Genomic DNA, 56,092 nt, shown 5'->3' on the forward strand with positions numbered 1-56,092 from the left:
GCCCGATCTTAGCCACGCACCCCGCCGGGGGCCTCAGTTCAAGGCGGCATCGAGTAACAGCATGAACACGAAACCCGCCAGCAGCGTGCCCGTGGCCAGGGTTTCGAAGCCGTTGCGGTGCGTCTCGGGAATGATCTCGTGGCTCACCACGAACAGCATCGCGCCGGCCGCCAGGGCCAGGCCCAGCGGGTAGAACGCCGGCAGGCTGCCCAGCACCGCGAGGCCGAGGATGGCCCCCAGCGGCTCGGCCAGGCCGGTGAGCGCGGCCACGCCCCAGGCCTGCGCCGCGCTGCGGTCCAGCGTGCGCAGCGCCATGGCCACGATCAGGCCTTCGGGCATGTTCTGCAGGCCGATGGCCAGCGCCACCGAGGCGCCGGCCTGCGCGCCCGCCGCGTCCTGCGGGCCGGCATAGGCGGCGCCCACGGCCAGGCCTTCGGGCACGTTGTGGATCAGGATGGCCAGCACCATGAGCTTGGCACTCTGCACAGCGCCGGGCGTGTGCGCGCTGGCGGCATGGCCCGGCGCGGCCGGTGGCAGCACCGCGTGTTCGTGCGGCGTGAAGCGGTCCACCGCCAGCATCAGGCCCATGCCCAGCGCCAGGCCCGCGCCACTGAGCGCGGCCGCGCCGATGCGGCCACCGAACAGCGCCTGGCCCGCATCGAGCGAGGGCAGCAACAAGGCGAAGATCGCCGCCGCCAGCATCACGCCGGCCGAGAACGACAGCAGGGCGGCTTCCTGCAGCTTGCTCACGCGCTGCACCAGGAACACCGGCAGCGCACCCACGGCCGTGGCCACCGCGGCCAGCAGCGAGGCCTGCACGCCGGCCGCCATGGCGCTGCCGTGTTCGGCCGCGTCCCACCAGGCGCGCGTGGGCGCCCAGAAGGTGCTGAGCGAGGCCAGGCCTGCCATCACCAGCAGGCCGGTGCCCAGGGCCAGCAAGGCGTTGCGCAGGGCGTGGGGCGGCAGCGGCGGCAGTTGCTGCAGCTGGACCCAGGCGGGTCGGACTTGTCGGATCAGTTCGGCCATGGAAGCTCCCGCGTCGAATGGAATTTGACGTTTAGTTTGACAAAAGCTATCGTCGCAGGCCAATCGATGTTGCCAATGAAGGGGATAGGGAGCGCCGGTACAGTCGGGCAGGATGAACTCGTCGATCACCCCCCTCGCCGAACCGCACTTCAACGAGCTCCACGCGGTGCTCGATGCGGTGGCGCGCGAAAAGCGCTTTCTCGCGCTGACGCAGGCGCCGCCCTTGGCCGAGACCATCGCCTTCTTTCGGCAGAACCTGGACCACGATCGCCCGCATTTCGTCGCGCTGATCGAAGGTGCCGTGGTCGGCTGGTGCGATGTGCTGCCGGTGTTTGGCCAGTCGCGGGCGCACATCGGCGTCCTGGGCATTGGCCTGTTGCCTTCGGCGAGGCACCGGGGCCTGGGCCGGCAGCTCATGGCCGCGGCCATCGACAGGGCATGGCGCCAGGGCCTGACGCGCATCGAACTCACCGTGCGCGCGGACAACCCCAACGCGCGCACGCTCTACGAGCGCCTGGGCTTTCAGCACGAAGGCGTGCAACGGCAGGCGTTCCGGGTGGACGGCCAATTCATCGACAGCCATGCCATGGCTTTGCTGCGCCATGCGGCCTGACCGGCTCGCCCCCGCTCGGCGCGCATGGGCGCGTTGGCCGGTGCTGGTCTTGGTGCTGGCGGGCGTGTGGGGCGCCGCGTTCGCCGACCCCACGCCTGCGCCCGTGCGCGCGGAGATCGACGCCATGCTGAACCGCCTCGAAACCTCGGGCTGCCAGTTCCTGCGCAACGGCAGCTGGCACGACGGCGCGCGGGCCAAGGCGCACCTGCTGGACAAGCTCGCCTACATCGAGAAGCGGGGCACGGTGCAGAGCGCGGAGCAGTTCATCGAGCTGGCCGCGTCGCGCAGCAGCCTGTCGGGGCGGCCGTACCAGGTCCGCTGTGGCGGCCAGGCGCCGGTGGAAAGCCGACGCTGGCTGGGCGATCAGCTCACGGCGATTCGGGGGGCTTCCGGTGGCACCAGGCCCTGAGGCGGTGAGTGCCTCCCGCACAATACCGGCCATGTCACCAATGCCTCTCCCCATCGCCGAGTTCTGGCAGGCCTTTGTCGCGTCGACCACCGGCGTGGACGAATCGCGTTTCTACGAGGCGTTCTACTTCGCGGACAGCGAGGCCCTGGCGGATTCACTGGCCGCCCTCGTGCTGTCCGGCACGAAGCGCGCGACGGCCTCGGCCTTCTGGACCTTCGAGGCGCAGGGCAGGCGCGCGCCGGTGCCGGGCGACCTCAGCGTCGTGACCAACTGGGCCGGTGTGCCGCAATGCGTCATCGAAACCGTGGCCGTCGACCGGGTTCCCTTCAACCAGGTCAGCGCCGAGTTCGCGGCCACGGAGGGCGAGGGCGATGGCTCGCTGACGTACTGGCGCGAAGCACATGAGCAGTTCTTCCAGCGCGAGTGCGCCTTGCATGGCCGCGCCTTCACCGAAGACATGCCGTTGGCCTGCGAGCGCTTCAAGGTGGTGTACCGGCCGAGCCCCTGAAACGCTGCCCGAAAAAAAAGCGACGCCGAGGCGTCGCTTTTTCCTGAGCGTTCCAAGCCTCAGCTGAAGAACGACTTGGCCTTTTCGAACCAGCCCTTGTCGTTCGGGCTGTGCTTGTGGCCGCCCTTCTTGAACGACTCGTCCAGCTCCTTGAGCAGCTTGCGCTGGTGCTCGGTGAGCTTGATCGGCGTTTCCACCGCCACGTGGCAGTACAGGTCGCCGGGGTAGCTGCTGCGCACGCCCTTGACGCCCTTGCCGCGCAGGCGGAAGGTCTTGCCGCTCTGCGTGCCTTCGGGCAGGTCGATGGTGGCCTTGCCCGCCAGCGTGGGCACGTCGATCTCGCCACCCAGGGCGGCCACCGTCATGCTCACCGGCACCTGGCAGTGCAGGTCGTCGCCCTCGCGCTCGAAGATGTCGTGCTTGCGCAGGCGCACTTCGATGTAGAGGTCGCCCGAGGGACCGCCGTTCTGGCCAGGTTCGCCGTTGCCGGTGCTGCGGATGCGCTGGCCGTCGTCGATGCCGGCGGGGATCTTGATCTCCAGCGTCTTCTGCTTCTTGATCTTGCCCTGGCCGTGGCAGGTGGTGCAGGGCTCGGGAATGATCTTGCCCTGGCCATGGCAGGTGGGGCAGGTCTGCTGCACGCTGAAGAAGCCCTGGCGCATCTGCACCGAGCCTTGGCCGTGGCAGGTGGTGCAGGTCTTCACGCTGGTGCCGGGCTTGGCGCCGGTGCCGCTGCAGGTCTCGCAGTTGTCCCACGAGGGAATGCGGATCTGCGTTTCCTTGCCGGCGGCGGCCTCTTCGAGCGAGATTTCCATCGCGTAGGAGAGGTCGGCACCGCGGTACACCTGGCGCCCGCCGCGCTGGCCGCCGCGCGCGCCACCGAAGATGTCGCCAAAGATGTCGCCGAACGCGTCGCCAAAACCGCCGAAGCCTTCGGCGCCACCGGCACCGCCGCGCATGTTGGGGTCCACGCCCGCGTGGCCGTACTGGTCGTAGGCCGCCTTCTTCTGCGGGTCCGACAGCATCTCGTAGGCCTCCTTGGCCTCCTTGAACTTCTCTTCGGCCGCCTTGGCCGCATCACCCTGGTTGCGGTCGGGGTGGTGCTTCATCGCCAGCTTGCGATACGCCTTCTTGATCTCGTCGTCGCCGGCGTTCTTGGGCACGCCCAGCACTTCGTAAAAATCGCGTTTAGCCATGGTTTCTTGCGGTTCGTTTGGAGCACAAACGCCGCGTCAGGTTGCCCGGACGCGGCGAATGGGGTGGGAAGCGGGCCCCGATCAGCCCTTCTTCACTTCCTTGACTTCGGCATCGACCACGTCGTCGTCGTCCGGCTTGCTGCTGCCTTGCGGTGCGGCATCGGCGCCAGCACCACCCGCGGCAGCGGCGGCTTCGGCCTGCGACGCGGCGTACACCTTCTCGCCCAGCTTCTGGCTCGCGGCCATCAAGGCTTCGGTCTTGGCCTCGATGGCTTCCTTGTCCTCGCCCTTGGCGGCTTCTTCCACGTCCTTCAACGCGGCTTCGATGGCTTCCTTCTCGGCGCCTTCGAGCTTGTCGCCGTGTTCACCCAGCGACTTCTTCACGCTGTGCACCATGGCTTCGGCCTGGTTGCGGGCCTGCACCAGCTCGACCTTCTTCTTGTCGTCGGCGGCGTTGAGCTCGGCGTCCTTCACCATCTGCTGGATCTCGTTTTCCGACAGGCCCGAGTTCGCCTTGATGGTGATCTTGTTTTCCTTGCCGGTGCCCTTGTCCTTGGCGCCCACGTGCAGGATGCCGTTGGCGTCGATGTCGAACGACACTTCGATCTGCGGCATGCCGCGCGGTGCGCTCGGGATGCCTTCGAGGTTGAACTCACCCAGCAGCTTGTTGCCCGAGGCGATCTCGCGTTCGCCCTGGAACACCTTGATGGTCACGGCCGGCTGGTTGTCCTCGGCGGTCGAGAAGGTCTGCGCGAACTTGGTCGGGATCGTGGTGTTCTTCGTGATCATCTTGGTCATCACGCCACCCATGGTCTCGATGCCCAGGCTCAGCGGGGTCACGTCGAGCAGCAGCACGTCCTTGCGGTCACCGGAGAGCACCTGGCCCTGGATGGCGGCACCCACGGCCACGGCTTCGTCGGGGTTCACGTCCTTGCGCGGTTCCTTGCCGAAGAATTCCTTCACCTTTTCCTGCACCTTGGGCATGCGGGTCATGCCGCCGACCAGGATCACGTCGTGGATGTCGGAGACGCTGATGCCGGCGTCCTTGATGGCGGTGCGGCAGGGCGCGATGGTGCGCTCGATCAGCTCTTCCACCAGGGCTTCGAGCTTGGCGCGCGTGAGCTTGATGTTCAGGTGCTTGGGACCCGAGGCATCGGCCGTGATGTAGGGCAGGTTCAGGTCGGTCGCGGCCGAGCTGGAGAGCTCGATCTTGGCCTTCTCGGCGGCTTCCTTCAGGCGCTGCAGCGCGAGCACGTCCTTGGACAGGTCGACGCCTTGCTCTTTCTTGAACTCGCCAATGATGTAGTCGATGATGCGCTGGTCGAAGTCTTCACCGCCCAGGAAGGTGTCGCCGTTGGTGGAGAGCACCTCGAACTGCTTCTCGCCATCGACGTCGGCGATCTCGATGATGGACACGTCGAACGTGCCGCCACCCAGGTCGTACACGGCGATCTTGCGGTCGCCCTTTTCCTGCTTGTCCAGGCCGAAGGCCAGGGCCGCGGCGGTGGGCTCGTTGATGATGCGCTTGACGTCCAGGCCGGCGATGCGGCCGGCGTCCTTGGTGGCCTGGCGCTGGGCGTCGTTGAAGTACGCGGGCACCGTGATCACGGCTTCCGTGACCGGCTCGCCCAGGTAGTCCTCGGCGGTCTTCTTCATCTTGCGCAGGATGTCGGCGCTGACCTGCTGGGCCGAGATCTGCTTGCCGCGCACTTCCACCCAGGCGTCGCCGTTGTCGGCGGCCACGATGGAGTAGGGCATGAGGTTGATGTCCTTCTGGACTTCCTTCTCGGTGAACTTGCGGCCGATCAGGCGCTTGATCGCGTACAGCGTGTTCTTGGGGTTGGTGACGGCCTGGCGCTTGGCCGAGGCGCCAACCAGCACTTCGCCGTCTTCCTGGTAGGCCACGATCGACGGCGTGGTGCGCGCACCCTCGGCGTTCTCGATCACCTTGGTGTTGTTGCCTTCCATGATGGACACGCACGAGTTGGTGGTGCCCAGGTCAATGCCGATGATTCGTCCCATGTTGTTGCTCCGATGCGAAAAGTGAGGATGTTGTGAAAAACGATGTGGGGAAGGTGTGGATAACCGGTGGGTATTTCAAGCCCGCCGGGTGATCATTTGGGGGCTGCCACCGTCACCAGGGCCGGGCGCAGCACGCGGTCGGCGATGAGGTAACCCTTCTGCAGCACGCTGACCACGGTGTTGGCTTCCTGGTCGGCAGGCACCATGCTGATGGCCTGGTGCTGGTGGGGGTCGAACTTCGCGGCCCCGGTCGGGTTGATTTCCAGCACCTTGTGGCGCTCCAGCGCGCTTTTGAGCTGCTTGAGCGTGGCCTCAGTGCCTTCGCGCAGCTGTTCGCGCGTGGCTTCCTGGATGGCCAGGCCGGCTTCGAGGCTGTCGGCCACGGCCAGCAGGCTCTCGGCAAAGCTCTCCACGGCGAACTTGCGGGCCTTGCTGACCTCTTCCTCGGCGCGGCGGCGGGCGTTTTCGGCCTCGGCCTTGGCGCGCAGGAACTGGTCGGCCAGGTCGGCGTTCTGGGCCTTGAGCGTGGAGAGATCCTGGGTCAGGGCGGCGACGGCATCGGCCTGGTTGGCGGCCTCGGCGGCCAGGGCCTCTTCGGGGCTGACAGGCGCGTTCGGGTCGGGCTGGGCGGTATGGGGTGTCGTCTGGCTCATGGGTCTTTGAAGTGCGTGAAGTCAATGGCCAGGACGGCCATGCAGGGCAATTGGGGCCGACGGGCCCGGATTCAAGGGTGGGAGGTGGCACTTTGGCCACCGGTGGACGCTGCCGGCGCGAAGGCGGGCTGTCCAGGGGCGTGATTCTATGTCCCGGCGGGCAGGGGATGGGCGGCGCGCGCCTGCTGGTGTGACCATTTGCCCGCGAATTGCTGCACTTCCACCAGCCGGCGCGCCAGATCGGCGCCCTGGGTGGTGAGCCGGTAGCCGTGGCCGCTGTGGTCCACGAGGCGGGCGGCGCGCAGCTCTTTCAGGCGGGTGTTGAGCGTGTTCGGGGTGACGCCGCCCACGCTGTCCTGCAGGAGCCGGAAGGTCTGGGGGTGGCCGTCGCTCAGGGCCCAGATCACGCGCATGGCGTAGCGCGATTCCAGCAAGTCGAAGAGTTGCATCACGGCAGCGTTGTCCTTGGCACTCATGCGAGGTCTCCTGCGACGGGCCCGTCTGGTTCTCGCAATATACGGCCCGCGCTACCGGTTTGCTAGCTGCGGGAACCCCCGTTCTGTGGCGCAAAGGCCAAGGCTACGGACTTACCCGGATTGCGCGGGCGTGGCCGGGCGGCGGTAGACCTTGCGCAGCAGGCCGATGAGGGTCTGCAGCTCCTCGGCCGAGAGGCGGTCGGCCACGTCGCGCTCCAGCGCGGTGGCCGTGGCCTGGGCCTCGCGGTACAGGCGCTCGCCGGGCGCCGAGAGGTGCAGGCCCTGGGCGCGCCGGTCGGTGGGGTGGGGTTTGCGCAGGATCAGGCCGCGTTTCTGCAGGCTCTTGACCATGCCCACCAGGTTGGGCGGCAGGATGTCCAGGGCGGCGCAGATCTGGCGCGAGGTCACGCCCGGGTTGTGCGCGACCACCGAGAGCACGGAAAAGTCCACCGGCCGCATGCCGAAGGGCTCCATGCGGCGCAGGAACACGGTGATCACGGCCAGCGCGGTGCGCCGCGCGTTGTAGCCCAGCAGGGTTTCGAGGTAGCTGGTGTCGATCTCGGGCCCGGCGCTCTCCGGCGCGCTGTCCAGCGGCGCCGGGGCGGCGGGCTTGCGCGGGCCGCGCGGGCGCCGCAGGGCGTTGGCGGTGGAGAGGGCGGTTTCGGACATGGTCGCGGAGCTTAGCTGACCAGGGTGGCGTCCATCATGGCCAGGCGCATCTCGAACTCGGGCCAGACCCAGCGCCAGAAGGCGGCGCGGGCCTCGGCGCCGTGGCCGGCGGTGGCGGCCAGGCGCTCCCAGGCCCAGGCCATGAGCAGCAGGGCGGTGGCGCGCAGGAAGTCGTCGGCCAGCCAGAACGGGCGCTCGGCCGAGGCGCCGGCCATGGGCACGACGCGCTCGCGCACGAAGTCGCCGAAACGCGCCAGGGCGCCACGGGTGGCCGCCGCCTCGGGCAGGGCGGCCAGGTCGCTGTTGAGGTCGGCCAGCAGGGCCTGCAGCGCGGTGGCGCCGTCGGGCAGGGTCTTGCGCACCAGCAGGTCGATCGCCTGGATCTCGTTCGTGCCCTCGTAGATCATGGCCACGCGCGCGTCGCGCACGTGCTGCTCGATGCCCCATTCGCGCACGTAGCCGTGGCCGCCGAACACCTGCAGGCAGGCGCTGGCGCCGCTGAAGGCCTGCTCGGTCCAGGCGGACTTGAGCACCGGCGTGACCAGGCTGCACCAGCGCGCGGCAGCCTCGCGCCGGGCGGCGTCGGGGTGGTGCTTCTGGGTGTCGAGTTCGAGCGCGGTGCGGTAGGCGATCACGCGCCCGGCGTCGATCCAGGCGCGTTGGGTGCCCAGAATGCGTTGGATCGCAGGATGCAGGGCGATCGGGTCGGCCTCGCCGGCCTTGCTCGTGGTGCCGGGCGCGCGCATCTGGCGGCGTTCCTGCGCGTAGGCATGGGCTTTCTGCCAGGCGGCGTCGAGCAGGCCCACGCCCTGCAGGCCCACCAGCAGGCGCGCCGCGTTCATCATGACGAACATGGCGTTGAGGCCCTTGCCGGGCTCGCCGACCAGGGAGGCGGCGGCCTCGTCGAAGCGCATCACGCAGGTGGGGCTGCCGTGGATGCCCATCTTTTCCTCGATGCGCTCGCAGTGCACGGCGCTGCGGCTGCCGTCTTCGTGGAACTTGGGCACGAGGAAGAGCGAGAGGCCCTTGGGGCCGGGCGGGGCGTCGGGCAGGCGCGCGAGCACCAGGTGCACGATGTTGTCGGCCAGGTCGTGTTCGCCGCCCGAGATGAAGATCTTGGTGCCGCTGAGGGCGCAACGCCCGTCGGCCAGCGGCACGGCCTTGGTGCGCACCAGGCCCAGGTCGCTGCCGGCGTGGGGCTCGGACAGGCACATGGTGGCGAGCCATTCGCCCGAGGCCAGCTTCTCCAGGTAGCGGGCCTTGAGTTCGTCGCTGGCGTGGTGGCGCAGGCATTCGTAGGCGCCGTGCAGCAGGCCGGGCGCCATGGTCCAGCCGTGGTTGGCGGCGTTGAGCATCTCGTGCAGCACCGCTTCCACCACGGTGGGCAGGCCCTGGCCGCCGTCTTCGGTGGCGCTGGCCAGCGAGGGCCAGCCGGCCTGCCAGAAGGCCTGGTAGGCGTCGCGGAAGCCGGGCGGCATGGTGACCGCGCCGGCGTTCCATTGCGCGCCCACTTCGTCGCCTTCGCGGTTGAGCGGGGCGATCACTTCCCCGACGAACTTGCCCGCTTCCTCGATCACCTGCGTGAGCAGGCCGGTGTCGGCGTGCTCGGCCAGCGCGGGCAGTTCGGCGATGTGTTCGTGCGCGCGCAGCACGTCGAACAGCACGAAGGCGTGTTCGGCGGCGCGGGGCTGGTAGGCGTTCATGCGGCGGTGGCTTTGCGCGCGGTGCCGAGGTAGGTCTCGATCACGCGCGGGTCGCTGGCGAGTTCGCTGGCCGGGCCCTGGGCGCTGAGTTCGCCCATCTCGAGCACGTAGCCGTGGTCGGCCACCTGCAGCGCGGCGCGCGCGTTCTGCTCCACCAGCACGATGGTCACACCGGTCTGGCGCAGGCGGTCGATGATGGCGAAGATCTCTTTGACGATCAGCGGCGCCAGGCCCAGGCTGGGCTCGTCGAGCATCAGCAGGTCGGGGGCGGACATGAGCGCGCGTCCCACGGCCAGCATCTGGCGTTCGCCGCCCGAGAGCGTGCCTGCGAGCTGGACGCGGCGCTCCTGCAGGCGCGGGAAGATGCTGTAGACGTCGTCCAGGCGGCTGCGCCACTTCGCATTGCCCAGCCGCATCTGGCGGAAGCCCCCGAGCAGCAGGTTGTCTTCGACCGGCATGGTGCCGAACAGCTCGCGCTTCTCGGGCACCAGGGCCATGCCGTTCATCACGCGCTCTTCGAGCGTGAGGGTGCTGATGTCCTGCCCGCGGAACTCGATCGCGCCCTGGCCGGGCAGGATGCCCATGAGGGTGTTGAGCAGCGTGGACTTGCCCGCGCCGTTGGGGCCGATCACGGTGATCACGCCGCCGGCTTGCGCCTGCAGGTCGATGCCGTGCAGCACCTCGGCGCGGCCGTAACCGGCGCGCAGGCCCTTGACTTGAAGAATGGGGTTGCTCATGTCTCGTGCCTCAGTGTTCCGTGCCCAGGTAGGCGGCGCGCACCTTGGGGTCCTGCTGCACCTGCTCGGGCGGACCCTGCGTGAGAAGGGTGCCGAATTCCATCACCACCAGGTGGTCGCAGATCTGCATCACCAGGTCCATGTCGTGTTCCACCAGCAGGATGCTCATGCCCTCGGCCTTGAGCTGGCGCAGCACGCCGGCCAGGGCCTGCTTCTCCTTGTGGCGCAGGCCGGCGGCGGGTTCGTCCAGCAGCAGCAGGGTCGGGTCGGCGCACAGGGCGCGCGCGATTTCCATCAGGCGCTGTGGGCCCATGGCCAGGTTGCCGGCCTGTTCGTGCAGGTACTCGCCCATGCCGATGCGCTCGAGCTGGCGCTGCGCCTCGCGGAACAGCTGGCGTTCCTCGGCGCGGTTGGCGCGCAGCATGGCGGGCAGCACGCCCTTGCGGCCGCGCGTGTGCGCGCCCAGGGCCACGTTCTCGAGCACCGTCATGTCCGGGATCATCTTCACGTGCTGGAAGGTGCGCGCCATGCCCAGTTGCGCGATGGCGCGCGAGGGCTTGCCGATCACGTTGCCACCCTGGAAGCGCACCTCGCCGCTGGTGGCGGGCAGCACGCCCGTGATCAGGTTGAAGGTGGTGGACTTGCCGGCGCCGTTGGGGCCGATCAGGCCGACGATCTGGCCGGCGTGGATCTGGAAGCTGATGTCGTTCACCGCCACCAGGCCGCCGAACTGCATGCGTGCCTTCTGCACGTCGAGCACCAGCTCGCCGGCGGCGGGTTTGGCGCGCTCGGGCAGGGCGGCGGCGTTCTGCCAGTCCACCGCGCGCGGCTTCGGCGCCTTGCCCTTGCCGACCACGGACCACAGGCCGTCGGGCAGGTACTTGAGCACCACCACCAGCGCGATGCCGAAGACGATCACCTCGTAGCTGCCGCTGGTGCCGATCAGGCGGGGCAGCAGCACCTGCAGCTGGTCTTCCAGCACGCGGATGAGGCCGGCGCCGACGATGGCGCCCCACACGTGGCCCACGCCGCCGATCACCGCCATGAACAGGTACTCGATGCCCATCTTCAGGCCGAAGGCCGAGGGGTTCACCGTGCGCTGGAAGTGCGCGAGCAGCCAGCCCGCCACCGAGGCGAACAGCGCGGCCAGCACGAACATGGTGACCTTGTAGCGGAAGGTGTTGATGCCCATCGCCTCGGCCATCTGCGAGCCGCTCTTGAGCGAGCGCATGGCGCGGCCCGCGCGCGAGTCCAGCAGGAACATCAGCGCGGCCACGAAGGCCAGCAGGATGACCCAGGTCAACACGAAGAAGGCGCGGCCCTGGCCGATGTCGAAGCCGCCGATGGACAGGCTCTTGATGCCCAGCAGACCGTCGTACTTGCCCAGCGCGTCCAGGTTGCCCATGAGGTAGTACAGCGACAGGCCCCAGGCGATGGTGGCCAGCGGCAGGTAGTGGCCCGACATGCGCAGCGTGATCAGGCCCACGATGAGCGCGCTGCCTGCGGTCAGCGCCATGCCGATGAACAGCGTGATCCAGGGCGAGACGCCCAGGTTGAGCGTGAGCCAGGCCGTGGTGTAGGCGCCGATGCCGACGAAGGCCGCCTGGCCGAACGAGGTGAGGCCGCCCACGCCGGTGAGCAGGATCAGGCCCAGCACCGTCATGCTGTAGATGCCGATGTAGTTGAGCTGTGTGACCCAGAAATCGGGCAGGGGCGCGAGCGCAAGCAACGGGATCGCGACGGCCAGGATCAGCAGGCCCAGGTTTTGATTTTTTGGCATGTCAGTGGTCCTCGTCGGAGTGCTTGCTGCGCAGCGAGCGGAACAGCAGGACCGGAAGAATGAGCGTGAAGACGATGACCTCCTTGAAGGCGCTGGCCCAGAAGGAGCCGAAGGCCTCGATCACGCCCACGCCCAGGGCCGCGACCAGCGCGCCCGGGTAGCTCGCCAGGCCGGCCGCCACGGCGGCCACGAAGCCCTTGAGGCCGATCAGGAAGCCCGAGTCGTAGAACACCGTGGTGGTCGGGCCGATCAGCAGGCCCGAGAGCGCGCCGATGAAGGCCGCCATGGTCATGGTCAGCTGGCCGGAGGCTTGTGAGGAGATGCCCATCAGGCGGGCACCGGTGCGGTTGACGGCGATGGCGCGCAGCGCCTTGCCGCGCAGCGAACGCTCGAAGTAGAGCCAGAGCATGACGATGAGGGCCACCGTCGCCGCGAAGGTGATGATGGCCTGACCCGACAGCATGACGGGGCCGATGGCGTAGCGCGCGTCCCAGAACGCCGGGTTGCGGAAGCCCTCGGCGCCGAAGAACAGCAGGCCCAGGCCGGTCAAGGCGAAGTGCACGCCGACCGACACGATCAGCAGCACCAGCGGCGTGGAGCTCTCCAGCGACTGGTAGGCCACGCGGTACACCAGCGGGCCGTACACGGTGACCACCGCCACGCTGAGCACCGCCTGCACCCACAGCGGGAACTGCTGCGGCGCGGCCCAGATGGCGACGAGAGAGACGACAACGGGCAAGGCGAGCGTGCGCGCGGCCGCCTTGACGGCGATCAGCGCATTGCGCTGGTGCTGCCAACGGCCGAACAGCTCCATGAGCGCGGCCACGCTGGCCAGCAGCAACAGCAGCCACACGGTGCCGGGCACCTTGCCGGTCTGGAAGATGGCCAGGGTGAGCGCGCCGTAAGCGACGAACTCCCCCTGGGGAATGAAGATGATCCGGGTGACGGTGAACACCAGGACGATGGCCAGGCCCAGCAGCGCGTACACCGCACCGTTGGTCAGACCATCCAACGCCAGGATGCTGGCGATTGAGAAATCCATAAAAGCCTCAGCGCAAGAAAGAGACACTCTCGAACAGGGACACCGAGGGTCCGGCTCCGCCGGCCCCAGGTGTCGTCCCCCCTCGAAGCGCCGAAGGCGCGCCACAGAGGGGGGAAGCCGCGTCAGCGGCGCAGGGGGGTGTTACTCGACTTTGAACTTGCCGTCGACGACCTTCAGCATCACGCCCGTTTCGTTCGTGAAGCCCCAGTGGTCGTCCTTGGTCCAGTTCATCACGCCGTGCGCGAACACGGTGCGGCCCATGGTTTCGAGTGCGTCGCGCAGACCGGCGCGGAACTCGGGCGTACCGGGCTTGGCGGTCTTCAGTGCGATCGGCACGGCCTTGTTCAGTGCGATGGCGGCGTCGTAGGCGTGGCCCGCGAACTGGTTGCGCATGCCTGGGCCGACCAACTTCTCGTAGTTGGTGACGAAGTCCATGGCCAGCTTCTTGGACGGGTGGTTGTCAGGCAACTGTTCGGCGATCACAGCCGGACCGGAGACCACGAAGGAGCCTTCCACGTCCTTGCCACCGATGCGCACCAGGTCGGGCGTGGCGGCAGCGTGCGTCTGGTAGATCTTGCCCTTGTAGCCGCGCTCGACGATGGCCTTGTGCGGCATGGCCGCACCCGAGCCGGTCGCCACCACCAGGATCGCATCGGGGTTGGCGGCGGTGAGCTTGAGCGCCTGCGGCGTCACGCTGGTGTCGGCGCGCGCGAAGCGCTCGGCGGCCACGATCTTCATGCCGGCCTTCTCGGCCAGCGGCGTCATGGCCTTGAGCCACAGCTCGCCGTAGGCGTCGGTGTAGCCCAGGAAGCCGATGGTCTTGATGCCCTGCTTCTTCATGTGCTCGACCACGGCGAAGCCCATCACATCGTTGCCCTGCGGCAGGCGGAACAGCCATTGGTCGGCACCGGGCGGCACGCCTACGGGCGAAGCGGCCAGTTGCACGGTCTTGGCTTCGGCTGCCACCGGGGCGATGGCCGCGGCCACCGGGGTGAGGGTCGAACCGATGATGACGTCGACCTTGTCGTCGGTCACCAGGCGGCGTGCGTTGGCAGCGCCCTTGCCCGGGTCGCTCGCGTCGTCCAGGATGATCAGGTTGACCTTCTCGCCACCGATGGTCTGCGGAAACAGTTTGAACTGGTTCTGCATCGGAATGCCGAGGCCGGAGCCCGGGCCCGTGAGCGAGAGGATCACGCCGACGTTGATGTCGGCCAGCGCCGTGGTGCTGGCCAGGGCCGTGACGGCCACGGCGATGAGGGTTTTGACGGTTTTCATTCGAGTCTCCTTCTTGGGGTGGTGAAAAGGGAAAGGGCGGGGGAAACAGCGGTTCAGGAACAGAGGGCCTTGATGTCCTCGGGCACGGGAATGGCCTTGATGCGCTCGGGCGCCTCGGGCGGGTGGATCACGAAGGCGCGCGTCTCGGTGCCTTCGCAGAGCACCTCGTCCCCGCGTTTCACCACGTGCCGGTGCATGAACACCTTCTCGCGCCACTCGGTCACGCTGGTGTGGATCTGCAGGCGCTCGCCGTAGGTGGCGGGGCGGCTGAACTTGGTGTGGATCTCCAGCAGAGGCGTGCCCACGATGCCGCGCGTCTTGACCAGCTCGCGCCAGGGCGGCACGCCGCACTTGACGAAGAAGTTCAGCGAGGACGCATCCATCCACTTCGAGAAATTCGGAAAGAAGACGATGCCGGCGGGGTCGCAGTCGCCGAACATCACTTCCACTTCGTAAACAACGGTCTTGGTCATGAGGGGGTTTACCGGGGGGCCATGCGGAGTGCGCCATCGAGGCGGATCACTTCGCCGTTGAGGTGCGTGTTGGTGACGATGTGCGCGGCGAGCTGGGCGAACTCTTCGGGCTTGCCCAGGCGCGGCGGGAAGGGGATGCTGGCGGCCAGCGACTGCTGCACCGGCTCGGGCAGCTGCTTCATCAGCGGCGTGCTGAACAGGCCGGGCGCGATGGTGCAGACGCGGATGCCGTGTTGCGCGAGGTCGCGCGCCATCGGCAGCGTCATGCCCACCAGGCCACCCTTGGAGGCGCTGTAGGCCTGCTGGCCGATCTGGCCGTCGAACGCGGCCACGCTGGCGGTGAAAACCATCACGCCGCGCTCGCCGTCTTCCAGCGCATCCAGCTTGGCGCAGGCGGCAGCGAACAGGCGGCTGGCGTTGTAGGTGCCGATCAGGTTGACGTTGATGACCTTGGCGAAGTCTTCCAGCGGCGCGGGGCTGCCGTCCTTGGCGACCACGCGCTTGGCCGAGCCGATGCCGGCGATGTTCATCAGGATGCGCGCCGGGCCGTGGGCGGCGGCGGCCTGGTCGATCGCGGCCTGCAGGTTCTCGGTGTTGGTGATGTCGCACAGCAGCGCCACGCCGCCGATGTCGGCCGCCACGCGCTTGGCGTTGTCCAGGTTCACATCGAGCACGGCGACCTTGGCGCCCAGGCGCGCGAGTTCGCGCGCGGTGGCCTCGCCCAGGCCCGAGCCACCACCGGTGACGAGGGCCGCGTGTCCTTGAATGTTCATAGAGGTCTCCTTCTTCTCTGGTTTCAGGCGTTCGGATTTTGAATCAGGAGGGCCATGCCCTGGCCACCGCCCACGCAGGCGCTGGAGATGCCGTAGCGCTGGCCGCTGCGCTGCAGTTCGCGCGCCAGCGTGAGCGTCAGGCGCACGCCGGTGGCGGCCAGCGGGTGGCCCAGCGCGATCGCGCCGCCGTTGACGTTGAGCTTGTTCAGGTCCATGCCGAGCTCGCGTGCCACCGCCAGGGTCTGCGCGCCTTGCGCTTCGTTCACCTCGAAGCGCGCGATGTCGCTCAGCTTCAGGCCGGTGCGCTCCAGCAGCAGGCGGATGGCCGGCGCCGGGCCGATGCCCATGATCTCGGGCGGCACGCCCACGGCGGCGGCGGCCACCACGCGGGCCAGCGATTGCTTTCCGTTCGCCTTCGCGTAGGCGCCGGAGGCGACCACGCAGGCCGCGGCGGCGTCCACCAGGGCCGAGCTGTTGCCACCGGTCTGCACACCGCCATCGAACACGGGTTTGAGTTTGGCCAGCACCTCCATCGGCGAGAGGCGCGGGTGGGTGTCGGTGGCCACCTCGGTGAGCTTGCCTTGCAGCTTGATGCCGCGCGCCTTGTAGCCCGCGAGCTCGAACTTCTCGGTCACCACCGGCACGATCTCACCGGCGAGAAAACCGCTTTCCTGCGCGGCCACGGCCTTGGCGAACGAGGCCGAGGCGAAGGCATCCACCTCTTCGCGGGTGATGCTGTATTGCTTCGCCAGGTTCTCGGCGGTCTGGATCATGTTGATGCCCGCGGCCGGGTCCTTCAGCGCTTCCCACATGTAGTCCTTGAAGCCCACCGGCGCGCCCAGCTTGAAGCCGGTGCGGTGGTCGAAGGCGGCGATGGGGTTGCGCGTCATGCTCTCGGTGCCCACCACCAGCGCGGCCTCGCAGGCGCCGCCCTGGATGTGTTCGCCGGCCTGGCGGAACAGCTCGAAGCCGGTGCCGCAGATGCGCTGCGCCATGATGGCCGGCACCTCCACCGGCACGCCGGCGTACAGGCCGATGTGGCGCGGCAGGAAGAACTGGTCGAAATCGCCGGGCGCCATGTTGCCCGTGACCACCGAGCCGATGTGCTCGCCCGGCACGCCCGCGCGCGCCAGCGCTTCGCGCGCGGCCTTGATGCCCAGGTCGGTGGGCGAGATGTGGCCGAGCGCGCCGCAGTAGTCCACCAGGGGGGTGCGCACGCCGTCGAGCAGCCAGACGTCGTCGAACGCGTTGAAGAATCCTCGGGAAGCCATGTCGTCTTTCGTTTATTCGGGTTTCAGGATGGCGTGCAGCGTGTCGGCGTGCAGGCGCTCCACGGTCTCGGCCCGGTGGGCCAGCACCGCGCGCTGGTTGATCGAGCCCTTGTCGGTGATCTCGCCGCGGTCGATGGTGGGCGGGTCGGCCAGCAGGCACAGGCGCGCGATGCGGCTGGCGCTGCCGGTGGACGTCTTGGCCAGCTCGGTCACCACGCGCTGGAAATGCGCGAGCACGGGCGCGCTGTTGAGCACCTCGTGCAGCGAGGCCTCGGCGCCCAGGCCGCTGAGCGCGCGCACCGCGCCGGTGGGGAACACCATGGCGCCGACTTCCTTCATGTTCAGGCCGGTGAGCACCACGTCCTGGATGTAGGGCGCGCCGGCGGCGATGATCTTGGCGCGCAGCGGGCCCACGCTCACGAAGGTGCCGGTGGCGAGCTTGAAGTCTTCGGCGATGCGGCCGTCGAATTTCAGGCCTTGGTGGATGTCGGTCTCGTCGATCCACTTCACCGCATCGCCGGTCTTGAAGAAGCCTTCTTCGTCGAAGGACTCGGCGGTCTCCGCCGGCATGCGCCAGTAGCCCGGCGTGACGTTCGGGCCCTTGTAGCGCACCTCCGTCTTGCCGTCGGTGTCGACCAGTTTGAGCACCAGGCCCGGCGTGGGCAGGCCCAGGTCGCCGGCCTTCACGTTGGCGCTGGTCACGTACAGGCCGAACGGGCCCGACTCGGTCATGCCCAGGCCCGTGCCCATGACGATGCGCTCGCCGATCTCCTGTTCCTGCACCGCGTGCAGGGCGTCCCACACCGGCTGGGCCAGGGCGGCGCCCGCGTAGAAGAACATGCGCACGCGCGAGAGCAGGGTCTTGCGCAGGGCCTCGTCGGTCTTCATCGCGTTGGCAATCGCCTCGAAACCCGTGGGCACGTTGAAGTACACCGTGGGCGCGATCTCGCGCAGGTTGCGCAGCGTCTCGGCCATCAGCGCGGGCGTGGGTTTGCCGTCGTCGATGTAGAGCGTGCCGCCGTGGTACAGCACCATGCCGACGTTGTGGTTGCCGCCGAAAGTGTGGTTCCAGGGCAGCCAGTCCACCAGCACCAGCGGGTTCTCGGCCAGCACCGGCATCGACTCCGTCATCTGCTGCTGGTTGGCGCACCACATGCGCTGCGTGTTGATCACGGCCTTGGGCATCTTGGTCGAGCCCGAGGTGAAGAGGAACTTGGTGATGGTGTCCGGGCCGGTGGCGGCCATGGCGGCGTCCACCGCCGGTGTGGCCTCGGTGGCCAGCAGCGAGGCGAACGAGGTGGTGGCACGGCCGGGCACGCTGCCCTCGGTCGTCACCAGCTCCACGTCGGCCCCCAGCGTGGCCAGCATGGCGCGGCTGTAGCGCTGCGCGTCGGCGGCGAACACCAGGCCGGGCGTGAGCGTCTTCACCACGTGGTGCAGCTTGTCGAAGTCCTGGCTCACCAGCGAGTAGGCCGGCGAGGTCGGGCAGTAGGCAATGCCGGCGTAGACGCAGCCCAGCGCGAGCAGCGCGTGTTCCAGGTCGTTCTCGCTCAGGATCAGCACCGGCTTCTCGGCGGACAGGCCGCGGTTCAGCAGGCCCTGGCCGATGCGGCGCGCCGCATCGAGCGCCTGCGCGAAGCTGATGTGGCGCCAGTCGCCCGTGGTGCCGTCGGCGTTCTTCGCGCGGCGCGCGAACACGGTCTGGTCGGGGCGCGTCCGGGCCCAGTGCACCAGCCGGTCGGTGATGCGACCGGGGAAGGCGGGCAGGTCCTGCTGCGCGCTCAGGTAGTGCACGCCGGTGTCGCCGTCGCGCAGCGTGGCGCGGGTGACACCGAAGGTCAGGGGCCGGTAACGGGCGGCCGTGGCGGGGTTCTGGCTCATGTCTCTCTCGGGCTTTTCTTTATCGATCAGTTTCTCGAGTCGCGTGTCTCATTCCAGAGATGCCGCGGAACCGGCTTTGCCGGGCCGCTGGCATCGCCCCCCTCCGGGGGGTGACGCCGAAGGCGGCGCGGGGGGAGCGACGTCAGTCGCGTTGCACTTTGTTCGCGCGGCCTTCGAGGAAGGCGCGCACGCGCTCTTTTGCCTCGGGGGCGTTCTGCACGATGGCGGCCATCAGCGCTTCGGTGAAGAAGCCCTGGTCGGCCGGTTGTTCGGCGATGCGCGGCAGGGCGTGCATCAGCGCGTAGTTGGTCAGCGGTGCGTTGCTGGCGATGCGCGTGGCCAGTTCCATGGCTTTTTCCAGTGCCGTGCCTTCGGGCACCAGGTACTGCGCCAGGCCGATGCGCTCGCCGTCCTCGGCCTTGTAGACGCGGCCGGTGAACATCATGTCGGCCATGCGCGCGGCGCCGATCAGGCGCGGGATGCGCACCGAGCCGCCACCGCCCACGAAGATGCCGCGCGAGCCTTCGGGCAGCGCGAAGAAGGACGAGGCGTCGGCCACGCGGATGTGGCAGGCGCTGGCCAGCTCCAGGCCGCCGCCGACCACCGCGCCGTGCAGCGCCGCGACCACCGGCACCGGGCCGTGCTGCACGCACTCCAGCGCGGCGTGCCACATGCGCGAGTGGTGCAGGCCCTGGCCGGCGTCGCGTTCCTGCAGTTCGGAGAGGTCCAGGCCGGCGCAGAAGTGCTCGCCCGCGCCGTGGATCACGGCGGCGCGCACGCCTTGCGGCATGCCCTGGAAGATGTCGCGCAAGGCGAGGATCAGGCCGTCGTTGAGCGCGTTGCGCTTGGCGGGCCGGTTCAGCGTGATGACCGCGATTTCGGACGATTCGCCTTGCAGGCTCAGGCTGATGTCGGTGGAATGGATGGGCATGAGGCAGGAAGGGCTTGCTTGAAGTGAGGTCGCATTATTGTTATAAACAATAACCAAAACAAGCACACCGGTCGAAAACGACCCCCGTGTTTACCCTAGGTAAAGAGACACCCATGGACCACAAGAACCTGCTCGCGATCGACATCCACACCCACGCGGAAGTGAGCTGCCGCAACCCCTTCGACAACTACGGCGAGGAGTACGACCGCGCGGCCGACAAGTACTTCGGCAGCAACCGCCGGCCCACCATCGCCGAGACCATCGCCTACTACCGCGAGAAGAAGATCGGCCTGGTGATGTTCACCGTGGACAGCGAATCGAAACTCGGCCGCCGGCGCATCCCGAACGAAGAGATCGCGCAGGCCGCGCGCGAGAACAGCGACATGATGATTGCCTTCGCCAGCATCGACCCGCACAAGGGCAAGATGGGCGCGCGCGAGGCCGAGCGGCTGATCGCGGAAGAGGGCGTCAAGGGCTTCAAGTTCCACCCCACGGTGCAGGGCTACCACCCTTACGACAAGATGGCCTGGCCGATCTACGAGGTGATCAACGCGCACAAGCTGCCCGCGATCTTCCACACCGGGCACAGCGGCATCGGCTCGGGCATGCGCTGCGGCGGCGGCCTGCGGCTGGAGTACAGCAACCCCATGCACCTGGACGACGTGGCGATCGATTTCCCCGACATGCAGATCGTCATGGCCCACCCCAGCTTCCCGTGGCAGGACGAGGCGCTCAGCGTGGCCACGCACAAGCCCAACGTGTGGATCGACCTCTCGGGCTGGAGCCCGAAGTACTTCCCGAAGCAGCTGGTGCAGTACGCCAACACGCTGCTGAAGGACCGCGTGCTGTTCGGCAGCGACTACCCGCTGATCACGCCCGAGCGCTGGATGAAGGACTTCGAGGTCGCCGGTTTCAAGCCCGAGGTGATGCCCGGCATCCTGAAGGGCAACGCGGTGCGCCTGCTGGGGCTGGATGCCTGAGGCCGCGCCCATGCAGGCCTTCACCACGCTGGCCGACATCGAACGGCTGGAGCAGACCCCGCGCGAACAGGCCGCGCCGCACCGCAGTCCGTATGCGCTGATCCGCGCCACGGCCGAGCGTTTCCCCGAGCGCGAGGCGTTCCGCTTTCTGCCCGACGCCGATCTCGCCACCGAGCCCCGCCGCATCAGCTACCGCGCGCTGCTGGCCGACATCCACCGCGCGGCCAACCTGTTCCGCTCGCTCGGCGTGGGGCCGGACGACGCGGTGGCGCTGCTCGCGCCCAACCTGCCCGAGGCGCATGCGGTGCTCTGGGGCGCGCAGCTCGCGGGCCGCGTGTGTCCCATCAACTACCTGCTGCAGCCCGATCACATCGCGGCCTTGCTGAAAGCCTCGAACGCCAGGCTGCTGGTCGCGCTCGGGCCCAACGGCGAGCTCGCGGTGTGGCCGGTGGCGCAGCAGGTGGAGCAACACCATGCGCTGCCGCTGATCCAGATCCGCGTGGGCGAGTCCACCGCGCCCGAGGTGCCGGTGCTGCAGGACCTGCTCGCCGCGCAGCCCGAGGCGCTGGGCTTCGAGCCCGACCTGAACCCCGACCGTGTGGTGGCGCTGTTCCACACCGGCGGCACCACGGGCGCGCCCAAGCTCGCGCAGCACACCCAGGGCAACGAGGCGCACACGGCCTGGTTCGCCCACGCCTTCTACGACCTGGACGAACACGCGGTGGAGATCAACGGCTTTCCGCTGTTCCACGTGGCCGGCGCCTTCGTCTATGGCCTGGCTTTGCTCGCGGTGGGCGCGCGGCAGGTGCTGCCCACGCTCAGCGGCATGCGCAACACCGGGTTCGTGCAGCGCTACTGGCGGTTCTGCGAGCGCGAGCGGGTGACGCACCTGGCCTGCGTGCCCACGGTGCTCGCGGCCCTGATGGGCGTGCCGGTGGACGCGGACATCACCACCGTGCGCGCGGCCTACACCGGTGGCTCGCCGCTGCCGTCCGAACTCGCGCAACGCTTCGAAGCCGCCAGCGGCATCCCCGTGCGCAACATCCTGGGCATGACCGAGTGCGCGGGGCTGGTGAGCATCGAGCCCTTGCTCGGGCCGCGCACGCCCGGCTCGGCCGGCCTGCGCCTGCCTTACACCGAGGTGCATGCCGTGCCCTGGCGCGATGGCGAGGCGAAGCTGGACGAACGCTGCGCGGCGGGCGAGACCGGCGTGCTGGTGCTGCGCGGCCCGCACGTGAGCCCGGGCTACACCGACGCGGCGCGCAACGCCGGGATGTTCGAGCAGGGCTGGATCGTCACCGGCGACCTGGGCCACCTCGACGAGGCCGGCCGCATCCACATCACCGGCCGCGCGAAGGACGTGATCATCCGCGGCTCGCACAACATCGACCCCGGCCTGGTGGAAGACGCGTTCCTCGCGCACCCCGCCGTGGCCTTGTGCGCCGTGGTGGCCGAGCCCGATGCCTACGCGGGCGAAGTGCCGGTGGCCTTCGTGACGCTCAAGCCGGGTACGACGCTGCTTGCCGATGAGTTGCTGGCGCTGGTTGCGCCGCAGGTCTACGAACGGCCGGCGGTGCCCAAACGCGTGGTGCTGCTCGAGGCCTTGCCCATGACCGCGATCGGCAAGGTGTTCAAGCCCGAGCTGCGGCTGCGCGCGATCGAGATCAAGCTGGCCGAGGCGCTGCGCGAATGGGCGCCCGGTGTGCCGGCCCGCGTGCAGGCGCTGGAGCGGGGCGGGCGGCAGTGCGCGGTGATCACCGTGCCCGGTCCGCGCGACGAAGCGCTGCGCGAGCGCCTCATGCAAGGTCTCGCGGCCATGGCCGTCGAGACCGAGCTGCGCTTCGACTGAGCGAGGGCTACCAGCCGCCGCGCGTGAGCCAGCGCTCGACCTGATCGAGCTTGTCCACGCCCCAGAAGGGTTCGCCGTCCACCACCACGGTGGGCGAGCCGAACACGCCGGCTTTCAGCGACGCGTCGACCATCGCGCGCAGCAGCGACGCGGCTTCGTCGCCCGCGGCCGCCTCGGCCACGGCATCGGCCGACAAACCCTCGGGCAGGGCGAGGCCGCGCAGGGCTTCGGGCGTGGAAAGGTCCTGGCCCTCGCCCCAATAGGCCGCGTAGATCGCGTGCGCCAGCGCGGCCGCGTGGGCCGGCTGGTGCTGCTTCACCCAGGCGAAGGCGCGCGCGCAGGGCAGGGGGTTCATCACCGGGTCGTTCGGCTGGCGCTTCATCGGGAGGCCGTGTTCGCGCGCGTGGCGCAGCACGTCGCGCGCGGTGTAAGGGCCCTTCAGGGGCGTGTCCATCAAGGGTTTGAGGCCCATCACCTTCATCACCGACACGCCCAGCAGCATGGCGCGCCAGTCCACCGCGCGGCCATGGCGGGCGGCCAGGGCCTCGATGCGCAGCGAGGCGAAGTAGCCGTAGGGCGAGATGAAGTCGAAGTGGAACTGGATCGGTGAGCTCATGGGTGAGGGCGAGCGATCAAAAACCGCCTAGCAGGTTTCATAACAAGATGGAATAGCTGTTTGTACCTAAACAGGCTGGCGCGGGGCGCGCGATGGCTGCACAGTGTGCCTCTTGTGCCTGACGCGGCACATGTCATGTCCTGGCCGCCCTTCAGGGGGTGGACCGCACGGATTTCGTTTTTTCTCGCCTTCCCCCTTTCTCTCAGGAGCATCTCCATGACATTCCTTCGACGCCGCAACGCCATCGTGGCGATGGCCGCCCTTGGCGCGGCCACCCTGGCGGGCAGCGCCCTGGCGCAGCAGACCGTGACGCTGCGCCTGCACCAGTTCCTGCCGCCGACGGCGCCCATCCCCGCCCTGGCCATCGTGCCGTGGGCGAAGAAGGTCGAGGCGGAGTCGGGTGGCCGCATCAAGGTGCAGCTGTTCCACTCGATGTCCATGGGTGGTTCGCCGCCGCAGCTGTTCGACCAGGTGCGCGATGGCGTGGTGGACATTTCCTGGACGGTGCTGGGCTACACGCCGGGCCGTTTCAACAAGGCCGAGGTGTTCGAGCTGCCGTTCATGAGCGGCAAGGCCGAGCCGGCGTCGCGCGCGTTCCACGAGTTCGTGGAGAAGCACGCGGCCGATGAATTCAAGGACGTGAAGCTGCTGGCGGCGCACACGCACGGCCCGGGCCTGTTCCACACGAAGGAGCCGCTGACGAAGCTGGAAGACCTGAAGGGCAAGAAGGTGCGCGGCGGTTCGCGGGTGATCAGCAGCATGCTGCTGAAGCTGGGCGCGACGCCGGTGGGCATGCCGGTGCCGGCGGTGACGGAGGCGATGACCAAGGGTGTGATTCAGGGCACGACGATTCCGTGGGAGGTCGTGCCTTCGCTGAAGATCGCGGAGATCGTGAAGAACCACACCACGTTCTCGGGCCCACAGGGTTTGTTCACGCAGACGTTCGCGCTGACGATGAACCGCAACAGCTATGACAAGCTGCCGGCGGATCTGAAGAAGGTGATCGACGCGAATTCGGGTGTGGAGACGGCGGCGTTGTTCGGTCGCGCGATGGACGAGGGTGACCGCATGGGTCTGGCGTCGGCGACGAAGTTGGGCAACAAGGTGGTGACCTTGGACGCTGCCGAAACCAAGCGTTGGCAGGCGACGGCGGCGGCTGTGGAGGCCGATTGGGTGAAGGAAGTGCAGGCCAAGAACATCGACGGCGCGAAGCTGGTGTCCGAGGCTCGGGCCCTGCTTGCCAAGCACAGCAAATAATTCAAGTTTCTCTTGGATGGGCCGCTCCTTCGGGGCGGCCTTTTTTTGTGCCTGCTGGGTGGGCGCGCCAAGCTTGGTGTGCCCACATCTCTTGCAGGACAGTGGCGATGCCCGAATGCGCAGGCCCCCATTCGCGGTTGCCACAGAGGTTGAGCGCCAGCGCGGTGTTGACGAAAGGGTGTTCGCGCGCCCGGGCAGACGACCGCGAGCAGGGCCGGAGCAGGCGGGCGTCGCCACTGGCCTGACGCGAGGTCAACGCCAGAAAAGGAAACTCAGCCCCAAACCTCCCGAGCCGTCTCCACCACAAGGGCGAGCTTCCGACGCTGATCCTCCACAGCGATGTTGTTCCCATGCACGGTCGAAGAGAACCCGCACTGAGGCGATAGACACATCTGCTCCAGCGGCGCGTACTTGGCCGCCTCATCGATGCGCCGCTTCAGATCGTCCTTGCTCTCCAGCTGACCGAACTTCGTCGTCACCAGCCCCAGCACCACGACCTTGCCCTTGCTCAAAAAACGCAAAGGCCGGAAATCCCCCGAACGATCGTCGTCGTACTCCAGGAAAAACGCGTCCAGCTTCATCTCCGACAACAAGGCCTCCGCCACCGGCTCGTAGTTCCCCGCCGCCGCGTGCGTGCTCTTGAAATTGCCCCGGCACAAATGCATCGCCAGCGTCATCCCCGCCGGCTTGTGCGCCACCACCTTGTTGATGAAACCCGCATACCGGTGCGGCAACTCGTTCGGATCGTCCCCCCGCTGCCGCGCCGCCTCCCGCATCCGCTCATCGCACAGATACGCCATGTTCGTGTCGTCCATCTGCACGTAAGTGCAACCCGCGTCCGCCAGACTCTGCAACTCCTCGCCATACGCCTTCGCCACATCGTCGTAGAACACCGGGTCCAGCTCCGGGTAGGCCTCCTTGCTGATCCCCGCGCGCCCACCCCGGAAATGCAACATCGTCGGCGACGGAATCGTCACCTTCGGCGTCACCGGCGCGGGCAGACCCATAGCCGCCACCTGCGCCTTCAGGTACTCGAAGTCCGCCAACTGGATGTTCTTCGCGTGCCGCACCTTGTCGATCACGCGGATCACCGGCGGCGCCAGCTCCTCCGTGCCGTCGGGTTTGCGGATCGTCACCGGAATGTCCGTCTTCACACCGCCCAGCTGCTCCAGGAAATCGATGTGGAAATACGTGCGGCGGAACTCGCCGTCCGTGATCGACTGCAGGCCGACATCGGCCTGGAACTTCACGATCTCGGTGATCGCCCGGTCCTCCACCTCGCGCAGCTGCGCCGCGCTGATCTCGCCCTTGGCCTTCTGCTCGCGGGCTTCGAGCAGGTAGGCCGGTCGCAGAAAACTGCCGACGTGGTCGGCGCGGAACGGGGCATGGGTGCGCAGGCTCATGGTGGAAAACGTCCTCGGGTCGTTGGGTTCTGGAAATGGGGTGAAGGCGCACTTTGCCAGCCTTCAATGCATACATAAACCTATGGAAAACCCCGACTCGATGGCAAATCGCTTGAAAAATGGCGGTTTCTGTATACATTGCGTATCCCATGACCTTGGACGCCACCACCCTGTCCCCGCCCGAGCCCGTGGGCGCCGCCACCGAGAGCGCGCAGGTGCGCGCCCTGCTGCAGCTGCGCGAACTCATCCTCTCGGGTGAGCTGGCCGGCGGCTCGCGCATCGCCGAACTCGCCATCGTGGAGCGCCTGGGCGTCTCGCGCACCCCCATCCGCGCCGCGCTGATGCGCCTGGAGCAGGAAGGCCTGCTCGAAGCCCTGCCCAACGGCGGCTACGTGGTGCAGACCTTTTCCGAGCGCGACATCGCCGACGCGATCGAGCTGCGCGGCACGCTCGAAGGCCTGCTGGCCCGGCTGGCGGCCGAGCGCGGCGCGCCCGGCGCGGTGCTGCTCGAAGCCCGGCAATGCCTCAACCGCCTGGACACCGTGCTCGCCGTGCCCGCGCTCGACGACAAGGGCTTTTCCGACTACGTGGCGCTCAACAGCCAGTTCCACGCCCTGGTCTGGGAAATGGCCGACAGCCCCACCATCGCGCGCCAGCTGGACAAAGTGCTCACCCTGCCGTTCGCCTCGCCCTCGGGCTTCGTCGTGATGCAGGCCCATTCCCAGCGCGCGCGCGACATGCTGGTGGTGGCGCAGGACCAGCACCGCCAGGTGCTCGACGCCATCGAACAGCGCGAAGGCACGCGCGCCGAGGCCATCATGCGCGAGCACTCCCGCCTGGCCCAGCGCAACCTGCGCGAGGTGCTGGCCGGGCACGCCACGGTGCACGCGCCGGCCTCCATGCCGGCCATCAAGCTCATCCGCCGCCGCTGAGGCGGGCGACAACCCGAAGGTTTCATAGAAAAACGGCATAACTGAAAGTCGGTTATCTGGCTGGCGGAGATGCCGGCGGCCATGCACAGTGTGGGCAAGACGTTCTTCAAGCCTGCCGGAAGTCGGAGTGCGCCCACACGCTACCGACCCGGCGAACACAAGGAACTGGAGACAAGCATGAGATTCATCCAACGCCGAACCGCCTTGCTGGCCGTGGGTGCCCTCGCTGGTGCCCTGATGGCGGGCAACGCCATGGCCCAGCAGCAGGTCACGCTGCGGCTGCACCAGATGCTGCCGCAGCAGGCCACCATCCCGGCGCGCGCGCTCATCCCCTGGGCGCAGAAGGTGGAGGCCGAGTCGGGCGGCAAGATCAAGGTCCAGCTGTTCCATGCCATGGCCCTGGGCGGCGCGCCCCCGCAGCTGTACGACCAGGCCCGCGACGGCGTGGTGGACCTGACCTGGACCGTGCTGGGCTACACCCCGGGCCGCTTCAACAAGTCCGAAGTCTTCGAGCTGCCCTTCATGAGCGGCTCGGCCGAGGAGTCCTCGCGCGCCTTCCAGGAATACGTCGAGAAGTTCGCCGCCGACGAATTCCGCGAGGTCAAGCTGATCGCGGTGCACACCCACGGCCCCGGCCTGTTCCACACCAAGACGCCGGTGACCGGCCTGGAAAGCCTGCGTGGCATGAAGGTGCGCGGCGGCTCGCGCGTCATCAACAACATGCTCACCAAGCTGGGCGCCACGCCCGTGGGCATGCCGGTGCCGGCCGTGACCGACGCCCTGTCCAAGGGCACCATCGACGGCACCACCATCCCCTGGGAAGTCACGCCCTCGCTCAAGGTCACGGAGCTGGTGAAGAACCACACCACCTTCGCCGGCAAGCAGGGCCTGTACACCCAGACCTTCGCGTTCTCCATGAACCGCGCCAGCTACGAGAAGCTGCCGCCCGACCTCAAGAAGGTGATCGACGCCAACTCCGGCATCGAGACCGCCGCCCTGTTCGGCAAGGCCATGGACGACGGCGACAAGGCCGGCCGCGAGATCGCCGAGAAGGCCAGGAACAACATCGTGGCACTCGACGCGGCCGAGACGCAGCGCTGGCGCCGCACCGCGGCCACGGTCGAGACCGACTGGGTCAACGAAATGAAGGGCAAGAACATCGACGGGGCCAAACTCCTGTCGGAAGCGCGTGCGCTGATCGCGAAGTACCAGCGATAATCCCGCACCCCCCACGGGACGGCCCTCCTGGCCGTCCCTCTACTGAGTGACCGATTCGCTTTCGCTGTGCTCAGCGGACGTGAATTGGTCCTTTTTTTGAAGGTGACAAGTTTGAAAGTGCTGTCTTTATTGGCCAGGTTCTGCGCCATCCTGGCCGGGGTCCTGCTCACGGTGATCACCATCATCACCTGCTTCAGCCTGATCGGCCGCAACACCATCGGCGTCACGCTGGTGGGTGACTACGAGCTGACCGCTGTCACCGCGGGCGCGGCGGTCGCGCTCTTCATGCCCTGGTGCCAGCTCAAGCGCGAGAACATCATCGTCGACTTCTTCACCGCCAAGGTGTCCGAAGCCGGCATCGCGCGCCTGGACCGCTTCGGCAGCCTGCTGCTGGCCATCCTCATGTTCGCGCTCGCGTGGCGCACCGCCATCGGCGGCATGAGCGCCCACAGCTCGCAGACCACCACCATGATGCTCGGCTTCCCCGAGTGGATCACCTACGCCTTCATGGTTCCGCCGTTCGTGCTGACTGGCTTGATCGCCCTGTACCAGGCATTCATTGGCAATTTTTCGGAGCAGGGCGAATGAGTTCTTTGAGTCTCGCGGGGTTGATCTTCGCAGTGATGTTGGTCCTGATGGCGATCCGCGTGCCGATCGCCGTCTCCATGTTCGCCGCCGGCGCCTTCGGCTACATCTACCAGGTGGGCCTGCCGCCCTTCTTCAACAACCTCAACGGCATGGCGTTCGCGCGCTTCGCCAGCTACGACCTCTCGGTCATTCCGCTGTTCATCCTGATGGGCAACTTCGCCACCCAGGGCGGCATCTCCAAGGCGCTGTTCCAGTTCGCCGCCGTGGTCATGGGCCGCTTCAAGGGCGGCCTGGCCATGGCCGCCGTGCTGGCCAGCGCGGGCTTCGGCGCCATCTGCGGTTCGTCGGTCGCCACGGCAGCCACCATCACCTCGGTGGCCCTGCCCGAGATGCGGCGCCACGGTTATTCCGGCCGCCTGTCCACCGGCACGCTGGCCGCGGGCGGCACGCTGGGCGTGCTGATCCCGCCCTCGGTGCCGCTGGTGATCTACGCCATCCTGACCGAGCAGAACATCGCCAAGCTGTTCGCCGCGGCCATGATCCCCGGCATCATCGCCGCCGTCGGCTACATGATCGCCATCGCGATCTACGTGCGCCTCGTGCCCGGCCACGCGCCTGAGCACGACGCCAACGACCAGAAGCTCACGCTGCAGGCCCTCATGGGCGTGGCGCCCATCGCGATCGTGTTCCTGATCGTCTTCGGCGGCATCTACGGCGGCCTGTTCACGCCCACCGAAGGTGCCGGCGTGGGCGCGGGCGCGACCTTCATCGCGGCCCTGCTCAAGCGCGAACTCACCTGGGCCAAGGTCAAGCTGTGCTTCTACTCCACGGCGGCGGCCAGCGCGATGATCTTCATGATCTTCATCGGCGCCGACCTCATGAACTCGGCCCTGGCCCTCACCCAGGTGCCGGCGCAGCTGGCCTCGGTCATCCAGGGCTGGGACGTCTCGCCGCTGATGGTGGTGGGCGGCATCCTGCTGTTCTACGTGGTGCTGGGCGCGGTGATGGACGAGCTCTCCATGATCCTGCTGACCATCCCGATCTTCTTCCCGGTGGTGATCGGCCTGGACTTCGGCATGCCGCAGGAATCCGTGGCGATCTGGTTCGGCATCATGGTGCTGATGACGGTGGGCTTCGGTCTGCTCGCGCCGCCGGTGGGCCTGAACGTCTACGTGGTCAACGGCCTGGCCAAGACCGTGCCGATCGGTGAGAGCTACCGTGGCGTGATGCCTTTCCTGGCCAGCGACGTGGTGCGCACCCTGCTGGTGCTCTTCTTTCCGGCCGTCTCTCTCTGGTTGGTTCAATTCGTGGGGTAAATGACATGACGACATTCCTGAATCTCCGTCGCCGCGCCGTGCTCGGCGCCACCCTGGCCACCGCCGCCATGGGCCTGGTGGCCCTGCCGGCCGTGGCGCAGTCCGCCTTCCCGTCCAAGGGCCTGCGCATCGTGGTGCCGTTCGGCCCCGGTGGCGTGGGGGACCTCACCGCCCGCATCGTGGCCGAGAAGCTGACCAGCCAGCTCGGCCAGCCGGTGGTGATCGACAACCGCCCCGGTGCCGGTGGCGTGGTGGCCGCCGAGTCGGTCGCGCGTTCCGAGCCCGATGGCCACACCATGTTCCTGATGTCCAACGGCACCGCCGTGACGGCCAGCCTGTTCCAGAAGCTGCCGTTCGACACCATCAAGGATTTCACGCCGGTCTCCACGCTGGGCTACTTCGACATCGCCGTGGTGGTGCCCGCGAACTCGCCGCACAAGACCCTGGGCGAGCTGGTGAGCTTCGCCAAGGCCAACCCCGGCAAGATCAACATCGGCAGCATCAACATCGGCAGCACCCAGCACCTCGCGGCCGAGCTGTTCAAGAGCACGGCCGGCATCGACGCGCAGATCGTGCCCTACAACGGCTCGCCCGCGCTGATCGGCGCCATCCGTGGCCAGCAGGTCGACGTGGCGGTGGAAATCCTGGCGCCGGTGCTCACGCAGATCCAGGGCGGCGCCCTGCGCGCGCTGGCCGTGACCGGCGAGAAGCGATCCATCGTGCTGCCCGAGGTGCCCACGGCGGTCGAGGCCGGCGTCAAGGACTACATCGCGTCGTCCTGGAACGCGCTGGCCGTGCCCTCGAAGACGCCGCGCGCGGTGGTGGAGCGCCTGCACAAGGAAATCGCCACCGCCGTGGCCGATCCCGGTGTGCGCGAAAAGCTGCGCGGCCTGAACATCGACGCGCGCTCGAGCACGCCGGAACAGAACGCGGCCTTGCTCGCGTCCGACATCCGCCGCTGGAGCGGTGTGATCGAGAAGGCCAAGATCCAGAAGCAGTGATCGGAGCACCCCCCGCCGCGCTGCCGCGCGTCCCCCCTGGAGGGGGGCGGGCCTGGCGGCCCGGCAAAGCCGGTTCCGCGGGCCCCCTGGATGGGGGCACGCGCGCCGGCTGATTTTTTCTTTCTTTTTTTTCCTTCCCCCTTGCTCGATATCCTGGCCATCACCGGGCCGATCTACCTTTGCATCGCGCTGGGTTTTGCGGCTGTGCGCTGGCGGGTGTTTTCGCCTGCGGACATGCGGGTGATGGGCAAGTTCGTCATCCAGTTCGCGCTGCCGGCGCTGCTTTTCAATGCGCTGGCTTCGCGGCCGATCGCCGAGTTGCTGCAGCCGGCCTACCTGCTGGCTTTCGGCGTGGGTTCGGTGGTGTGGCTGCTGATCAGCCTGTGGGGCGCGCACCGCCTGCAGAAGCGCTCGCTGACCGAGAGCGCCTACACCACCATGGGCATGACCTGCGGCAACAGCACCTTCATCGGTTACCCGGTGGTGCTGCTGGCGATCGGGCCGCTGGCGGGCGTGGCGCTGGCGATGAACCTGCTGGTGGAAAACCTCATCAAGCTGCCGCTGCTGATGACGCTGGCCGATGTGGGGGCGTCGGACACGGCGCGCTCGTCCTGGAGGCACGCCTTGCGCGAGACGCTGCACCGCCTGGTGCGCAACCCCATGATCATCGCCATCGTGCTGGGTTTCGTGGTCGCGCTGCTGGGCTGGCCCATCCCGTCGGTGATCGCGCGCACGGTCAACCTGTTCGGCGCGGCCAGCGGCGGCCTGGCGCTGTTCATCATCGGCGGCACGCTGGTGGGCCTGCAGGTGCGCGGCCTGCGCCGCCAGGTGGCGCAGATCACCCTCGGCAAGCTGCTGCTGCACCCCGCCGCGGTGTGGGCCGCCGTGATGCTCCTGCCCCTGATCGGCCTGCCCGCGCTCACCGGCGAGCTGCGCGCCGCGGTGGTGCTGTCCGCCGCCATGCCCATGCTGGGCATCTACCCGCTGCTCGCGCAGCGCCACGGCCATGAAGGCTTCACCGCGGCCGCGCTGCTGGCCACCACCGTGGCCTCGTTCTTCACGCTCAGCGCCATCCTCTGGTTGATGCGCCACAGCGCCGGCTGGTTGAGCTAAGCCACCAGCTTCCTGATGAGTTCCAGCGTGGTCTGCTGCGTCAGCGTGGCTGGGCGCTGTGAACTCACGGCCAGGCACAGGCGGGTGCGCAAGGGCGGGTCGCTCACCGGGCGCATGCGGTAGGCCGAAGGCCGGATCGAGCTGAACACCGCGTTGCGCGAGAGCAGGGCGGCGCCCGCGCCGTCGGCCACGAGGTCGAGGATGGCCGAGACGCCGTCGATTTCCAGCGCGATGTGGGGCCGGCAGCCGATGTTGGCCATCTCGGTTTCCACGTGCATGCGGATCGCGTTGGGCCGGCTCGGGATCACCAGCGGCAGTTCGGCCACCTCGCGCAGCGGGATCGCCAGGGGCGGCGGGTCTTCCGGCAGGCCCGGCGGGCGGGGCTCCACCAGCACCAGTTCCTCGTCGGGCAGCGGGTGGATCTCGAGTTCGGGCGAGGGCTGCGCGTTGTAGAGCACGGCGATGTCCAGCCGGCCGTTCACCAGCGATTCCTGCATGGTCATGGACAGGCCCTCGCTGATCGACAGGCTGGCCTGCGGCAGCTGCTGGCGGAAGGCGCGCGTGAGCGGCACCGTGAGCACGCGCGCCAGGCTGGGCGGCAGGCCGATGGCCACGCGCCCGGCCAGCGCGCCGCGCACCCGGCCCAGCTCTTCGCGCGCCCGCTCCACCTGGTGCAGGATGCCGCGCCCGTGCGCCAGCAGCAGCTTGCCGGCCTCGGTGGGCGTGGCGCCCCGGCCGTTGCGCACCAGCAGGTTCTGCCGCAGTTCCACCTCCAGCAGGCGCACCTGGCGCGAGAGCGCGGGCTGCGCCACATTCAGCGCCATGGCGGCGCGTGTGAAGCTGCCGAGTTCGGCCACGCGCACGAAGTATTCGAGTTGTTTCAGGTCCATGGGAAAGGTCGGGTTGCAGCCCCCATCATAGTTATGTGATTTTGTTCTAGCTGATAGCCGCGACTGTGACTTTTCTTGAGGGGTGCTGGGGGTCACAATGCGCCCTTCAACCCCGAGTCCCTGTTCATGACCACCGAGACCCCACCGAGCATCCGAGGCATTTCGTCCATGGCCACCCGCCAGGTGCTGGCCGAACTGGGCGCGGCGTTCGAGCAACGCGCGGGCGGCGCGGTGGCGATCGAGGCCGTCGGCGGCGTGGACGCGGCCAAACGCGTTGCCGCCGGCGAGCGCTTCGACGTGGTGATCCTCGCCTCCGACGCGATCGACAAGCTGATCGCCGCCGGCCACCTGCAGGCCGGCAGCCGCGTGGACCTGGTGCGCTCGAGCGTGGCCATCGCGGTGCGCGCGGGCGCGCCGGTGCCCGACATCGGCTCCGAAGCCGCGCTGAAGCGCGCCGTGCTGGCCGCGCGCAGCATCAGCTACTCCACCGGCCCCAGCGGCGTGGCGCTGGCTGCGCTGTTCGAACGCTGGGGCGTGGCCGACGAGGTGCGCGGGCGCACCGTGCAGGCACCGCCCGGTGTGCCGGTGGGCACGCTGGTGGCGCGCGGCGAGGTCGAGCTGGGCTTCCAGCAGCTCAGCGAGCTGATCCACGTCGACGGCATCACCCTCGTCGGCGGCATGCCGCCCGAGGTCGAGATCACCACCGTCTTTTCCGCCGGCCTGCCCGCCGACGGACCCCAGGCCGCGCGCGTGCGCGCCCTGCTCGAATTCATGACATCCCCCGATGCCGAAGCGGCCAAGCGCCGCCAGGGCATGGAACCCGCCTGAATCCACCGACCCCCAAGAGGAGCCCCTACATGAGTCTCATCATCGACTGCCACGGCCACTACACCACCGCCCCCAAGGCGCTGGAGGCCTGGCGCAACCAGCAGATCGCGGGCATCCAGGACCCGGCGCTCATGCCGAAGGTCGCCGACCTGAAGATCAGCGACGACGAACTGCGCGAGTCCATCGAGACCAACCAGCTCAAGCTGATGAAGGAACGCGGCAGCGACATCACGCTGTTCTCGCCGCGCGCGAGCTTCATGGCGCACCACATCGGTGACTTCAACGTCTCCAGCACCTGGGCCGCCATCTGCAACGAGCTGTGCCACCGCGTCTCCACGCTGTTCCCCGACCACTTCGTGCCGGTGGCCATGCTGCCGCAGTCGCCCGGTGTCGATCCGAAGACCTGCATCCCCGAGCTGGAGAAGTGCGTCAAGGAATACGGCGCGGTCGGCATCAACCTCAATCCCGATCCTTCGGGCGGCCACTGGACCAGCCCGCCGCTGACCGACAAGCACTGGTACCCCATCTACGAAAAGATGGCCGAGTACGACCTGCCGGCCATGATCCACGTGAGCACCAGCTGCAACGCCTGCTTCCACACCACCGGCGCGCACTACCTCAACGCCGACACCACCGCCTTCATGCAGCTCATCCAGGGCGACCTGTTCAAGGACTTCCCGACGCTGAAGTTCCTGATCCCGCACGGCGGCGGCGCGGTGCCCTACCACTGGGGCCGTTTCCGTGGTCTGGCGCAGGAGATGAAGAAGCCGCTGCTGGACACGCACCTGATGAACAACGTGTTCTTCGACACCTGCGTGTACCACCAGCCCGGCATCGACCTGCTCAACACCGTGATCCCGGTGAAGAACGTGCTGTTCGCCAGCGAGATGATCGGCGCCGTGCGTGGCATCGACCCGACGACCGGCAACTACTACGACGACACCAAGCGCTACATCGAGGCATCGAAGATCCTGAGTGCGGACGACAAGCACCAGATCTACGAAGGCAACGTGCGCCGCGTGTTCCCGCGCCTGGATGCGCGTCTCAAGGCCAAGGGCCTGTAAGGAGTTTCACATGTACGAACTGGGCGTTGTCTACCGCAACATCACCCGCGCCGACCGCGCGGCCGCCGACGGCCTGGCGGCACTGGGCTCGGCCACCGTCCACGAGGCCATGGGCCGCGTGGGCCTGCTCAAGCCCTACATGCGCCCGATCTATGCGGGCCAGCAGGTCAGCGGCACCGCCGTCACCGTGCTGCTGCAGCCCGGTGACAACTGGATGATGCACGTGGCCGCGGAGCAGATCCAGCCCGGCGACATCGTGGTGGCCGCCGTCACCGCCGAGTGCACCGACGGCTACTTCGGCGACCTGCTCGCCACCTCGTTCCAGGCGCGCGGCGCCCGCGCGCTCATCATCGACGCCGGCGTGCGCGACGTGAAGACGCTGCAGGAGATGAACTTCCCGGTGTGGAGCAAGGCCATCAGCAGCAAGGGCACCATCAAGGCCACGCTGGGCTCGGTGAACATCCCCATCGTCTGCGCCGGCATGCTGGTGACGCCGGGCGACGTGATCGTGGCCGACGACGACGGCGTGGTCTGCGTGCCCGCCGCGCGCGCCGCCGCCACGCTGGAGGCCGCGCGCAAGCGCGAGAGCTTCGAGGGCGAGAAGCGCGCCAAGCTGGCCAGCGGCGTGCTGGGGCTGGACATGTACAAGATGCGCGAGCCCCTGGCCGCCGCCGGCCTGCGCTATATCGACTAACCCCCACCGCGCTTTGCGCGACCCCCTTGAAAGGGGGCAACACCAGCGGCCCGGCAAAGCCGGTTCCACGGTGTTTCTGGACAGCGTCACTTCATGCAGAAGGATTCGAGAATGACAAAACCGACTTCCGGTGATTTCACCAAAACCGCGGGCTGGCTCGACTGGTACGACGGCCCGAGCAAGCCGCGCTTCCAGCTGCCCGCCGGCGCCGTGGACGCGCACTGCCACGTGTTCGGCCCGGGCGCCGAATTCCCCTACGCGCCCGAGCGCAAGTACACGCCTTGCGACGCCAGCAAGGCCCAGTTGTACGCGCTGCGCGACCACCTCGGCTTTTCGCGCAACGTGGTGGTGCAGGCCACCTGCCACGGTGCGGACAACCGCGCCATGGTCGATGCCTGCCTCTCCAGCGGCGGCAAGGCGCGCGGCGTGGCCACCGTCAAGCGCAGCGTGACCGACGAGGAACTGCAGCAGCTGCACGCCGCCGGCGTGCGCGGCGTGCGCTTCAACTTCGTCAAGCGCCTGGTGGACTTCACGCCCAAGGACGAGCTGATGGAGATCGCCGCGCGCATCCAGAAGCTGGGCTGGCACGTGGTCATCTACTTCGAGGCGGTGGACCTGCCCGAGCTGTGGGACTTCTTCACCGCGCTGCCCACCACCGTGGTGGTGGACCACATGGGCCGCCCCGACGTGAGCAAGCCGGTGGACGGCCCCGAGTTCGAGCTGTTCCTCAAGTTCATGCGCCAGCACCCCAATGTGTGGAGCAAGGTGAGCTGCCCCGAGCGCCTGAGCGTCACCGGCCCCAAGGCGCTGAACGCTGAACAGGCGGCCTACCAGGACGTGGTGCCGTTCGCGCGCAAGGTGGTCGAGGAGTTCCCCGACCGCGTGTTGTGGGGCACCGACTGGCCGCACCCCAACCTCAAGGACCACATGCCCGACGACGGCCTGCTGGTCGACTTCATTCCGCAGATCGCGCCCACGGCCGAGCTGCAGAAGAAGCTGCTCGTCACCAACCCCATGCGCCTTTACTGGCCCGAGGAACAAGTATGAACCCCCACGCTCATCACTTCGTGTATTCGCTGCCCCCCGAGGGGGCGCATGCCGCCCTTGAGGCGGCTCGGCGGGAGGCATAACCATGGCCCTGGACAAACCCTACCTGGACGTGCCCGGCACGACCATCTTCGACGCCGAGCAGAGCCGCAAGGGCTACTGGCTCAACCAGTTCTGCATGAGCCTGATGAAGGCCGAGAACCGCGAGCGCTTCAAGAAGGACGAGCGCGCCTACCTCGACGAGTGGGCCATGACGGAAGAGCAGAAGCAGGCCGTGCTCGCGCGCGACCTGAACTGGTGCATCCGCCTGGGCGGCAACATCTACTTCCTGGCCAAGATCGGTGCCACCGACGGCAAGAGCTTCCAGCAGATGGCGGGCTCCATGACCGGCATGACCGAAGAGGAGTACCGCAACATGATGGTGGCCGGCGGCCGTTCGGCCGAAGGCAACCGCGTGGTCGGCGAAGACGGCGATGCCCAGGCGCACCGCCAGCCACAGGGAAAAGGAAAGAACTGACATGGCCCGCATCACCGCATCCGTCTACACCTCGCACGTCCCGGCCATCGGCGCCGCGCTCGACCTCGGCAAGACCCACGAGCCCTACTGGCAACCGGTCTTCCAGGGCTACGAGTTCGGCAAGCAGTGGATGAAGGACAACAAGCCCGACGTCATCTTCCTGGTTTTCAACGACCACGCCACGGCCTTCAGCCTGGACATGATCCCCACCTTCGCGATCGGCACCGCCGCCGAGTACCAGCCGGCCGACGAGGGCTGGGGCCCGCGCCCCGTGCCCAAGGTGATCGGCCACCCGGACCTGGCCTCGCACATCGCGCAGTCGGTGATCCAGCAGGACTTCGACCTCACCATCGTCAACAAGATGGACGTGGACCACGGCCTGACCGTGCCGCTCTCGCTGATGTGCGGCCCGCAGGACCCGGTCAAGGGCGCCTGGCCCTGCCCGGTGATCCCGTTCGCGGTCAACGTGGTGCAGTACCCCGTGCCCAGCGGCCGGCGCTGCTACAACCTCGGCAAGGCCATCGCCAAGGCGGTGGCCAGCTACGACGAGGACATCAACGTGCACATCTGGGGCACGGGCGGCATGAGCCACCAGCTGCAGGGACCGCGCGCGGGCCTGATCAACAAGGACTTCGACAACGCCTTCCTCGACAAGCTGATCAGCGACCCCGAGGCCGCCGCCGACATCCCGCACATCGACTACGTGCGCGATGCGGGCAGCGAAGGCATCGAACTCGTGATGTGGCTGATCGCGCGCGGCGCGATGGCCGATGCGGCCGGCGGCCCCCGCCCGAAGGCCGTGCAACGCTTCTACCACGTGCCCGCGTCGAACACGGCGGTGGGCCACCTGATCCTGGAGAACACCTGACATGAGCAAAACCATCAAAGTCGCCCTCGCGGGCGCTGGCGCCTTCGGCGTCAAGCACCTGGACGGCATCAAGAACATCGACGGCGTCGAGGTCATCTCGCTGGTCGGCCGCGAGCTGGACAAGACGAAGGAAGTGGCCGCCAAGTACGGCATCGGCCACGTCACCACCGAGCTGTCCGAATCGCTCGCGCTCAAGGAGCTGGACGCCGTCATCCTGTGCACGCCCACGCAGATGCACGCCGAGCAGACCCTGGCCTGCCTGAACGCCGGCAAGCACGTGCAGGTGGAGATTCCGCTGGCCGACAGCCTCGCGGGCGCGCAGGCCGTGGTGGAGCTGCAGAAGAAGACCGGCCTGGTCGCCATGTGCGGCCACACGCGCCGCTTCAACCCCAGCCACCAGTACGTGCACAACCAGATCCAGGCCGGCAAGTTCAACATCCAGCAGATGGATGTGCAGACCTATTTCTTCCGCCGCACCAACACCAACGCGCTGGGCCAGGCGCGCAGCTGGACCGACCACCTGCTGTGGCACCACGCCGCGCACACGGTGGACCTGTTCGCCTACCAGGCCAACAGCCCCATCGTGCAGGCCAACGCCGTGCAGGGCCCGATCCACCCGACGCTGGGCATCGCCATGGACATGAGCATCCAGCTCAAGGCCGCCAACGGCGCGATCTGCACGCTGTCGCTCTCGTTCAACAACGACGGCCCGCTGGGCACCTACTTCCGCTACATCGGCGACACCGCGACCTACCTCGCGCGCTACGACGACCTGTTCAACGGCAAGGAAGAGCAGATCGACGTGTCCAAAGTGGCCGTGAGCATGAACGGCATCGAGCTGCAGGACCGCGAGTTCTTCGCCGCGATCAAGGAAGGCCGCGAGCCCAATTCGAGCGTGGGCCGGGTGTTCGCCTGCTACCAGGTGCTGCACCAGCTCGAGCAGCAGCTCAACGCGGCCGGCTGAGCCGGCGCGCCGATCGGCCCAGATGCACCCCAGCGCCTTCGACCACGGTCGCCTGTTCTTCGACACCTACCTCGATCCGCAGGCCGCACCCACCGTGCTCGACATCGGGGCGCAGGACGTGAACGGTTCGCTGCGCTCGCTGGCACCGGCGGCCAGCCGCTACATCGGCGTGGACTTCGCGCCCGGGCGCGGGGTGGACGTGGTGCTCGACGACCCGTACCACCTGCCGTTCGCCGACGGGAGCATCGACGCCGTGGTCAGCAGCTCCTGCTTCGAGCACATCGAGCTGTTCTGGCTGAGCTTCAACGAGGTGCTGCGGGTGCTCAAGCCCGAGGGCCTGTTCTACCTCAACGCGCCCTCCAACGGCGACTTCCACCGCTACCCGGTGGACTGCTGGCGCTTCTACCCCGACGCCGGCGGCGCGCTCGTGCGCTGGGGCGTTCGCTCGGGCCACCGCCCGGCCCTGCTGGAGTCGTTCACCGCCTACCAGCAGCTCGACGTGTGGAGCGACTTCGTGGCGGTGTTCGTGAAGGACGAGGCCTGCGTTGAGCGCCACCCCGCGCGCATGCTCGATCGGGTGGGGCGCTACATGAACGGTCGCCGCCACGGCGTGCAGGGCATCCTGTGCCCGCAGGACCACACGGAAGAGGGCGCGCGCCTGCGCCGCCTGACCGGCCACCCCCAGGGCCTGGGCTGAGCCCTGGCGCGGCGGCTCAGGCGGTCTTGCGCAGCCACAGGCTGCCGCCGGTGTTGCGCAGGCAGGCCGGCATGTGCGCGGCGAAGAAATCGCGGTGGAAGTGGGCCATGTAGGTGTTCATCAGCAGCACCTCGAAGGCGCTGTTGTACTGAAGGAAGGCCCGGACCATGTAGGCCTCGTTCCAGACCCGGCCTTCGTAGATCCATTCCTTCGGGTACTCGAAGGGGTAGAAGACGTCGTGCAGGTGGATCACCACGCCCGGGGCCAGCGCCGGAAGGATCTCGAACAGCAGGCGGTTGACGTCGCTGCCGATCTTGCCGACGTGCGTGGAGTCGATGAACAGCACGTCGTTCTCGCGCAGCTGGGTGAACACCGCCAGGTCCACCTCCTGCAGCGCCTGGGCGAGCACGGTCGTGGTGGCCAGGTCTTCGGGCCGCAGCAGCGACTGCAGCAGCTGCGGGTAGGGGTCGATGAAGGTGGTGTGCATCGACGGGTCCAGGAAGTACTGCCGGGTGTCCAGCGTGACGCACGACGAGTGGCCCGACCCCACCTCCACCAGGCGCGCGGGCCGCAGGGTGCGCAGCATGCAATGCAGCATGATCGCGTCGGAGTAGCTGTAGGCCGGGTTCAGGTAGTGGTAGCGCAGCCCGGGCCGGGGCTCGTCGCCGAAGGGGATGTCGGGGTAGAGCGCCGCGAAGCCGTGCAGCAGCGCCAGCTGTTCGGGCTCGCGCAGGTCGATGCCGGGCAGGGTGGCGGGCGGCGCGCCGAACAACCGGGCCTCGTGGCGCCGAACCTCGTCCAGATCGGGCAAGGGCGAGTAGTAGTGGCCGGGCGGAAACATGGTGGGGGCGGTCTCGGGTGCGGTGGCGGTCGGGCGGACAAATTCTATCGAGCACACTAGGCGGGTCCGCATCCTCTTTTCACGCCCCAGCGATGTCCCCTGCGACCCCTTCCAACCCCGCCGACCCCGGCGCTGCCGCCCAGCTCGACGCCGTCTGGGGCGACCCGGCCACCTGGACCGAACACGGCCTGCACTGGACCCACCTGCCGGCGGTGAAGGCCCGCATCGCCGAGATGGTCTCGGGCGACGCGGGCATCCACCCGCTGGAGTGGTTCTTCCGCCAGGTGGCCGCCGAGCGGCCCCTGCCGCTGCGGCGGATCCTGGTGCTGGCCTGCGGCGCGGGGTATGTGGAGCGCGAGGCGGTGTCCCGGGGCTGGGCCGCCTCGGCGGTGGCGATCGATCTCTCGTCCCAGGTGCTGGCGCGCGCGCGCGCGCAGGCCCAGGCCGAGGGGCTGGCCATCGAGTACCACCATGCCGACATGAACCGCCTGCCCCTGGGGCAGGCGCCTTTCCTGCCCGGGACCTTCGACGCCGTGCTGGGCGTGGCCGGCGTGCACCACGGCAGCGACCTCGAGCGCCTGTACGCGGACGTGGCCGCGCTGCTGGTGCCCGGCGGCTGGTTCTTTCTCGACGAGTACGTGGGCCCGGACCGCTTCCAATGGCCGCAGGCGCAAGAGCGCCACCTCAACACCTTGCTGGACCTGTTGCCGCCGCGCCTGCGCATGACGACCGACGGCCGGCTCAAGGGCAACGCGCGCCGCCCGAGCGTGCAGGAGGTGATCGCGGTGGACGCCAGCGAAGCGGTGCGCTCGTCCGAGCTGCTGCCGCTGCTGCCGGGCCATTTCGAGGTGCAGGCCGTGCGCCCCTACGGCGGCTCGATGCTGCACCTGGTGCTGGGGAGCATCGCGCAGAACTTCGCGCCGGCGGCCGAGGCGCCTTATCTGAATGCCTTGATGGAGGCCGAGGACGAGCTGATCCGCGCGGGGCAGATCGGGCACGACTTCGCCTGCGTCATCGCGCGTCCGCGGCCTGCCGCAGCCAGCGCCGCACCGCCTCCGGATCGTTGAGACCCAGGGCCAGCACGCGCGAGGGCGCATGCAGCGCGGCGTCGGGCGGCAGCCGGGCATAACTCTCGCGGATCGCGGCCCGCCGTTCGCTCAAGCGGGTGTTCGACGGGTCGAGCCCGGTCACCACGGTGAGTCCCGAGGGCGCGGTGGGCAGCGTGACGATGCGCAGATCGGGCCGCAGGGCGCGCAGGCAGGGCACGATCTTCCAGCCGTCGCCCGTGTGGAAACCGGTGAGGTGTTCGCGGCCGGCGGTCTCGGCGGTCAGCGGCACGGTGTCGTGCAGCAGCAGCACCGCGCCCGGCGCGGCCAGGCGCTCGGCACCGATGACGTCGTCGAGCACGGTGTCGAAGCGGTGATCGCCGTCGATGAAGGCGAGGTCGAAGCCGGTGTCGGCGAGGCCGCTGTCCGCTGGCACGGCGGCGAAGAAGTCGGCGCTGGTGCGGCGGTAGAGCCGCGCCGGCCCCGCGCAGCGGCTCAGGGGATCGCCCTTGGGCGCGGGGTCGACGCCGATCACCCGCGTGTCCGGCCCCGCCAGGGCCAGCGTGTGGCCATGCTCCACGCCCAGCTCGAGGTAGATCCGCGGCTTCAGCTGTTGGTGGAACCAGGCGAGCCAGTGGCGGTAGTCCGGCCCGGGCCAGCGCAGGCGGGCCAGGGTCACGTGCACGCCAGGCAGGTTGGGCTCCAGCGCGAGGGCGTCCCACAGCACGGCTTCGGCCGCATCGGTCGCGCCCTCGGCGCTCAGGCGGCGCCAGCGGCGCAGGGCCGAGGTCTCCAGCGGATGCACGGGGGCGCTCACGCGGCGCCTTCCAGCACCTGCCGCAACAGCTGCCCGAAGCGCTGCGGGGCGTAACGTTCGGCGCACTGCTGCCACGCGGCCTGCTGTTGCCGTGTCCACAGGCCGTCGTCGCGCAGCAGGCGCGCGATGCCGTCGGCGAAGCTGCGCGCGTCGCGGCCGGCCTGGATGTCGAGGCCTTCGCGCCAGCCGAGCTGGCGCACCAGCAGCGCCGAGGCGGCGACCGGGATGCCCTGCGCGGCGGCCTCGATCACCTTCGCCGGCACACCGCCGGCGAAGCGCACCGGCGCGATGAAGACCCGCGCGCCGTCGTACAGCGGCTCCAGCGCCTCGCGCGGGCCCAGCACCTGCACATCGTCACGGGCCAGCGCCATGATCCGGGCCGAACGGTTGATGCCCACGACGGAGAGCACCGGTGGCCGGGGCAACTGCGCGCGCAGCAGCGGCATGACCTGTTCGATGAACCACACCAGCCCGTCTTCGTTGGGTGTGTCGGGGTGCAGCGCGCCCACGAACAACAGGCCGCTGCGCCCGGCCGGCCCGGGCGCGTCGCGGCGCACGGCCATGCCGTGGCTCAACAGCGTGACGCGGTGGCCGGCCGCGCGAAAACACTCGGCGTCGCGCCGCGACACCACCAGCACGTCGCTGGCGCCGCGCGCCAGGGCGATCTCGCGCGCCAGATGCGCCTGCGCCGCCGCACGCGACATCGGCTTGCCGCGCACGCCGGCCTCGGCGATCTCGCGCAGCGCGAACAGCGCTTCGGCGTCGTAAACCAGGCGCATGCCGGCGAAGAGTTCCGGCCGGCGCGCGCGCAAGGGCTGCAGGGCCCGCAGGTTGGGCGGGCGGCTGACCAGCAGCACGTCGTACACGCCGCGCCGGCGCTCGAGGAAGTCCTCGAGCCGCGCCAGGCCGTGGTGCAGCACCACCTCGACGCTGGACGGCACCGAGGCGTGCACCTCGCGCCAGTCGTCGTCGGTCTGCCACAGCGGGAAGAAGCTCACCGGCCAGTCGCGCAGGGCCTGCAGCATGAGGCGCGCGCGCGGCAGCCCGCCGCCCTTGACCATGTGCGGCACCTCGTTGTCGATGATGAGCACGCGCGGGCGGCGCGGCTGGTCTTCGGGCGAGCGCCAGCGGTCGCCGTCGAGCCGGGGCGCCATGGGGTAGGGGCGGTCCTGCAGCCAGTCGGCGTAGCGCGCCTGGAAGCGCGCGCGGTTCTCGCGCATGCGGTGGCCGGCTTCGTCGCCGGGGGCGCTGCCCCATTCCACGTGTTCCACCAGCACGCCGGGCTCGACCACCACGCGAAAGCCGGCGCGCCACACGCGCAGGCAGAAGTCGGCGTCCTCGTAGTAGGCCGGGACGAAGGCTTCGTCGAAGCCGCCGAGCATGCGCCACAGCGGCGCCGGCACGGCCAGGAACACGCCGGAGACGTAGTCGGTGGCGCGGCTGGTCATGGCTGCGGGGCAGAAGGCGTCTTCGTCGCGCCCGATGCCGTGCGCGTTGCCGTCGCGGAAGATGAGGTTGCCCACCTCCTGCAGCCCGCCCGCGCTGAGCACGATGCGCCCGCCCAGCGCGCCGACGGCGGGGTCGGCGTCGAGCCGGTCGCGCGCGGCCCGCAAGGCGCCCTGCTGCACGATGGCGTCGTTGTTGAGGAACACCAGGTGGCGCCCGCGCGCCAGGGCCGCGCCCTGGTTGGCGGCCAGCAGGAAACCGGTGTTGTCGGCGTTGATCACGGTCCGCGCGCCCGACACGCGCGCGAGCAGCTGGGCCGTTTCGTCGCTGGAGGCGTTGTCGATGACGATGGTCTCGAAGGACAGGCCGCGCTGGTCGGCCAGGGCCTGCAGCGTGCGCCGCGTCAGCCCGGCCTGGTTGTAGAGCACCACGACGACGGAAAGGTCGGGCACGCTGTCCGGGGCGGGTTCGGGCAGGGCGATGCGGCTGCCGGGCTTGTCGAGCCAGACCTGCAGCGCGTGGCGGGCCTGGGCGCGCAAGCGGGTCTTGGGGTCGGCGGCGAACAGGCCCGGGTCGGCGCCGGCCACGGCCTGCGCGCACAGGGCTTCGATCTGGCGGGCCACGCGCCGGCCGTCGGTCAGCGGCGCGTCGAGCAGGCGCGCGCGCAGCGTGGCGCGGTGCTGCGCCAGGGCCGCCGCGTCCCCGGCCAGCGCCGCGGCGATGTGAACGAAGTGCTCGGGCGTGTCGGCCACCCAGGCCTGCAGGCCGAGGGCGTCCAGGATGGCATGGCCCTGGCGCGCGCCGGCGCGGTCGCCGCTGAGCGTGACGACGGGCACGCCCATCCAGAGCGGGTCCAGCAGGCTGAGGCCACCGTTGCCGGGAAAGCTGTCGAGCACCAGGTCGATCTGCTGGAACCACAGCAGCAGGTCTTCGTAGGAGCGCGGCGGGTCGAAGCTCACGCGCTCGGCGGCCACGCCGTGGGCGTGCAGGGTGGTGAGGATGCGCGCGCGCTGCGGCCAATCGGCGGCGACCTGGCCGACGAAGCGCAGGCGCGAGCCGGGTCGGGCCACCAGGCAGTGCGCCCAGGTCCGCAGGCTGGCGCCGTTGAGCCGCAGGCCGCGCGCGACCACGCCGAAGGTCACGGCGCCGGTGCGCTGCACGGGCGGCGGCAGCGGCGGCGGGGCGTGCGTGGGCGGGTCCCAGCACCATTGGCCGCCGTCCAGCCGCCACAGCGCTTCTTCGTGCGCCGCCTCGTGGGCGGCGGGCACGGTCGCGGCGTCGCAGAGCAGGGCGTCGAACAGGCCGCCGGCCGGGCCCCAGCAGCCCAGCCAGCCGACCTGCAGCGGCGCCAGCCGCCGTGCCAGGGCTTGCAGCACCTCGAACTGGCCCTCGAACGGGTGCAGGCCGCCGGCGTCGATGACGACGTCGACGCGGTTGGCGGCGCAGGCGCGCGCCAGCTCGGGCGGGTCCAGCGGTTCCTGGTGGATGTGGGCGGGCAGGCCGGCCATGGGCCGGTGCGCGAAGAGGAAGACCTCGGCGGCCAGGGGATCGTGGCCGGCGAGCACGCGGCGCAGCAGGCGCTCATGCAGCTGGCCGGCGATGTAGGCGATGCGGGGGCGCGCGCCCGGTCGGCGCGGCAGGTCGGGGCGTTGCCAGGTGTGCAGGCCCGAGCGCAGCTTGAGATCGCGGAACACGTGCCGCGCGGCCTCGGCCAGGCGGTCGCGCGTGGCATCGGCACAGAGCGACTGGGTGTAGAGCGCGGCGCTGGCGAGCCAGGGGTCTTGCGGGAAGTCGTGCGCGGCGGCCTGCGCCAGCCGCAGCAGGGCGTCGTGGCCGTGGCGGGCCGTGCCTTCGGCGATCGCTGCCCGGTAGGCGGCGCGGCGGTCGGCGTGCGGCACCAGGGCCAGCGCGGCGGGCGCACCGCCGGCGCCCAGGCTGTGCAGGCGCAGCAGGGCGCGAACGGCCTCGGCACCGCGCTCGCGCTCGACGATCAGCTCGCGGCACAGGGCCACCGCGCGCGCCAGGTCGTCGGCGGTCGATGTCGGGTCTTCGCCCAGCAGACGCGCCCGCAGCAGCCGCGCCTCTGCATCGTCAGGGTGCAGGGTCTGCAGCCGGTCGATCGCCTGCAGACCCTGCGCGAACGCGCCGCCCCGCAAGCAGGCTTCGGCCAGCTCGCGCAGCGGCACGGCGGGGTCGGCGGCGCGTTCGCTGGCGTGCAGAAAGGCCAGGCGGGCCGCGCCGAAGCGTTGCGCGTCGAGCAGGATCCAGCCGAGCTGGCGCAGGCTGTCGACGCGCTCGGGTTGCAGCAGCAGGGCGGTCTCGATGGCGCTCTGGGCTTCGTCCAGCCGCTGTTGCCGGTAGCGCACCTGGGCCAGCGCGCGCCAGGCCTGCACGCTGGCCGGGTCCTGGGCCACGGCGGCCTGCGCTTGCAGGGCGGCGGGGGCCAGGTCGCCGGCGGCGGCGAACACGAACGCCGCCTGCACCCGGGCCAGGAGCTCGTCGGGCCGGTGCCGCAGCAACTCGCGCACGGCGCCGCTGGCGGTGGCCAGGTCGCCCTGGTCCTTGGCGATCCAGCCCAGCAGGCGCAGCACCTCGGCCTCGTCGCCGCCGGCGCGCGCGGCCCGCGCGAGCGCGCGCCGCGCCAGCACCCAGCGGTGCCGCCGCGCGTGCACCTGCGCCAGCACCAGCCAGGCGCCGGCGTGGCGCGGGTGGGCGCGCAAGCCCTGCAGCAACTGGCGCCGCGCGGCCTCGACGCGCCCGAGATCGAGCTGCACGCGGGCCATCAGCGACTGCGCGGGCAGGCAGTCCGGCCGGCTGGCCAGGACTTGCATCAACAGCCATTCGGCGTCCACTGGGTGCTGCCACGCGACCTGGATCTGCGCACGCCGCAGCAGCGCGTCCCAGCGGCTCATGTCGCGCTGCTGGACTTCGTTGAAGCTGCGGTCGGCCGCCTTCAGGTCGCCCGCGCGCTGCTGCAGGGCGCCGAGCAGGTGCCAGGCGGCGGCCTGATCGGGAAAGGCGTCGACCTGGCGGCGCGCCACGTCGACGGCGCGGTCCAGGTGGCCGTGCTCGCACTCCCAGTCCACCAGGGCGGTCAGGAGTTCGGGCTCGTCGGGGTGGCGCGCGAGCCCGTCGGCCAGGCAGTCGGCGGCGCGCGCGGCCTGTCCCAGCGCCACCAGGCATTGCGCGCGGTGCAGGTGCAGGCGCACCTGTTCGGCCGCGTTCCAGGGGTAGGCCGCGACGGCTTCTTCGTACAGGGCCAGCGCGTCTTCGAATTCGCCCGCCTTCTGGTGCAGCCAACCCACCTGCAGCAGCCGGCCCGGCAGGCGCGCGCCCTGCAGCGCGCGTTCGGCCCAGGCGCGCGCCTCGGGCAGTTCGTCCAGGTCGTGCAGCAGCCAGGCCAGGGCGAAGGCGGTCTCGTGCAGCGATTCGTCGAGCAGGCAGGCCATGCGCAGGGACGCGGCGGCCTGCGCCGGTTCGCCCTGCCGCTGGCGCAGCAGGCCCAGGCAGGCGTGCAGGGGGGCGTGATCGGGCGTGCGCTCGCACGCGGCGAGCAGCACGTCTTCGGCCGCCACCAGATGGCCGGCGTGCGTCAGGAAGTGGCCGAGCGCGGCGGCGGCCTGCGGCGTCGGCTCGTCGGCGTGGGCCTGCAGCGCCAGGTGCAAGGCCGTGTCGAGGTGGCCGGCACGGAAGGCCTGCCAGGCCTCGCCGAGCAGGTCGTCGGTGCCGGCGTGGGGGTCCGTGCTCAAGGGGTCACACCTCGGGCCGTTCGCCGACCACGGTGAACAGCGGCACCATGCGGTCCATCGAGGGCTGCCGCTGGTGGTGCACGCTGACCCGCACCTCGGTGAAGCCCAGCAGGCCCAGCGCGGAGACGATGAACTGCGGCGTGAACTGCCACCAGGTGTCCACCTGATCCACACCTCGGTGCGGTTGCAGTTCGGCCAGCGCCCGCGGGCCGAGCGTGGCGTCGTACAGGTCCGTCACGATCAGGGTGCGGCGCGTGCGCCGGGCCACGCTCTGCAGCATGTCGAAGGGGCGGCGGCAGTGCAGCAGCACGGCGGCGAGCAGACCGATGTCGAACGGGCCGCAGTCCTCGGGCAGGGCGTAGGGGTCGCCCTCGACCATGCGCACGCGCGAATGGCGCTGCTGGTGCACGTACCAGAACGAATTGCGCACGCCTTCGATGTTGCGGGTGAAGGTCTTGCGCCACTTCGGGGTGTCGAAGCCCTCGAACGGCACCACGTCCCACAGGTGCGACATGGGCGGCTCCAGGCAGGTGACCTCGGCCCCGGCGGCCTCCATGTGGAAGGACAGGAAGCCGCTGGCCGGCCCGATCTCGATCACCGAGCGGCCCGCGAAGTCCACCTCGCCCAGGTACTGGGCGGTGGCCGGGCGCAGGTCCCAGTCACCGCTGACTTCCTCGCCATCGGCCAGGTTGTACGAGTGATAGAACAGGCAGTCTTCGCGGCGCGGCTGGCGCGGCGGAACCTCGCGCCAGGCGGCTGCGCCGGCCGGGGTCGGTGGCACGGTGTCCTGGGCCGGCACGGGCTCGCGCCCGGCCGTCTGCGCGGCGTGCACTTGCAGCAGGCCCAGCAGCCGGGCCACGGTGGTGGTGGTGCCGGCGACATGCGCCGCGCCCAGGCGCCGCGCGGCGTCGCGCTCGGCGGTGGCGAAGGGGTCGTACAGGCGGCGCAGCGCGGCGGCCCAGTCTTCCAGCGGTGCGTGCGGTTCCAGCACCATGCCGCCGCCACCCACCAGTTGCGGCAGGGCGCCGCGGCGGCTGGCCAGCACCGGCAGGCCGTTGAGCTGGGCCTCGACCACGGTGCGGCCGAACGACTCTTCCCACACCGAGGGCATCAACAGCACGCGCGCCTGGCCGAACACCTCGTGCATGGCCGCGCTCGGGCCGCGCCATTGAATGTTGCCCAGCTGGGCCGCGCGGGCCTGGCAGTGCGCGCGCCAGTGCGGGTCGAGGTGCCAGCTCTCCATCACGAGGAAGGGCAGTTCGGGGCAGGCCATCGCCAGCTCGAACATCCGCTCCACGCCCTTGATGGGCGTGGGGTTGACGAACAGCACCTTGTCGCCGGTGCGCGCTGCAAGGTAGTCCTGCGGCGAGACCACCGGTGGGATCACCGCGCAATCGAGGCCGTAGAGGGCGTGCCAGCGCTGCGCCGTGAAGTCCGAGTTGGCCAGGTAGAGCAGCGAAGGGTCGGCCACGAGGTGGCCGCCGAGCTGGCTGGTCTCGACGTTGTGCAGGTACACGGCGGTGGGCCGCCCGGTGTCCAGGCTGGCCAGCACCAGGGGCGCCAGGGTGGTGCCGCTCTGCACGACGATCACGTCGGCGTCGAAGCGGGCCGCGGCGGCGGGCAGGGCCTGCACCGGCCGGGGCGAACGCAGCACCGGGTAGCCCAGGTGCCCGTCCTGTGTGAGGGACGCCTCCGTGTCACCGGCGGCGGCCGTCGCCTGGCCACAGAGCACGGCGGCCTCGGCCCCCATGGCGCGGATCGCCAGGCACAGGTCGTGGGTGGTGGTCTGCAGGCCGCCGACGATGTCGGGCAGGTGCGGGTAGGTGGAGACGAACAGGACGCGCATGGTGGCGGATCAATGCAAAAAGAACGGCGGCTGCGCCAAGGCGAGCCGCCGGTCTGTGGAAGGGGCGCGGCCGTTCCTCGGTCAGGACTGGTTTTGAACCTGACCGGTGCCCAACAGATTTCGCAGCATGTTGGATGGATTGGCGCCGGTGACGCTGTCGACCACGCTTTTCAGGCGGTCGTTGGCGAGGGTCGAGCCAGGGCCGTTCGCGCCGCCCGGCGTGTTGCCGGTGCTGATCAGCTGGCCTGGAGGGGCCGGCGCCGGGTTCGAGGCCGTATTGCCCGCAGGAGGGCGGCTCTCCAGCCGCTGCAACATGTTGTTGAGTTCGGCAACGGGGAGGCGTTGCGGGGATGTCGGCGGGTCGTTGATGGTGAGCGCGCTGCCGAAGCCGGCCCGGGTCACGGTCTGGGTGTTGCCCTTGTTGTCGGTCAGGGTCATTCCCTGGCCGAACAGGAAGATGCCCGACGTTCTGGCGCCATCGGTTTCGGCGATGGTGATGCCGCCCAGGATCTCGATCTTGCCGTGCGCCGTCGCGATCGTGGTCGCGGTGTTCTTGCTGATCTGGCCGCCCACCACGCGCACCAGGCCCTTGACCAGGCCCAGGCGGATCCGGCCTTGTTTGGTGCCCGGGTCGAAGGTGAATTCGTCGATGGTGAGTTCCGCATCCGGGCCCAGGGTCAGGGCCGACTGGTCCATGAACAGCACATGCATCGAGCCGCCGGCATCGGTGCGCAGGCGCTGGCCCGGCACGACGCTGCTGCCCACCACCATCAGCTCGTTGTTGCCGGTGACCTTGCCGCCGGGGGCGACAGCCGTCACCACGCCGGTGCGGCCGTCGCCACCCGCGGCCGTGGGGCTCTGGGCCAGGGTCGCGGGCACGGTGGCGGTCGACAGTGCGGCGGCAAGCCACCAGTCCTTGGAAATCGGCGGGGTCATTTCGGGGTCCTCGGGAATGCGGTCGAAGGGGTGTGTGCGGGGCCGTGCATCGGCATCAGAAGCGGTAGCCGGCCGCCAGGTACAGCGAGGTGTTCTTGCTCTCGTTGTTGGGCAGGTTGGCGTTGGTCTTCATGTGCTCCAGCTGCACCAGCAGCGACCAGGCGTCCGACAGCGGAACGGTCTGGCCGACGCCGATGCGCCATTCGGTGTCGCGGCGCGCGGTGTTCGCATCGACCGCCGGATCGGCCGCGTCGTAGCTGCGGCGCTGCACCCCGCCCCAGACCGAGGTGCTCCACAAGCCGCCGCTCTTGAGCGGGCTGGCGTAGCTGCGCACGTAGGTCACGCGGACTTCCTGGGCATCGTGGTCGAGATAGCTCCGCTTCGTGCGTTGCCAGCGGGTGCGCAGCTCGCCGCTGAGCACGTGGCCGGGCGCGAGTTCGCGCGTCAGGCGCACGCGCAGCAGGTTGCTGGGGCCGCTGAGCTCGTCCGCGGCGGGCACGTCGATGCGGGTGGCGTAGTCGTTGTAGCGGTACTCGAAGCCGCCGTCGATGAAGGTGCGGTCGTTGAGGCTGTAGGCGGCGTCCAGGCCCGCGCCGTGGTTGCTCAGGTAGCGGTGGCCCTGCGCGACCAGCCCGGCGGCGACCAGGTAGGGCCGGATCGTCAATGACGGCGCGCCGGCGGGCGAGGGCTTGAAGCGCACGCCCGAGGTGACTTCGATCAGCCCCAGGTTGTACGGGTCGGTCTGGTTGGCCTGGAGCGTGCTGCCCGACGACGAGCTGAACTTGACCATCTGCGCCGTCAGCGAGCTGACGATGGCCGCTTCGTTCTGCAGGCCCAGGTCGTATTGGTGGTCCAGCCGCAGGGTGGCCTGGATGTCGGTGTCGCTCTCGGGGCGGTTGGGGTTGTTCACCAGCGCGCCGCCCGCCAGCAGGTTGGCGCTGTCGCTGCGCACGGTGGGGTTGCTCTGGGCCCGCAGGCCCAACACCACCTGCCCGTCCAGGCGCGAGACCTGGGTGCGCTTGCCGATGTCCTTGAGCAAGGCCTCGGCCTGGCTGCGCTGAGTGGGGTCCAGGCGCGGGTCTTCGATGGCGCGGCGCAGCAGGCCGGCGGCCATGTCGTAGGAGCCGAGCCGGTAATACAGCACGCCCAGATCGAGTCGCACCGAGGCCGGTGCGTTCGGGTCCAGCAGCTGGCGCTCGATCGCGGCGATCGCGCCTTCGTAGTTGCCTGACTGCGCCAGCAACTGGGCGTAGCGGGTGGTGGCCGCGGCATCGCCGGGCGAGCGCATCGATTGGCGGAAGGCCTCGTCGACCTGCCGTTCCAGCGGTGGGTTGCTGGGTGCCTGAGCCCAGGCGGCGGTGCAGAAAAGGCTCCAGGTGGCAAGCGCCACGGCAGAAGAACGCAGTGGTCGGGTGTCCGGCACACGCATGGGGTCAGGCTCCTGGGATGGGGATGGGCGGTGAAAGCGCGTTTGATAATACACACTGTGATGTCTTGTAACGTGTTGAATTGGCCGCTTTGATGCGCGATTGACACGCTTGCTCATCACAATTTGCCTCGACTTGCTGCTTTCTTATTAATAGTGCCCGCCGACGACAACGCCCCTGATGCCGCGCAACGTTCGCCCCACGCCATGGTCTTCGGGAGCCACAGCGCGCGAGCGCGCACGGTGCTGGTCTACGGCAACTGTCAGGCCCCGTACCTGGCTCAGATGCTCGCGTCGCTCGACGACCTGAACGGCGACTACCGTTTCGTGGTCGCGCTCAACCACGCGCTGCCGGGCGATGCGCTCGCGCCGGCCATTCCCGACGAGGACCTGAAGGACGTGGTGCTGCTGCTGCGCCAGTTCGAGGACCAGCAGGACAACCCGGCCCTGACCGCGCTGACCTCGCGCCTGCCGGCCCACTGCCCGGTGATCCGCTACCCCAGCTTCGCCCTGCTCAGCGCCTGGCCCTTCGAATGCCCGGAGCCGCGTGTGCATCACGACCCGGCCTACACGCTGTGGAAGCGTTACCCGCTGGGCGACATGCTGGGCTTGCGGATCGCACAGTCGGGGCTCACCGGGCCGATGGCGGTGGCGGCGTACATGGACCTGTCCGAGCGCAAGATGCCCGACCTGCGGGTGCGCCTGCAGCGCGACATCGACCGCATGCGCCACTACGACGCCCACAGCGACGTGCGGCTGACCGACTACGTGCTGGACCGTTTCCGCGACGAGCACCTGTTCTGGACCAGCGGTCACATGTCCGCGCCCGCCATGGCCGAGCTGACGCGCCGCGTGGCCGAGCGCGCGCGGCCGGTGCTCGGCGGCAGCGCCGCGCGGGCCGAGGCCTGCCTGGCCGCCGCATCGCACGACGGCGGCATGGGGGTCCATCAAAACCCCATCCATCCCCTGGTCGCCGAGGCCTTGGAGCTGCGCTTCTGGCACACCGACTTCGCCTACCGCTGGCACACGCAGCAATGGACCTACTATGAGTACATCCAGCGCTACATCGAATACGACACCAGTTGGTGAGGACCGTCGCATGAACCTTGACTCGGTGGTGATCACAGCCGCGGCGCGCACGCCGATCGGCGCTTTCCAGGGCGTGTTCAAGGACGTGCCCGCGACCGCCCTCGGCGTGAGCGCGATGCAGGCCGTGCTCACGCAGGGCGGTGGGGCGGCGGCGGACATCGACGAGGTGTTCTTCGGCCACGTGGTGGTGGCCGGCCTGGGCCAGGTGCCGGTGCGCCAGGCCGCGCTGCGCGCGGGGCTGGCGCCCGAGGTGCCATGCACGGCCATCTCCAAGGTCTGCGGCTCCAGCCTGCAGGCGGTGATGCTGGTGCACGACCTGCTGCGGGCGGGCACGGTGTCGACCGCACTGGTCGGCGGCATGGAGAACATGAGCCGCGCGCCGATGCTGCTCGGGCGCGAGCGCGGCGCGCACCTCGCCGGCCTGCTCGACCACCTGATGTTCGACGTGATGCAGGACGCCTGCACCGGCGCGACACCGATCGGCCTGAGCCATTTCGTCGATGCCACCGCCGCGGAACTGTGCCTGACGCGCGCCCTGCAGGAGGCCCAGGCGCTGAGCTCGCTCGAGCGCGCGCGGGCGGCGCAAGACAGCGGCGCGTTCGAGCGCGAGACCGTGCCGGTGACGCTGGCTGACGGCCGTGTGGTCGAGCGCGATGAACCGGTGCAAAACGTCCTGCCGGCGAAGTTCGCCGAACTCAAACCCTTGAGCGGCCCGGGCGGCACGGCCACGGCCGCCACGGCCTCGCCCCTGTCGGACGGCGCCGCGGCCCTGGTGATGACCGTGCAATCGCGGGCGCGCGAGCGCGGCTGGCCGGTGCGCGCGCTGGTGCGCGGGCACGCCTCGCACGCACAGGCACCGGCACAGTTCAGCACCGCGCCCGTGGGCGCGGTGCGCAAGCTGCTGGACAAAACCGGCTGGCCGATCGACACGGTCGAGCTGTGGGAGATCGGTGAGGGCTTCACCGTCGGCCTGCTGGCGGTGTGCCGGGCGCTGGGCGTGCCGCTGGCGCGCGTGAACGTGCACGGCGGCGCCTGCGCGCTCGGCCACCCCGTGGGCGCCACCGGCGCGCGCATGCTCGTCACGCTGCTGCACGCGATGGAGCGGCGGGGCGCGCGGCGAGGCATCGCCACGCTCTGCATGGGCGGCGGCGAGGCCCTGGCGGTGGCGCTGGAAATGCCCTCGTGAGAGCCCCACGCCTCCCTATACTGGCGCGCTGCCTTTCAACGCCTTTCGAGAAAACCGCCCATGCCTGAAGTCCGCGCCCTGATCGCCTCGGTGCTGCAGATCCCTGCCGATGCCCTCCACGACGACGACGGCGCCGAGACGGTCGAGTCCTGGGACAGCCTCAAGACCGTCATGCTCGCCAGCATGATCGAGATCACCTACGACATCACGCTCGACAACAGCGACATCGAGCGGCTGACCAGCGTGAGCGCGGTGCGCAAGGTCATCGCCCGCCATGTCTAGCTGGGCGGGCATTCGCGAGCGCCTGGCCGTGGCCCGGCCGCCGCTGCCCGAGCTGATGGCCTGCGCGACGGACATCGCCAAGCTCGCGGCCGAGGCCGCCGCTTCGGGCGGTGCCGTGCGGCGTGTCGCGCTGGCCGCCGACCTCACGCCCGACCTGCTGCGCCAGGCCATCGCCTGTGCCATCGCCCAGGAGGGCGAACTGGCGCTGGTGCAGGCCGCCCCCTATGGCGCGATGCGCCAGGCATGCCTCGATGGGGGTTCGGCCCTGCACGCTTTCGAGCCCGAGGTGGTGGTGCTGGTGCCCGACTGGCGCCAGGCCCTCGAACCCCTGCCGCTGGACGCCGATGCCGACGCGGTCGCGGCCGACACCGCGCGGCAGGTGCAAGGCTTCGAAGCGATCTGGGCCGCGCTGGAAGCGCGCGGCTGCCGCATCGTGCAGCACCTGTTCGTGCCGCCCGCGCCGTTGTGGCGCGGGGTGGCCGACCGCCGTTCTCCCGCGTCGGACACGCGCCGCGTGCAGGCCCTCAACGAGGCGCTGATAGACGCCGGCGCGGGCCGCGTGACCTGGCTGGAAGCCGACCGGCTCGCGGCCGGCGTGGGCCTGGCCGCGTGGTCGGCGCCGCGCTTCTTCCACGCCGGCAAGCTCGGCTTCGATCCGCGCTTCCTGCCGGACTACCTGCCCTGGTTCCGTGGCGCCTGGCGGGCCACCACGGGCCGCACTCGCAAGCTGCTGGTGCTGGACCTGGACGACACCCTGTGGGGCGGCACCATCGGCGACGACGGCCTCGGCGGCATCGCCCTGGGGCCGACCCATGGCGGCAAGGGCGAGGCCTTCGCCGCCTGGCAGCGGCACCTGGCGGGCCTGTCGCGGCGCGGCGTGGTGCTCGCGGTCTGCAGCAAGAACGCCCCCGAGATCGCCGCCACCGGCTTCGAGCACGCCGACAGCGCCCTGCGCCGCGAGGACTTCGCTGCCTTCGTCTGCAGCTGGGGCGACAAAGCCACCGGCCTGCGGCGCATCGCGCAGGAACTCAACCTCGGGCTGGACGCCGCCGTGTTCGTCGACGACAACCCGGCCGAGCGCGCGCTGGTGCAGCAGCTGCTGCCCGAGGTGGCGGTGGTGGACATCGGCGCCGATCCGGCGCAGTTCATCGAGCGCCTGGAGGCCGGGCACTGGTTCGACCAGCAGGCCTACACCGAGGTGGACCAGGGGCGCAGCGCCGCCTACGCCGCGCTGCGCCAGGCGCGCGCGGTGCAGACCTCGTCGGCCGACATCGGCAGCTACCTCGCGGGCCTGGCGATGCAGGGCCGCGCCGGGCCCGCGCGCGCGCAGGACCTGCCCCGGCTGGCGCAGATGGAACTCAAGACCAACCAGTTCAATCTCACCACGCGGCGCTACACCCAGGCGCAGCTCGCGGCGCAGATGCAGCAGCCCGACCGGCTGGTGCTGGCCTTCCACCTGAAGGACCGCTTTGGCGATCACGGCCTCGTCGGCTCGCTGCTCGCGGTGCGCGAAGCGCAGGCGCTGCGCATCGACAGCTGGCTGCTGAGCTGCCGCGTCTTCTCGCGCGGGGCCGAGGCCTTCATCCTGCGCGCGCTGGTCCTGTGGGCCCGCGAGCAGGGCGCGTCGGCCCTGGTGGGCGAATACCTGGCCAGCGCGCGAAACGCCGTGGTGGCCGACCTGTATGCGAAGCTGGGCTTCGCGCCTTGGTCCGCCGATGGGCGGCTGTGGCGGCGAGACCTGGCCGCGCCCCTCGATGACCTGACCTCGTCCATCGCCGAGGCCAGTCCCTGAAACCCGTTTTGAGAAAGAAACCCGCCATGAACCAACGCCAACTGGGCCCCTTCAGCGTCAGCGCCATCGGCCTGGGCTGCATGAACATCTGCCACGCCTACGGCGCGCCGGTGTCGAAAGAACAGGCCGAGCGCGTGCTGCTCACCGCCTTCGACGAAGGCGTGACGCACTTCGACACCGCGGCGCTCTATGGCTTCGGCGCCAGCGAAACGCATGTGGGCCATGTGCTCGCGAAGCACCGCCAGAAGTTCACGCTGGCCAGCAAGGGCGGCATGGCCGGTGTGCAGTTCGACGACGGCGTGAAGCGCGTGATCGACGGCCGGCCCGAGGCCATCCGCAGGAACTGCGAAGACAGC

50 protein-coding genes and 1 pseudogene (1 of these 51 cut by a window edge) are annotated in these 56,092 nt (G+C 69.3%); 26 read left to right on the plus strand and 25 right to left on the minus strand.

The window, feature by feature from the left end; translation table 11 throughout:
- Window positions 1-33: 33 nt before the first annotated feature.
- Window positions 34-1,026 (minus strand): ZIP family metal transporter, encoded by a 993-nt coding sequence (locus tag AC3WPZ_RS01120; protein WP_492437822.1) that lies wholly within the window; start codon window positions 1,024-1,026, stop codon window positions 34-36.
- 112 nt (window positions 1,027-1,138) lie between these two features.
- Here AC3WPZ_RS01120 and AC3WPZ_RS01125 point away from each other — a divergent pair, with 112 nt between their 5' ends.
- Genes AC3WPZ_RS01125 through AC3WPZ_RS01135 form a run of 3 tightly spaced genes read left to right on the plus strand, consistent with a single transcriptional unit; the run spans window position 1,139 to window position 2,556 of the window.
- A complete protein-coding gene (locus AC3WPZ_RS01125) occupies window positions 1,139-1,639 on the plus strand; it encodes a GNAT family N-acetyltransferase (RefSeq protein WP_444686921.1) in 501 nt (166 codons plus the stop codon).
- 40 nt (window positions 1,640-1,679) lie between these two features.
- Window positions 1,680-2,048 (plus strand): YfeK family protein, encoded by a 369-nt coding sequence (locus tag AC3WPZ_RS01130; RefSeq protein ID WP_444691257.1) that lies wholly within the window; start codon window positions 1,680-1,682, stop codon window positions 2,046-2,048.
- Between the two features lie 31 nt (window positions 2,049-2,079).
- Window positions 2,080-2,556 (plus strand): ASCH domain-containing protein, encoded by a 477-nt coding sequence (locus tag AC3WPZ_RS01135; protein ID WP_444686919.1) that lies wholly within the window; start codon window positions 2,080-2,082, stop codon window positions 2,554-2,556.
- A 59-nt stretch (window positions 2,557-2,615) separates the two neighbouring features.
- Here AC3WPZ_RS01135 and dnaJ read toward each other — a convergent pair whose 3' ends face one another.
- The 15 genes and pseudogenes from dnaJ to AC3WPZ_RS01210 form a co-directional block, all read right to left on the minus strand.
- On the minus strand, window positions 2,616-3,752 hold the full coding sequence (gene dnaJ, locus AC3WPZ_RS01140; protein WP_382156669.1) for a molecular chaperone DnaJ: 1,137 nt from the start codon (window positions 3,750-3,752) through the stop codon (window positions 2,616-2,618).
- Window positions 3,753-3,833: 81 nt separating this feature from the next.
- Window positions 3,834-5,789, minus strand: a pseudogene (gene dnaK / locus AC3WPZ_RS01145) (molecular chaperone DnaK); the annotation flags it as partial.
- Window positions 5,790-5,866: 77 nt separating this feature from the next.
- On the minus strand, window positions 5,867-6,427 hold the full coding sequence (gene grpE / locus AC3WPZ_RS01150; RefSeq protein WP_382320659.1) for a nucleotide exchange factor GrpE: 561 nt from the start codon (window positions 6,425-6,427) through the stop codon (window positions 5,867-5,869).
- Window positions 6,428-6,573: 146 nt separating this feature from the next.
- Window positions 6,574-6,903 (minus strand): winged helix-turn-helix transcriptional regulator, encoded by a 330-nt coding sequence (locus AC3WPZ_RS01155; protein ID WP_382156675.1) that lies wholly within the window; start codon window positions 6,901-6,903, stop codon window positions 6,574-6,576.
- A gap of 111 nt (window positions 6,904-7,014) precedes the next feature.
- Window positions 7,015-7,572: a MarR family winged helix-turn-helix transcriptional regulator gene (locus AC3WPZ_RS01160; RefSeq protein ID WP_444686918.1), complete on the minus strand. Its 558-nt coding sequence runs from the start codon at window positions 7,570-7,572 to the stop codon at window positions 7,015-7,017.
- 11 nt (window positions 7,573-7,583) lie between these two features.
- Entirely contained in the window at window positions 7,584-9,275 is a 1,692-nt protein-coding gene (locus AC3WPZ_RS01165) for an acyl-CoA dehydrogenase family protein (RefSeq protein ID WP_444686917.1), read from the minus strand.
- Window positions 9,272-10,012 carry an ABC transporter ATP-binding protein gene (locus AC3WPZ_RS01170; RefSeq protein WP_444686916.1) on the minus strand — a complete coding sequence of 247 codons (741 nt, stop codon included), beginning with the start codon at window positions 10,010-10,012 and terminating at the stop codon, window positions 9,272-9,274. Before AC3WPZ_RS01170 ends, AC3WPZ_RS01165 begins: the two co-directional genes overlap by 4 nt.
- A 10-nt stretch (window positions 10,013-10,022) precedes the next feature.
- Complete coding sequence (locus tag AC3WPZ_RS01175) at window positions 10,023-11,792, minus strand: branched-chain amino acid ABC transporter ATP-binding protein/permease (RefSeq protein WP_444686915.1); 1,770 nt, start codon at window positions 11,790-11,792, stop codon at window positions 10,023-10,025.
- Between the two features lies 1 nt (window position 11,793).
- The gene (locus tag AC3WPZ_RS01180; protein ID WP_382320653.1) at window positions 11,794-12,834 is read right to left on the minus strand and encodes a branched-chain amino acid ABC transporter permease; all 1,041 of its coding nucleotides are present in this window, start codon (window positions 12,832-12,834) and stop codon (window positions 11,794-11,796) included.
- A gap of 141 nt (window positions 12,835-12,975) precedes the next feature.
- On the minus strand, window positions 12,976-14,109 hold the full coding sequence (locus AC3WPZ_RS01185) for an ABC transporter substrate-binding protein (protein ID WP_444686914.1): 1,134 nt from the start codon (window positions 14,107-14,109) through the stop codon (window positions 12,976-12,978).
- A gap of 53 nt (window positions 14,110-14,162) precedes the next feature.
- Entirely contained in the window at window positions 14,163-14,582 is a 420-nt protein-coding gene (locus AC3WPZ_RS01190; protein WP_382320649.1) for an acyl-CoA thioesterase, read from the minus strand.
- An 8-nt stretch (window positions 14,583-14,590) separates the two neighbouring features.
- On the minus strand, window positions 14,591-15,355 hold the full coding sequence (locus AC3WPZ_RS01195; RefSeq protein WP_444686913.1) for an SDR family NAD(P)-dependent oxidoreductase: 765 nt from the start codon (window positions 15,353-15,355) through the stop codon (window positions 14,591-14,593).
- Between the two features lie 23 nt (window positions 15,356-15,378).
- On the minus strand, window positions 15,379-16,626 hold the full coding sequence (locus AC3WPZ_RS01200; RefSeq protein ID WP_444686912.1) for a thiolase family protein: 1,248 nt from the start codon (window positions 16,624-16,626) through the stop codon (window positions 15,379-15,381).
- A gap of 12 nt (window positions 16,627-16,638) precedes the next feature.
- Window positions 16,639-18,507, minus strand: a complete 1,869-nt coding sequence (locus AC3WPZ_RS01205; RefSeq protein ID WP_444686911.1) for a feruloyl-CoA synthase — start codon at window positions 18,505-18,507, stop codon at window positions 16,639-16,641.
- A 142-nt stretch (window positions 18,508-18,649) separates the two neighbouring features.
- A complete protein-coding gene (locus AC3WPZ_RS01210) occupies window positions 18,650-19,438 on the minus strand; it encodes a crotonase/enoyl-CoA hydratase family protein (RefSeq protein ID WP_382320642.1) in 789 nt (262 codons plus the stop codon).
- A gap of 113 nt (window positions 19,439-19,551) precedes the next feature.
- Between AC3WPZ_RS01210 and AC3WPZ_RS01215 the strand changes: the two genes are divergently transcribed.
- Both AC3WPZ_RS01215 and AC3WPZ_RS01220 read left to right on the plus strand, forming a co-directional pair.
- A complete protein-coding gene (locus AC3WPZ_RS01215; RefSeq protein WP_444686910.1) occupies window positions 19,552-20,418 on the plus strand; it encodes an amidohydrolase family protein in 867 nt (288 codons plus the stop codon).
- A 10-nt stretch (window positions 20,419-20,428) separates the two neighbouring features.
- A complete protein-coding gene (locus AC3WPZ_RS01220) occupies window positions 20,429-22,267 on the plus strand; it encodes an AMP-binding protein (RefSeq protein WP_444686909.1) in 1,839 nt (612 codons plus the stop codon).
- Between the two features lie 7 nt (window positions 22,268-22,274).
- On the opposite strand, the gene AC3WPZ_RS01225 is transcribed toward AC3WPZ_RS01220, so the two are convergent.
- Window positions 22,275-22,883, minus strand: coding sequence for a 2-hydroxychromene-2-carboxylate isomerase (locus AC3WPZ_RS01225; RefSeq protein ID WP_382320638.1), 609 nt, complete (start codon window positions 22,881-22,883; stop codon window positions 22,275-22,277).
- 216 nt (window positions 22,884-23,099) lie between these two features.
- On the opposite strand from AC3WPZ_RS01225, the gene AC3WPZ_RS01230 reads away from it, so the two are divergent.
- Complete coding sequence (locus AC3WPZ_RS01230; RefSeq protein ID WP_444686908.1) at window positions 23,100-24,140, plus strand: TRAP transporter substrate-binding protein; 1,041 nt, start codon at window positions 23,100-23,102, stop codon at window positions 24,138-24,140.
- A 272-nt stretch (window positions 24,141-24,412) separates the two neighbouring features.
- Here AC3WPZ_RS01230 and AC3WPZ_RS01235 read toward each other — a convergent pair whose 3' ends face one another.
- Window positions 24,413-25,543 carry a 5-methyltetrahydropteroyltriglutamate--homocysteine S-methyltransferase gene (locus tag AC3WPZ_RS01235; protein WP_382320635.1) on the minus strand — a complete coding sequence of 377 codons (1,131 nt, stop codon included), beginning with the start codon at window positions 25,541-25,543 and terminating at the stop codon, window positions 24,413-24,415.
- Window positions 25,544-25,692: 149 nt separating this feature from the next.
- Between AC3WPZ_RS01235 and AC3WPZ_RS01240 the strand changes: the two genes are divergently transcribed.
- The 6 genes from AC3WPZ_RS01240 (at window position 25,693) to AC3WPZ_RS01265 (ending at window position 31,711) form a co-directional block, all read left to right on the plus strand.
- A complete protein-coding gene (locus AC3WPZ_RS01240) occupies window positions 25,693-26,475 on the plus strand; it encodes a GntR family transcriptional regulator (RefSeq protein WP_382156709.1) in 783 nt (260 codons plus the stop codon).
- 177 nt (window positions 26,476-26,652) lie between these two features.
- On the plus strand, window positions 26,653-27,693 hold the full coding sequence (locus tag AC3WPZ_RS01245) for a TRAP transporter substrate-binding protein (protein ID WP_444686907.1): 1,041 nt from the start codon (window positions 26,653-26,655) through the stop codon (window positions 27,691-27,693).
- A 117-nt stretch (window positions 27,694-27,810) separates the two neighbouring features.
- The gene (locus AC3WPZ_RS01250; RefSeq protein WP_382325655.1) at window positions 27,811-28,281 is read left to right on the plus strand and encodes a TRAP transporter small permease; all 471 of its coding nucleotides are present in this window, start codon (window positions 27,811-27,813) and stop codon (window positions 28,279-28,281) included.
- Window positions 28,278-29,597: a TRAP transporter large permease gene (locus tag AC3WPZ_RS01255; RefSeq protein WP_444686906.1), complete on the plus strand. Its 1,320-nt coding sequence runs from the start codon at window positions 28,278-28,280 to the stop codon at window positions 29,595-29,597. The genes AC3WPZ_RS01250 and AC3WPZ_RS01255 overlap by 4 nt, the downstream gene beginning before the upstream one ends.
- 5 nt (window positions 29,598-29,602) lie before the next feature.
- Window positions 29,603-30,598, plus strand: a complete 996-nt coding sequence (locus AC3WPZ_RS01260) for a Bug family tripartite tricarboxylate transporter substrate binding protein (RefSeq protein WP_444686905.1) — start codon at window positions 29,603-29,605, stop codon at window positions 30,596-30,598.
- A 141-nt stretch (window positions 30,599-30,739) separates the two neighbouring features.
- The gene (locus AC3WPZ_RS01265) at window positions 30,740-31,711 is read left to right on the plus strand and encodes an AEC family transporter (RefSeq protein ID WP_444686904.1); all 972 of its coding nucleotides are present in this window, start codon (window positions 30,740-30,742) and stop codon (window positions 31,709-31,711) included.
- Here AC3WPZ_RS01265 and AC3WPZ_RS01270 read toward each other — a convergent pair.
- A complete protein-coding gene (locus AC3WPZ_RS01270) occupies window positions 31,708-32,601 on the minus strand; it encodes a LysR substrate-binding domain-containing protein (RefSeq protein WP_382156719.1) in 894 nt (297 codons plus the stop codon). The two genes, AC3WPZ_RS01265 and AC3WPZ_RS01270, sit on opposite strands and share 4 nt — an antisense overlap.
- 126 nt (window positions 32,602-32,727) lie before the next feature.
- Between AC3WPZ_RS01270 and AC3WPZ_RS01275 the strand changes: the two genes are divergently transcribed.
- From AC3WPZ_RS01275 to AC3WPZ_RS01310, 8 genes are all read left to right on the plus strand, one after another.
- Window positions 32,728-33,429 carry a substrate-binding domain-containing protein gene (locus tag AC3WPZ_RS01275; RefSeq protein WP_444686903.1) on the plus strand — a complete coding sequence of 234 codons (702 nt, stop codon included), beginning with the start codon at window positions 32,728-32,730 and terminating at the stop codon, window positions 33,427-33,429.
- 29 nt (window positions 33,430-33,458) lie between these two features.
- Window positions 33,459-34,493, plus strand: a complete 1,035-nt coding sequence (locus tag AC3WPZ_RS01280; RefSeq protein WP_382156723.1) for an amidohydrolase family protein — start codon at window positions 33,459-33,461, stop codon at window positions 34,491-34,493.
- A 10-nt stretch (window positions 34,494-34,503) separates the two neighbouring features.
- Complete coding sequence (gene ligK / locus AC3WPZ_RS01285) at window positions 34,504-35,187, plus strand: 4-carboxy-4-hydroxy-2-oxoadipate aldolase/oxaloacetate decarboxylase (protein ID WP_382156725.1); 684 nt, start codon at window positions 34,504-34,506, stop codon at window positions 35,185-35,187.
- A 111-nt stretch (window positions 35,188-35,298) separates the two neighbouring features.
- Entirely contained in the window at window positions 35,299-36,234 is a 936-nt protein-coding gene (locus tag AC3WPZ_RS01290) for an amidohydrolase family protein (protein WP_444686902.1), read from the plus strand.
- An 85-nt stretch (window positions 36,235-36,319) separates the two neighbouring features.
- Window positions 36,320-36,751: a protocatechuate 4,5-dioxygenase subunit alpha gene (ligA, locus tag AC3WPZ_RS01295; RefSeq protein WP_382320625.1), complete on the plus strand. Its 432-nt coding sequence runs from the start codon at window positions 36,320-36,322 to the stop codon at window positions 36,749-36,751.
- Between the two features lies 1 nt (window position 36,752).
- On the plus strand, window positions 36,753-37,619 hold the full coding sequence (locus AC3WPZ_RS01300; protein ID WP_382320623.1) for a class III extradiol dioxygenase subunit beta: 867 nt from the start codon (window positions 36,753-36,755) through the stop codon (window positions 37,617-37,619).
- A 1-nt stretch (window position 37,620) separates the two neighbouring features.
- Window positions 37,621-38,583 (plus strand): Gfo/Idh/MocA family oxidoreductase, encoded by a 963-nt coding sequence (locus AC3WPZ_RS01305; protein ID WP_382156733.1) that lies wholly within the window; start codon window positions 37,621-37,623, stop codon window positions 38,581-38,583.
- Window positions 38,584-38,605: 22 nt separating this feature from the next.
- A complete protein-coding gene (locus AC3WPZ_RS01310) occupies window positions 38,606-39,280 on the plus strand; it encodes a class I SAM-dependent methyltransferase (protein WP_382320620.1) in 675 nt (224 codons plus the stop codon).
- Between the two features lie 16 nt (window positions 39,281-39,296).
- On the opposite strand, the gene AC3WPZ_RS01315 is transcribed toward AC3WPZ_RS01310, so the two are convergent.
- The gene (locus tag AC3WPZ_RS01315; protein WP_444686901.1) at window positions 39,297-40,121 is read right to left on the minus strand and encodes a class I SAM-dependent methyltransferase; all 825 of its coding nucleotides are present in this window, start codon (window positions 40,119-40,121) and stop codon (window positions 39,297-39,299) included.
- A 92-nt stretch (window positions 40,122-40,213) separates the two neighbouring features.
- Here AC3WPZ_RS01315 and AC3WPZ_RS01320 point away from each other — a divergent pair, with 92 nt between their 5' ends.
- Entirely contained in the window at window positions 40,214-41,188 is a 975-nt protein-coding gene (locus AC3WPZ_RS01320; RefSeq protein WP_492433705.1) for a class I SAM-dependent methyltransferase, read from the plus strand.
- Here the strand turns inward: AC3WPZ_RS01320 and AC3WPZ_RS01325 are convergent.
- The 5 genes from AC3WPZ_RS01325 to AC3WPZ_RS01345 all read right to left on the minus strand — a co-directional run bounded on the left by AC3WPZ_RS01325 (window position 41,133) and on the right by AC3WPZ_RS01345 (window position 51,390).
- Window positions 41,133-41,984, minus strand: coding sequence for a class I SAM-dependent methyltransferase (locus AC3WPZ_RS01325; protein ID WP_444686899.1), 852 nt, complete (start codon window positions 41,982-41,984; stop codon window positions 41,133-41,135). The two genes, AC3WPZ_RS01320 and AC3WPZ_RS01325, sit on opposite strands and share 56 nt — an antisense overlap.
- Window positions 41,981-47,179 carry a glycosyltransferase gene (locus AC3WPZ_RS01330; RefSeq protein WP_492437828.1) on the minus strand — a complete coding sequence of 1,733 codons (5,199 nt, stop codon included), beginning with the start codon at window positions 47,177-47,179 and terminating at the stop codon, window positions 41,981-41,983. The genes AC3WPZ_RS01325 and AC3WPZ_RS01330 overlap by 4 nt, the downstream gene beginning before the upstream one ends.
- A gap of 4 nt (window positions 47,180-47,183) precedes the next feature.
- Window positions 47,184-49,025, minus strand: coding sequence for a glycosyltransferase (locus AC3WPZ_RS01335; protein WP_382320611.1), 1,842 nt, complete (start codon window positions 49,023-49,025; stop codon window positions 47,184-47,186).
- Between the two features lie 81 nt (window positions 49,026-49,106).
- Window positions 49,107-49,961, minus strand: coding sequence for a FecR family protein (locus AC3WPZ_RS01340; RefSeq protein WP_492437831.1), 855 nt, complete (start codon window positions 49,959-49,961; stop codon window positions 49,107-49,109).
- 55 nt (window positions 49,962-50,016) lie between these two features.
- Entirely contained in the window at window positions 50,017-51,390 is a 1,374-nt protein-coding gene (locus AC3WPZ_RS01345) for a surface lipoprotein assembly modifier (RefSeq protein ID WP_492437833.1), read from the minus strand.
- A gap of 153 nt (window positions 51,391-51,543) precedes the next feature.
- Here AC3WPZ_RS01345 and AC3WPZ_RS01350 point away from each other — a divergent pair, with 153 nt between their 5' ends.
- The 5 genes in view from AC3WPZ_RS01350 to AC3WPZ_RS01370 are tightly spaced (at most 60 nt apart) and all read left to right on the plus strand, a layout consistent with a single transcriptional unit that may run on beyond the window.
- Window positions 51,544-52,476 (plus strand): WcbI family polysaccharide biosynthesis putative acetyltransferase, encoded by a 933-nt coding sequence (locus tag AC3WPZ_RS01350; protein ID WP_492437835.1) that lies wholly within the window; start codon window positions 51,544-51,546, stop codon window positions 52,474-52,476.
- Window positions 52,477-52,486: 10 nt separating this feature from the next.
- On the plus strand, window positions 52,487-53,662 hold the full coding sequence (locus AC3WPZ_RS01355; RefSeq protein WP_492437837.1) for a thiolase family protein: 1,176 nt from the start codon (window positions 52,487-52,489) through the stop codon (window positions 53,660-53,662).
- 60 nt (window positions 53,663-53,722) lie between these two features.
- The gene (locus AC3WPZ_RS01360) at window positions 53,723-53,944 is read left to right on the plus strand and encodes an acyl carrier protein (RefSeq protein ID WP_444584409.1); all 222 of its coding nucleotides are present in this window, start codon (window positions 53,723-53,725) and stop codon (window positions 53,942-53,944) included.
- Window positions 53,937-55,736 (plus strand): HAD-IIIC family phosphatase, encoded by a 1,800-nt coding sequence (locus AC3WPZ_RS01365; RefSeq protein ID WP_492437839.1) that lies wholly within the window; start codon window positions 53,937-53,939, stop codon window positions 55,734-55,736. Before AC3WPZ_RS01360 ends, AC3WPZ_RS01365 begins: the two co-directional genes overlap by 8 nt.
- Before the next feature lie 26 nt (window positions 55,737-55,762).
- Window positions 55,763-56,092: the 5' end (the start) of an aldo/keto reductase gene (locus AC3WPZ_RS01370; RefSeq protein ID WP_444686892.1), read on the plus strand. 669 nt of this gene lie beyond the right edge of the window; 330 of the gene's 999 nt are visible here — the first part of the coding sequence; it begins with the start codon at window positions 55,763-55,765; its stop codon lies beyond the right edge, outside the window.

The organism is Hydrogenophaga sp. FW305-3-2-15-A-LB1 (assembly GCF_058787875.1).

Coding starts and splice junctions, on each gene's coding strand:
- AC3WPZ_RS01120 (WP_492437822.1), bottom strand. CDS start 1,026: ATGGCCGAACTGATCCGACAAGTCCGACCCGCCTGGGTCCAGCTGCAG.
- AC3WPZ_RS01125 (WP_444686921.1), top strand. CDS start 1,139: ATGAACTCGTCGATCACCCCCCTCGCCGAACCGCACTTCAACGAGCTC.
- AC3WPZ_RS01135 (WP_444686919.1), top strand. CDS start 2,080: ATGTCACCAATGCCTCTCCCCATCGCCGAGTTCTGGCAGGCCTTTGTC.
- dnaJ (WP_382156669.1), bottom strand. CDS start 3,752: ATGGCTAAACGCGATTTTTACGAAGTGCTGGGCGTGCCCAAGAACGCC.
- grpE (WP_382320659.1), bottom strand. CDS start 6,427: ATGAGCCAGACGACACCCCATACCGCCCAGCCCGACCCGAACGCGCCT.
- AC3WPZ_RS01155 (WP_382156675.1), bottom strand. CDS start 6,903: ATGAGTGCCAAGGACAACGCTGCCGTGATGCAACTCTTCGACTTGCTG.
- AC3WPZ_RS01160 (WP_444686918.1), bottom strand. CDS start 7,572: ATGTCCGAAACCGCCCTCTCCACCGCCAACGCCCTGCGGCGCCCGCGC.
- AC3WPZ_RS01165 (WP_444686917.1), bottom strand. CDS start 9,275: ATGAACGCCTACCAGCCCCGCGCCGCCGAACACGCCTTCGTGCTGTTC.
- AC3WPZ_RS01170 (WP_444686916.1), bottom strand. CDS start 10,012: ATGAGCAACCCCATTCTTCAAGTCAAGGGCCTGCGCGCCGGTTACGGC.
- AC3WPZ_RS01175 (WP_444686915.1), bottom strand. CDS start 11,792: ATGCCAAAAAATCAAAACCTGGGCCTGCTGATCCTGGCCGTCGCGATC.
- AC3WPZ_RS01180 (WP_382320653.1), bottom strand. CDS start 12,834: ATGGATTTCTCAATCGCCAGCATCCTGGCGTTGGATGGTCTGACCAAC.
- AC3WPZ_RS01185 (WP_444686914.1), bottom strand. CDS start 14,109: ATGAAAACCGTCAAAACCCTCATCGCCGTGGCCGTCACGGCCCTGGCC.
- AC3WPZ_RS01190 (WP_382320649.1), bottom strand. CDS start 14,582: ATGACCAAGACCGTTGTTTACGAAGTGGAAGTGATGTTCGGCGACTGC.
- AC3WPZ_RS01195 (WP_444686913.1), bottom strand. CDS start 15,355: ATGAACATTCAAGGACACGCGGCCCTCGTCACCGGTGGTGGCTCGGGC.
- AC3WPZ_RS01200 (WP_444686912.1), bottom strand. CDS start 16,626: ATGGCTTCCCGAGGATTCTTCAACGCGTTCGACGACGTCTGGCTGCTC.
- AC3WPZ_RS01205 (WP_444686911.1), bottom strand. CDS start 18,507: ATGAGCCAGAACCCCGCCACGGCCGCCCGTTACCGGCCCCTGACCTTC.
- AC3WPZ_RS01210 (WP_382320642.1), bottom strand. CDS start 19,438: ATGCCCATCCATTCCACCGACATCAGCCTGAGCCTGCAAGGCGAATCG.
- AC3WPZ_RS01215 (WP_444686910.1), top strand. CDS start 19,552: ATGGACCACAAGAACCTGCTCGCGATCGACATCCACACCCACGCGGAA.
- AC3WPZ_RS01220 (WP_444686909.1), top strand. CDS start 20,429: ATGCAGGCCTTCACCACGCTGGCCGACATCGAACGGCTGGAGCAGACC.
- AC3WPZ_RS01225 (WP_382320638.1), bottom strand. CDS start 22,883: ATGAGCTCACCGATCCAGTTCCACTTCGACTTCATCTCGCCCTACGGC.
- AC3WPZ_RS01230 (WP_444686908.1), top strand. CDS start 23,100: ATGACATTCCTTCGACGCCGCAACGCCATCGTGGCGATGGCCGCCCTT.
- AC3WPZ_RS01235 (WP_382320635.1), bottom strand. CDS start 25,543: ATGAGCCTGCGCACCCATGCCCCGTTCCGCGCCGACCACGTCGGCAGT.
- AC3WPZ_RS01240 (WP_382156709.1), top strand. CDS start 25,693: ATGACCTTGGACGCCACCACCCTGTCCCCGCCCGAGCCCGTGGGCGCC.
- AC3WPZ_RS01245 (WP_444686907.1), top strand. CDS start 26,653: ATGAGATTCATCCAACGCCGAACCGCCTTGCTGGCCGTGGGTGCCCTC.
- AC3WPZ_RS01255 (WP_444686906.1), top strand. CDS start 28,278: ATGAGTTCTTTGAGTCTCGCGGGGTTGATCTTCGCAGTGATGTTGGTC.
- AC3WPZ_RS01260 (WP_444686905.1), top strand. CDS start 29,603: ATGACGACATTCCTGAATCTCCGTCGCCGCGCCGTGCTCGGCGCCACC.
- AC3WPZ_RS01270 (WP_382156719.1), bottom strand. CDS start 32,601: ATGGACCTGAAACAACTCGAATACTTCGTGCGCGTGGCCGAACTCGGC.
- AC3WPZ_RS01275 (WP_444686903.1), top strand. CDS start 32,728: ATGACCACCGAGACCCCACCGAGCATCCGAGGCATTTCGTCCATGGCC.
- AC3WPZ_RS01280 (WP_382156723.1), top strand. CDS start 33,459: ATGAGTCTCATCATCGACTGCCACGGCCACTACACCACCGCCCCCAAG.
- ligK (WP_382156725.1), top strand. CDS start 34,504: ATGTACGAACTGGGCGTTGTCTACCGCAACATCACCCGCGCCGACCGC.
- AC3WPZ_RS01290 (WP_444686902.1), top strand. CDS start 35,299: ATGACAAAACCGACTTCCGGTGATTTCACCAAAACCGCGGGCTGGCTC.
- ligA (WP_382320625.1), top strand. CDS start 36,320: ATGGCCCTGGACAAACCCTACCTGGACGTGCCCGGCACGACCATCTTC.
- AC3WPZ_RS01300 (WP_382320623.1), top strand. CDS start 36,753: ATGGCCCGCATCACCGCATCCGTCTACACCTCGCACGTCCCGGCCATC.
- AC3WPZ_RS01305 (WP_382156733.1), top strand. CDS start 37,621: ATGAGCAAAACCATCAAAGTCGCCCTCGCGGGCGCTGGCGCCTTCGGC.
- AC3WPZ_RS01310 (WP_382320620.1), top strand. CDS start 38,606: ATGCACCCCAGCGCCTTCGACCACGGTCGCCTGTTCTTCGACACCTAC.
- AC3WPZ_RS01315 (WP_444686901.1), bottom strand. CDS start 40,121: ATGTTTCCGCCCGGCCACTACTACTCGCCCTTGCCCGATCTGGACGAG.
- AC3WPZ_RS01320 (WP_492433705.1), top strand. CDS start 40,214: ATGTCCCCTGCGACCCCTTCCAACCCCGCCGACCCCGGCGCTGCCGCC.
- AC3WPZ_RS01335 (WP_382320611.1), bottom strand. CDS start 49,025: ATGCGCGTCCTGTTCGTCTCCACCTACCCGCACCTGCCCGACATCGTC.
- AC3WPZ_RS01340 (WP_492437831.1), bottom strand. CDS start 49,961: ATGACCCCGCCGATTTCCAAGGACTGGTGGCTTGCCGCCGCACTGTCG.
- AC3WPZ_RS01345 (WP_492437833.1), bottom strand. CDS start 51,390: ATGCGTGTGCCGGACACCCGACCACTGCGTTCTTCTGCCGTGGCGCTT.
- AC3WPZ_RS01355 (WP_492437837.1), top strand. CDS start 52,487: ATGAACCTTGACTCGGTGGTGATCACAGCCGCGGCGCGCACGCCGATC.
- AC3WPZ_RS01360 (WP_444584409.1), top strand. CDS start 53,723: ATGCCTGAAGTCCGCGCCCTGATCGCCTCGGTGCTGCAGATCCCTGCC.
- AC3WPZ_RS01365 (WP_492437839.1), top strand. CDS start 53,937: ATGTCTAGCTGGGCGGGCATTCGCGAGCGCCTGGCCGTGGCCCGGCCG.